At 42.0% G+C, this 57,671-nt stretch carries 50 protein-coding genes and 1 pseudogene (2 of these 51 cut by a window edge); 41 read left to right on the top strand and 10 right to left on the bottom strand.

Translation table 11 applies throughout. The features are described 5' to 3' along the window. Window positions 1-353, top strand: partial view of a helix-turn-helix domain-containing protein gene (locus tag B3S86_RS11990; protein WP_035410570.1) — the 3' portion only. It extends 73 nt beyond the left edge of the window; the window shows 353 of its 426 coding nt (coding positions 74-426); its start codon lies beyond the left edge, outside the window; it ends in the stop codon at window positions 351-353. Window positions 354-421: 68 nt separating this feature from the next. On the opposite strand, the gene B3S86_RS11985 is transcribed toward B3S86_RS11990, so the two are convergent. Beyond that, entirely contained in the window at window positions 422-673 is a 252-nt protein-coding gene (locus B3S86_RS11985; RefSeq protein WP_231496907.1) for a hypothetical protein, read from the bottom strand. 165 nt (window positions 674-838) lie between these two features. Between B3S86_RS11985 and B3S86_RS11980 the strand changes: the two genes are divergently transcribed. From B3S86_RS11980 to B3S86_RS11930, 11 genes are all read left to right on the top strand, one after another. Further along, window positions 839-1,249, top strand: coding sequence for a hypothetical protein (locus B3S86_RS11980; protein WP_056064263.1), 411 nt, complete (start codon window positions 839-841; stop codon window positions 1,247-1,249). A 497-nt stretch (window positions 1,250-1,746) separates the two neighbouring features. Further along, a complete protein-coding gene (locus tag B3S86_RS11975; RefSeq protein WP_290752907.1) occupies window positions 1,747-5,046 on the top strand; it encodes a hypothetical protein in 3,300 nt (1,099 codons plus the stop codon). 202 nt (window positions 5,047-5,248) lie between these two features. Then, window positions 5,249-7,927: a glycoside hydrolase family 70 protein gene (locus tag B3S86_RS11970; RefSeq protein WP_290752904.1), complete on the top strand. Its 2,679-nt coding sequence runs from the start codon at window positions 5,249-5,251 to the stop codon at window positions 7,925-7,927. A gap of 124 nt (window positions 7,928-8,051) precedes the next feature. After that, on the top strand, window positions 8,052-9,626 hold the full coding sequence (locus B3S86_RS11965; protein WP_290752901.1) for a S8 family peptidase: 1,575 nt from the start codon (window positions 8,052-8,054) through the stop codon (window positions 9,624-9,626). A gap of 141 nt (window positions 9,627-9,767) precedes the next feature. Beyond that, complete coding sequence (locus B3S86_RS11960; RefSeq protein ID WP_290752898.1) at window positions 9,768-11,327, top strand: S8 family peptidase; 1,560 nt, start codon at window positions 9,768-9,770, stop codon at window positions 11,325-11,327. Window positions 11,328-11,344: 17 nt separating this feature from the next. Further along, complete coding sequence (locus B3S86_RS11955; RefSeq protein ID WP_290752895.1) at window positions 11,345-12,046, top strand: hypothetical protein; 702 nt, start codon at window positions 11,345-11,347, stop codon at window positions 12,044-12,046. 57 nt (window positions 12,047-12,103) lie between these two features. Beyond that, window positions 12,104-12,793 carry a hypothetical protein gene (locus tag B3S86_RS11950; protein ID WP_290752892.1) on the top strand — a complete coding sequence of 230 codons (690 nt, stop codon included), beginning with the start codon at window positions 12,104-12,106 and terminating at the stop codon, window positions 12,791-12,793. A 44-nt stretch (window positions 12,794-12,837) separates the two neighbouring features. Beyond that, on the top strand, window positions 12,838-13,524 hold the full coding sequence (locus B3S86_RS11945; protein ID WP_290752890.1) for a hypothetical protein: 687 nt from the start codon (window positions 12,838-12,840) through the stop codon (window positions 13,522-13,524). A gap of 15 nt (window positions 13,525-13,539) precedes the next feature. Continuing rightward, entirely contained in the window at window positions 13,540-14,229 is a 690-nt protein-coding gene (locus tag B3S86_RS11940; protein WP_290752887.1) for a hypothetical protein, read from the top strand. Between the two features lie 15 nt (window positions 14,230-14,244). Then, window positions 14,245-14,958, top strand: coding sequence for a hypothetical protein (locus tag B3S86_RS11935; protein WP_290752884.1), 714 nt, complete (start codon window positions 14,245-14,247; stop codon window positions 14,956-14,958). 161 nt (window positions 14,959-15,119) lie between these two features. Then, window positions 15,120-16,046 (top strand): LCP family protein, encoded by a 927-nt coding sequence (locus B3S86_RS11930; protein WP_290752881.1) that lies wholly within the window; start codon window positions 15,120-15,122, stop codon window positions 16,044-16,046. A gap of 38 nt (window positions 16,047-16,084) precedes the next feature. On the opposite strand, the gene B3S86_RS11925 is transcribed toward B3S86_RS11930, so the two are convergent. Continuing rightward, window positions 16,085-17,236, bottom strand: a complete 1,152-nt coding sequence (locus B3S86_RS11925; RefSeq protein WP_290752878.1) for a hypothetical protein — start codon at window positions 17,234-17,236, stop codon at window positions 16,085-16,087. Window positions 17,237-17,435: 199 nt separating this feature from the next. On the opposite strand from B3S86_RS11925, the gene B3S86_RS11920 reads away from it, so the two are divergent. From B3S86_RS11920 to galE, 13 genes are all read left to right on the top strand, one after another. After that, window positions 17,436-18,167: a YveK family protein gene (locus B3S86_RS11920; RefSeq protein ID WP_290752875.1), complete on the top strand. Its 732-nt coding sequence runs from the start codon at window positions 17,436-17,438 to the stop codon at window positions 18,165-18,167. Continuing rightward, entirely contained in the window at window positions 18,160-18,855 is a 696-nt protein-coding gene (locus tag B3S86_RS11915; RefSeq protein WP_290752872.1) for a CpsD/CapB family tyrosine-protein kinase, read from the top strand. The genes B3S86_RS11920 and B3S86_RS11915 overlap by 8 nt, the downstream gene beginning before the upstream one ends. An 11-nt stretch (window positions 18,856-18,866) precedes the next feature. Continuing rightward, window positions 18,867-19,631, top strand: coding sequence for a tyrosine-protein phosphatase (locus tag B3S86_RS11910; RefSeq protein WP_290752869.1), 765 nt, complete (start codon window positions 18,867-18,869; stop codon window positions 19,629-19,631). Between the two features lie 191 nt (window positions 19,632-19,822). Next, window positions 19,823-20,695: a UTP--glucose-1-phosphate uridylyltransferase GalU gene (gene galU, locus B3S86_RS11905; protein ID WP_290753291.1), complete on the top strand. Its 873-nt coding sequence runs from the start codon at window positions 19,823-19,825 to the stop codon at window positions 20,693-20,695. Window positions 20,696-20,706: 11 nt separating this feature from the next. Beyond that, complete coding sequence (locus B3S86_RS11900; RefSeq protein WP_290752866.1) at window positions 20,707-21,417, top strand: sugar transferase; 711 nt, start codon at window positions 20,707-20,709, stop codon at window positions 21,415-21,417. A 2-nt stretch (window positions 21,418-21,419) separates the two neighbouring features. Then, complete coding sequence (locus B3S86_RS11895; RefSeq protein ID WP_050678201.1) at window positions 21,420-22,178, top strand: glycosyltransferase family 2 protein; 759 nt, start codon at window positions 21,420-21,422, stop codon at window positions 22,176-22,178. A 4-nt stretch (window positions 22,179-22,182) separates the two neighbouring features. Then, window positions 22,183-22,974, top strand: a complete 792-nt coding sequence (locus B3S86_RS11890) for a glycosyltransferase family A protein (RefSeq protein ID WP_290752861.1) — start codon at window positions 22,183-22,185, stop codon at window positions 22,972-22,974. Window position 22,975: 1 nt separating this feature from the next. Then, window positions 22,976-23,947 (top strand): glycosyltransferase, encoded by a 972-nt coding sequence (locus B3S86_RS11885; protein WP_290752858.1) that lies wholly within the window; start codon window positions 22,976-22,978, stop codon window positions 23,945-23,947. Beyond that, on the top strand, window positions 23,934-25,151 hold the full coding sequence (locus tag B3S86_RS11880; protein ID WP_290752855.1) for a lipopolysaccharide biosynthesis protein: 1,218 nt from the start codon (window positions 23,934-23,936) through the stop codon (window positions 25,149-25,151). Before B3S86_RS11885 ends, B3S86_RS11880 begins: the two co-directional genes overlap by 14 nt. Next, window positions 25,144-26,367: a hypothetical protein gene (locus B3S86_RS11875; RefSeq protein WP_050678197.1), complete on the top strand. Its 1,224-nt coding sequence runs from the start codon at window positions 25,144-25,146 to the stop codon at window positions 26,365-26,367. Before B3S86_RS11880 ends, B3S86_RS11875 begins: the two co-directional genes overlap by 8 nt. Window positions 26,368-26,370: 3 nt before the next feature. Further along, a complete protein-coding gene (locus tag B3S86_RS11870; protein ID WP_280526900.1) occupies window positions 26,371-26,994 on the top strand; it encodes a CatB-related O-acetyltransferase in 624 nt (207 codons plus the stop codon). 4 nt (window positions 26,995-26,998) lie between these two features. Next, the gene (locus B3S86_RS11865; RefSeq protein ID WP_290752845.1) at window positions 26,999-28,171 is read left to right on the top strand and encodes a nucleotide sugar dehydrogenase; all 1,173 of its coding nucleotides are present in this window, start codon (window positions 26,999-27,001) and stop codon (window positions 28,169-28,171) included. Between the two features lie 14 nt (window positions 28,172-28,185). Next, window positions 28,186-29,196, top strand: coding sequence for a UDP-glucose 4-epimerase GalE (gene galE / locus B3S86_RS11860; protein ID WP_290752841.1), 1,011 nt, complete (start codon window positions 28,186-28,188; stop codon window positions 29,194-29,196). A 192-nt stretch (window positions 29,197-29,388) separates the two neighbouring features. Here galE and B3S86_RS11855 read toward each other — a convergent pair whose 3' ends face one another. Further along, window positions 29,389-29,961, bottom strand: coding sequence for a hypothetical protein (locus tag B3S86_RS11855; protein WP_290752838.1), 573 nt, complete (start codon window positions 29,959-29,961; stop codon window positions 29,389-29,391). Window positions 29,962-30,214: 253 nt separating this feature from the next. Beyond that, window positions 30,215-31,009 carry a hypothetical protein gene (locus tag B3S86_RS11850; protein WP_290752835.1) on the bottom strand — a complete coding sequence of 265 codons (795 nt, stop codon included), beginning with the start codon at window positions 31,007-31,009 and terminating at the stop codon, window positions 30,215-30,217. 245 nt (window positions 31,010-31,254) lie between these two features. Between B3S86_RS11850 and B3S86_RS11845 the strand changes: the two genes are divergently transcribed. The 5 genes and pseudogenes from B3S86_RS11845 (at window position 31,255) to B3S86_RS11825 (ending at window position 37,967) form a co-directional block, all read left to right on the top strand. Further along, window positions 31,255-32,892: a hypothetical protein gene (locus B3S86_RS11845; RefSeq protein WP_290752832.1), complete on the top strand. Its 1,638-nt coding sequence runs from the start codon at window positions 31,255-31,257 to the stop codon at window positions 32,890-32,892. 38 nt (window positions 32,893-32,930) lie between these two features. Then, window positions 32,931-33,503 carry a hypothetical protein gene (locus tag B3S86_RS11840; protein WP_290752829.1) on the top strand — a complete coding sequence of 191 codons (573 nt, stop codon included), beginning with the start codon at window positions 32,931-32,933 and terminating at the stop codon, window positions 33,501-33,503. 402 nt (window positions 33,504-33,905) lie between these two features. Further along, the gene (locus B3S86_RS11835; protein WP_290752826.1) at window positions 33,906-34,928 is read left to right on the top strand and encodes an exodeoxyribonuclease VII large subunit; all 1,023 of its coding nucleotides are present in this window, start codon (window positions 33,906-33,908) and stop codon (window positions 34,926-34,928) included. A gap of 11 nt (window positions 34,929-34,939) precedes the next feature. Further along, window positions 34,940-36,160 (top strand): phospholipase D-like domain-containing protein, encoded by a 1,221-nt coding sequence (locus B3S86_RS11830; protein ID WP_290752823.1) that lies wholly within the window; start codon window positions 34,940-34,942, stop codon window positions 36,158-36,160. 169 nt (window positions 36,161-36,329) lie between these two features. Continuing rightward, window positions 36,330-37,967 (top strand): annotated as a pseudogene (locus B3S86_RS11825) (IS1182 family transposase). A 339-nt stretch (window positions 37,968-38,306) separates the two neighbouring features. Here the strand turns inward: B3S86_RS11825 and B3S86_RS11820 are convergent. Next, on the bottom strand, window positions 38,307-38,750 hold the full coding sequence (locus B3S86_RS11820) for a hypothetical protein (RefSeq protein ID WP_290752820.1): 444 nt from the start codon (window positions 38,748-38,750) through the stop codon (window positions 38,307-38,309). A 231-nt stretch (window positions 38,751-38,981) separates the two neighbouring features. Here B3S86_RS11820 and B3S86_RS11815 point away from each other — a divergent pair, with 231 nt between their 5' ends. Then, window positions 38,982-39,800: a tyrosine-type recombinase/integrase gene (locus B3S86_RS11815; RefSeq protein WP_290752817.1), complete on the top strand. Its 819-nt coding sequence runs from the start codon at window positions 38,982-38,984 to the stop codon at window positions 39,798-39,800. On the opposite strand, the gene B3S86_RS11810 is transcribed toward B3S86_RS11815, so the two are convergent. Next, window positions 39,781-40,611 (bottom strand): tyrosine-type recombinase/integrase, encoded by an 831-nt coding sequence (locus tag B3S86_RS11810; RefSeq protein ID WP_290752814.1) that lies wholly within the window; start codon window positions 40,609-40,611, stop codon window positions 39,781-39,783. The genes B3S86_RS11815 and B3S86_RS11810 overlap by 20 nt on opposite strands. Beyond that, on the bottom strand, window positions 40,611-41,045 hold the full coding sequence (locus B3S86_RS11805) for a sigma factor (RefSeq protein ID WP_290752811.1): 435 nt from the start codon (window positions 41,043-41,045) through the stop codon (window positions 40,611-40,613). Before B3S86_RS11805 ends, B3S86_RS11810 begins: the two co-directional genes overlap by 1 nt. A gap of 364 nt (window positions 41,046-41,409) precedes the next feature. Between B3S86_RS11805 and B3S86_RS11800 the strand changes: the two genes are divergently transcribed. From B3S86_RS11800 to uhpT, 6 genes are all read left to right on the top strand, one after another. Further along, a complete protein-coding gene (locus B3S86_RS11800) occupies window positions 41,410-44,520 on the top strand; it encodes an Ig-like domain-containing protein (protein ID WP_290752807.1) in 3,111 nt (1,036 codons plus the stop codon). 159 nt (window positions 44,521-44,679) lie between these two features. After that, the gene (locus tag B3S86_RS11795) at window positions 44,680-45,351 is read left to right on the top strand and encodes a response regulator transcription factor (protein ID WP_290752804.1); all 672 of its coding nucleotides are present in this window, start codon (window positions 44,680-44,682) and stop codon (window positions 45,349-45,351) included. Beyond that, the gene (locus B3S86_RS11790; RefSeq protein WP_290752801.1) at window positions 45,348-46,733 is read left to right on the top strand and encodes a sensor histidine kinase; all 1,386 of its coding nucleotides are present in this window, start codon (window positions 45,348-45,350) and stop codon (window positions 46,731-46,733) included. Before B3S86_RS11795 ends, B3S86_RS11790 begins: the two co-directional genes overlap by 4 nt. Before the next feature lie 95 nt (window positions 46,734-46,828). After that, window positions 46,829-47,605 (top strand): DUF3919 family protein, encoded by a 777-nt coding sequence (locus B3S86_RS11785; protein ID WP_290752797.1) that lies wholly within the window; start codon window positions 46,829-46,831, stop codon window positions 47,603-47,605. Further along, window positions 47,602-48,591 carry an ABC transporter substrate-binding protein gene (locus tag B3S86_RS11780; protein WP_290752794.1) on the top strand — a complete coding sequence of 330 codons (990 nt, stop codon included), beginning with the start codon at window positions 47,602-47,604 and terminating at the stop codon, window positions 48,589-48,591. The genes B3S86_RS11785 and B3S86_RS11780 overlap by 4 nt, the downstream gene beginning before the upstream one ends. A gap of 35 nt (window positions 48,592-48,626) precedes the next feature. Beyond that, window positions 48,627-50,036: a hexose-6-phosphate:phosphate antiporter gene (gene uhpT / locus B3S86_RS11775; RefSeq protein ID WP_223040859.1), complete on the top strand. Its 1,410-nt coding sequence runs from the start codon at window positions 48,627-48,629 to the stop codon at window positions 50,034-50,036. 44 nt (window positions 50,037-50,080) lie between these two features. Here the strand turns inward: uhpT and B3S86_RS11770 are convergent, their stop codons facing one another. After that, entirely contained in the window at window positions 50,081-50,527 is a 447-nt protein-coding gene (locus tag B3S86_RS11770; protein ID WP_290752790.1) for a hypothetical protein, read from the bottom strand. A gap of 201 nt (window positions 50,528-50,728) precedes the next feature. On the opposite strand from B3S86_RS11770, the gene B3S86_RS11765 reads away from it, so the two are divergent. From B3S86_RS11765 to B3S86_RS11755, 3 genes are all read left to right on the top strand, one after another. Then, complete coding sequence (locus B3S86_RS11765; RefSeq protein WP_290752787.1) at window positions 50,729-52,255, top strand: FAD-dependent oxidoreductase; 1,527 nt, start codon at window positions 50,729-50,731, stop codon at window positions 52,253-52,255. A gap of 234 nt (window positions 52,256-52,489) precedes the next feature. Continuing rightward, window positions 52,490-53,509, top strand: coding sequence for a fatty acid desaturase (locus B3S86_RS11760; RefSeq protein WP_035410452.1), 1,020 nt, complete (start codon window positions 52,490-52,492; stop codon window positions 53,507-53,509). Between the two features lie 155 nt (window positions 53,510-53,664). Further along, window positions 53,665-54,177, top strand: a complete 513-nt coding sequence (locus tag B3S86_RS11755; protein ID WP_035410449.1) for a VanZ family protein — start codon at window positions 53,665-53,667, stop codon at window positions 54,175-54,177. A 52-nt stretch (window positions 54,178-54,229) separates the two neighbouring features. Here the strand turns inward: B3S86_RS11755 and B3S86_RS11750 are convergent, their stop codons facing one another. After that, window positions 54,230-54,424 carry a hypothetical protein gene (locus B3S86_RS11750; RefSeq protein ID WP_156359005.1) on the bottom strand — a complete coding sequence of 65 codons (195 nt, stop codon included), beginning with the start codon at window positions 54,422-54,424 and terminating at the stop codon, window positions 54,230-54,232. 387 nt (window positions 54,425-54,811) lie between these two features. Here B3S86_RS11750 and B3S86_RS11745 point away from each other — a divergent pair, with 387 nt between their 5' ends. Further along, window positions 54,812-56,245: an ankyrin repeat domain-containing protein gene (locus tag B3S86_RS11745; protein ID WP_290752780.1), complete on the top strand. Its 1,434-nt coding sequence runs from the start codon at window positions 54,812-54,814 to the stop codon at window positions 56,243-56,245. A gap of 62 nt (window positions 56,246-56,307) precedes the next feature. Here B3S86_RS11745 and B3S86_RS11740 read toward each other — a convergent pair whose 3' ends face one another. Then, window positions 56,308-57,671: the 3' portion of a 5'-nucleotidase C-terminal domain-containing protein gene (locus B3S86_RS11740; protein ID WP_290752776.1), read on the bottom strand. 733 nt of this gene lie beyond the right edge of the window; 1,364 of the gene's 2,097 nt are visible here — the last part of the coding sequence; its start codon lies off the right edge, out of view; the stop codon is at window positions 56,308-56,310.

Here is a 57,671-nt window from a genome sequence, read left to right as displayed (position 1 = left end):
GTGAATTACATGCTGAACAGGACGGAAAAGGGTACCTTGTCGATGAGTTGGCACTGAAACGTCTCGTTGATCAGAAGTCGCAAATTCCAGGTACAGCGATGAATAAGATTCTCCCGCTCATCCAAGACATGTTCGGACCGGAAGCAGCGCAGTTCGCAAAATCGAACCTGTTCGATCCACTCCGTCAATCGATGGAACAGGCACCACCGAAACCGGAAGCGTCGACAGAGTCACTCGCAGAAGAACTCGATCGCCTGAAACGGAAAAAACGTCGTCTTGAACTCGAGCATGAACTGAAGTTACTAGAGATTGAAGAAAAAATTGCGGCGGTTGAACGGAAAGTTCAATCGTAAAGACAAAAAGCGATGTTCCCGATATAGGAGACATCGCTTTTTTCGTTTCGCTACAAGAAAAACCCACTTCACGAGGCGGAAGGGGTTTTGTCGTTTGTTTGTTTCTTTTTTCGTTGCCAGTACCAGTAAGCAAGTCCCAGTCCAATCGGGATTGCAGCCAGATACGGATTGGCTTCGATGAAGCCGATCATCTCAAAGAGCGCGAACCATCCACTGAGTAAACCGAGGATGAGTAAAATCGTCCGTAGTGCTTCGGGAAGCTTGCGGATCCGATACGCAATGAGACAGACGAGGCAAAAGATAATGATAGCCACGAGCATTCCTCCCATTCCCGTAATCCAGTATAGCGTATTCGGAAAGCTTTTTCGATGTTGAATGATGTGAAATGATTCGGATCAGTTTCGAACAATCGTACCATTTGACCTGTCATGATAGGTGAGACCCACGCGGACTCACCTATTTTTTTGATGAAAAGGAGCAGACGAATGGTCATTGATTATTTCGCAGTCTTACCGAGTGGTAAAAAAGGAGCGCTAGAGCCGCACTGTCTGACGCAAGGTACCTGGTATCAGCGTATCAATGAGGAGTTGTTCCGGGCAATTCATTACGGGGCGGGCATCATCCGGATACGAGACAAGGGAGCGGAGCTGCGGATTCCGATTGAGTTTGGGTTCGGTTATGTCCTCCAGTACTTGCGCCAGTTTACGGAAGCGGAGCGACAGGACGGACGAAAGCGTCATGTCTTGCAACGTCAACTTGATTGGATTGGTCGTGGATTACCGATTGAACTCAAACGACGTGGATCAAAAATCGAGATGTGGGCCGATGATGTGCATCGGCTACATCGTGAATCATTTCTTCGGGCGATCGAAAAAGCAGATCATTTCATCTCATGAAATCAAACTTTATTTTAGTAAAATGAAAACAAGACAAAAACTTAATACTATGTAAGCGTTTTCTTTAAAAGGGTAAATCCAAAAATTAATTTCCATGCACAGCCTATGTAAATATATTTTATCTTACTACTATTCCCCTATTTTTTACAAAAAATCTATTGTGGCGTCTTTCCTAGTTTTGTATATTTGACGTGTAGCATTCTTACCGATTCTCAAAAACGAAATGGTGGAGTGCACGAATCTACAATAAAAATGGCTTTTTGAAGCGATTTTGGCAGTGTCTTTAGTTCATCCCAATCGGATACATATGAATCACGGATAGATCGTCTTGATGATAGACGAATGATCGCACGTGAAACAGAACGTACTCCTCCTAAGACGACTAAAGAATTTTTTGACTGCTCTAAAGTAAAATATTTCTATATTTTACTTATATTGTAGATTTAAAATTGGGATTTTCGCTTTTGATTTGTTAGAAAAGAGGAGGAATAGTAAACATGGGTTATTCGAAGAAAACGAACAAATTGTACGCTGCTGCAGCTGCGCTTGCAGTCACGGCGTCTGTCGTAGCTCCGGTTGCTGCTGATGCAGCATCGAAGGTCTCGGTTAAATACATCTCTCCAATCTTGATGAAACATGCAGGTGGTTCGAAATACGCAGTCAAGAAATTGACGCTTCCGACGAAAGTCAAAGTCAAACTTTCGAACGGCAAGTATGAGATGCGCTCAGTCAAGTGGAGCGGTTCTGTCAAATTCGAAAAGAAATACATCAACAAATACCAAGTTCTCTACGGTAAGGTAGCCGGTACGACGAAGAAAGCAGTTCTTAAAGTCGAACTTCAAAACTATGTCGTAGATATCATCGAACCAGTCCTCGAACCGGTTGCTGTTGGCGGAAAAGTTCAATTGCCAAGCACAATCAACGTTCAATACAAATCAGGTATCATCGTCAAGCGCCCAATTAGCAAGTTCAACCTCAAAACTCCATCGACTTCAAAAGCAGGCAAATATAAATTAGCTTACACGTACAAAGGTGCTAACTCTGTCGTAACAGGTTACATCAACTACGAAGTTAAGGCAGCAAACATCTCGAACGTCATGGGAAGCGTTGATGATCAGAAGCTTTCAGTCAAAGCAGACGTCATGTACCCAGCAGTGGGCGCGAAGGCAGAACTCTTGATCTACCCAGGCAAAGACATGTCAGCTACACCAATCGTAGCGAAAGGAACGCTCTCGAAAGGGAAGTTCATGGCATCGCAAGGTGGTATTCCAGAAGGAACACACAGCTATGTCGTCAAAGTCGGCGCTGTCAAATCAGCTGCGATGGACTTCACGATTGCAAGCACAGTCCTCGCTTCAGCAAAAGCAATCGGCAAAGAGAGAGTCGAAGTTTCATTCTCGCGTGCCGTTGACTCTGTCACAGCAGACAACTTCAAAATCGCAGGTGCGACAGTTAAATCCGCGACACTTAGCCCAGACAAGAAATCAGCAGTTCTTGAAGTGGAAGGACTCGAGTATGGCAAAGACTACTCAGTTGACGCGAAAGGGATCATGGTCGGTGGCGTCGCGAAGGATCTCGGTTCGCTCAGCTTCATGACACAAAGTGTTGAAGATATTTGGATGCTAGAAGTATCACCAAAAGCTTCGACAATCGTTGCAAACGGAGCAGATAATACGGAAGTGACATTCGCTCTTAAAAACAAATCGACTGGTGAAGTCGATAAAAATGCAGATGATATCGTCTTGAAATTGTCGACATCATTCGGTGCTCTCGCGAAAGATCGTGTCACGATCCAGGACGGTAAAGCGACGGTTCTGTTGACGTCTGAATTCAGTAACACAGATATCGAAGCAATCATCAAAGCAGAAATCATTGAAACGGCAGCTGGTGACTACAAAAACCTAATCGGTAAGATTGCTGGAGAAACGAAAGTCAAATTCAGCACGATCGCTGTAACGCCTGCTCCAATTGAGATGATCAATGTTCTTGCAGCTGAGTCGAACCAAGCAGATCGCGTGACGATTTTCCTCGATAAAGCCGTCTCACGTGAACTTCTTCTTAAATCATTTGGACTCGATAAAGTCATGCAAGGTCTTCATGAAGAAGATTACCTCGCAAACGATAACATCCAAATCGAACAATTCGAGGGAACAAAACGTGTCATCGGTGTCAAAGCAGTTCCTTCGAATCCAAAAGCATTCGAGTTGATCTTGGACAAAGAAACACCACTCCAAGATAACGCAGTCGTTAAGCTGACAGCGAAAATCACGAGCAACACGGATACAGAAGTCAAATCAAAAGCAAGCTTCAAGTTAACAGATGCTCGTCAGCCTGAAGTCACTTCTGTTAAGGCTGTAGGGTTGAATCAACTCGAAGTGAAATTCTCTGAATCTGTTGCTACAGCTGATTTCAAAATCGACGGTCAGTATGGCGAGAAGTACTTCGATGTCCTCCATTATGGATTTGATAATAAAATGGGTGTCGATCGACGCGATACAGTCAAAATCACTTTAAAAGATAACTATCCAGGTCTTAAACAAGGTTACTTCGCAGCGGGTAAACACTCACTTCAAGTATCAAGCATTTACGACTATGCAGCGCTTTCTGATGAAACGAATATCGGTACGACCCAAAACCTTGACTTCACAGTTGCAGCAGACACGGTTAAACCGACAGCTGGTGTTGTAGTTGAGTCGCCTGAACAATTCCGCCTCATGTTCAGTAAAGGTCTTAAAAAAGCGAACATCTTAGCGTTGCTTGATAATGAATTGAAGTTTGAGCGTTACAACTCGAATACGAAGAAGTATGAAGACTTCAGCAAATATGTCGATGTCACGTCGTATAACAAAGAGACGGGCGAAGCAGTCATCGAGTTGATGAAGGACTGGACGGAAATCTATGATACCGTCAACACGAAAGAAAACTACTACAACGATAAATTCCGCATCACACTCGCGAAAGATGCGATTCAGGCTGAAGCGAATGGAGAGAAGAATGACGCATTCGTGCTTGATTTGAACTATGATGGTTCTCCTCTTAATTCACCAGATCTGAAGAGTGCTGAGATTAACACGATTGATCGCTTAGCACCAAGTAATGATTTTGTTGTTATGATGAGTGAGCCTGTTAAAATCCGTGATCTCGATGAGTACAACACTCCACTCATTAATAGTGATGGTGTAGTCTTACCTCCGAAGACAACTGTTGAATTCATTGGTAAAAACAAAAACGGAAAAATCGTTACAATCGATGGTTCGGTCCTTAATTACACGGATACAACAGACAAAAACTTCCGCGTCGCAGCAAACGAGAATCTACAAAAGCTTGTTGACATGGAAGGTTACGGTGAAGAGTGGAAAGTCGTCGTCAAATCACTTTCGGATGATGTCGGCAACACAGTTGCGACAGCGACACATGATTTCAAACTCATGAAAACACCACCAACACCAGTCTTATCACCATTTGAAATCCTTAAGGTCACTGCTAATGAGAAAAACGAGAAAGATGTCATTCGCATCAAATTCACAGAGGGCGTTCAGTACTCTGGTATGTACGATGCGACAAGTACAGCGAATTATGTCTTAAACGGAAAAGCACTTCCGGTCGGAACAACGATTTCGCTTGCTGACTCAGATGACATCGTATCGAACGGACTGGACATCGTGAAGATCAAAGTCCCAGCTGGTACGCTGAAAACGTTGTCGAACGTCATCGTCGTCAACAAAGATCTTCAGTCGTATGACAACTCTGTCTTGACTGGTGGTTACGAGAAAGCTGTTCTTCTCGGATTGAACTAAGGAATATGAACCTCTTTCTACTTCGGTAGAAGGAGGTTTTTTCGAGGAATTAGCGCAATCGATTGCATTTCGAAAAATCTATTTACTTACTTTGAAAAATCAGGCTCACATTCATCGCAATAAAATGTTAAATTATGTGATGTTATTTGGAAATTCAGGTAGAAATATTAAAAAACATATAGAAATAAAGGAGATTTAATCCATGGGAAAAACGAAAAAAGTATCTGTTGGATTGTTAGCAGCAGTCGTCGCAACAAGTGGACTCACCTATGCACCAGAACGCGCACAAGCATTCACAGCAGGTGAGAAACTCGATAATCGTGTCATCTTCCAAAGCTTTAGCCTCTTCCAGCCGTATGAAAGCAACATGTACCGGACGCTTGCGAAAAAAGGAGATTTACTGAACGCGTGGGGCGTGACGGATGTCTGGCTTCCACCAGCGTATCGTTCATTTGACATGGCTCGTTATTTAGAAGGATATGCGATTGCCGATCGATATGACCTCGGTGAATTCCCGCAAGGACCGGGTGGTACGATTCCGACGAAGTACGGAAAAGCCTCACAACTCGAGATGATGGTCGATATGTTGCATGACGATCACATCAAAGTCCAAATGGATCTCGTACCGAACCAAATGCTTGGTCTAAGTCAACGGGAAGCAGTTTACGTTCGTCGTGCGACGGGTTCAGGTAAACCATTCGCAAATCCATTCACAGGTGGCGAAACGACGAAGACCCTTGCGACTCCTTACCTCGCTTACACAAAAGGTGGTGGTATGGGACAAGCGAAATACGGCTACATCAAAGAATGGAACAAGTCGTATCTCAACGGAACCTCTCTTCAAGGGCAAGGACTTGGACGGATCATGACGGATCAAGACGGGAAAGCGTATCGTTTCTTTGGTGTCGATCACGCGGACAACTACTTGCCAGAATGGTTGCTTGAAGCGGCAAAAACGGGACACATCAATACGGTCGATTCGTATCTCGCGACAGATGGCTGGTATGAAGTATCAGAGGGTAACTGGAAGCCGATGTTGACGCAATATACAAAAGACACAGATTATCTTCCGTTCATGCTGAAGAATGGCTTTGCATCAAAAGAAGATTTGTTAGCATCTGAGGATAATGGAAAAATTGCAGACTTAACCAATCAATACATGAGTACAAAAGCGGAGTATGGGTATGGTTCAGAAGAACGTTCGTTCCAAAACGATAACTCTGGTATCGATACAGAAGATCAGTTCCTCTTCGTCGATGAAAAGGGCACGCCGACGCAGAAAATCAATAACACGATGGCAAGAAATGATGAATTCCTAGTCGGTGTTGACCTCGCGAACTCGAACCCGGAAGTCATCAAGGAACAGAAGAACTGGATGAAGTGGATGCTTGAAACGTATAAGTTCGACGGATTCCGAATCGATGCGGCGTCGCACTATGATAAAGCGATTCTAAAAGCAGAAGCAGAGATCTCGAAAGCGCATTTCGGAAAACAAGATTACTTGAGCTATATCGAAAGCTATAAAGCGTCTCAACGTTCGTACATGAAGGCAAACAACAACGAACAACTCATCATGGATTCTGATTTGTACTTCACATTACGTTCAGCGCTAAAAGCTTCGCAAAAACGTCCACTTCGTGATCTTGCGAAACTCTCAGCCGTAGACCGCGAAGGGTATGGCGCGACGGATGTTCAACCAAACTGGTCGTTCGTTAATAACCACGACCAAGAGAAAAACCGCGTCAACCAAATCATGCTCGATATGTTCGGCATCAAGGCTGGTGCCCAGTACAGTAAAACGGATCAGCCGAAGTCGTTTGAGAAGCTGTACACGAAAGAAAAAGAAGCAGAAGCACTCGCAATCTACAACAAAGAGCTTGCTAGTCCGACGAAGAAATACTCGACGGAAAATATCGTCGCTCAGTATGCGTTCCTTCTTTCGAACAAAAATACAGTTCCGACGGTCTACTACGGTGATCTCTACCAGACCGATGCATCGTACATGTCAAAAACGACACCGTACTATGACGAAATCACGAATCTCTTAAAAGTACGTAAAAAATACGCGTACGGTAAACAGTTCGTTGCTTACCATACATCGAACACATCAAAAGAAGCTGGGAAAGATTTGATCTCAAGCGTTCGCTTCGGGAAGGACCGGAACACGGGTGTCGCGACCGTCATAGGGAAAAATGCAGGTCTAAATACGACGATTCCAGTCAACATGGGTAAAACACACGCGAACCAAGTCTTCGTCGATGCTAGTGGTGTCACGAACACGAAACTCGTCACAGATAAGAACGGTATCTTGACAGTACCGGTCAAAGGAATTAAGACGGCGGAAGTCAACGGATATGTCGGCGTCTTCGTTCCGCAAGCAACAAAAGCACCAGTCGCGACGGTTAAAGCCGGTGCAGTCTATCAAGGAAAAGTATTGAACTTGAAAACGACAATCGCAAACTCAAAAGCAGCAATCGCTTCGACTCACTATCGTGTCCTCGATACAAAAAAAGCGACAGTCGATTCAAAAGGTCGCTTGACAGGTAAAGCAACAGGCAAGACGACAGTGGAAGCAACTGTCACGTTAAAAGACGGTTTTGTTTTGAAGACGGTTTTGCCGATCGAAACAAAAGCGAACAGCGTCACGCTGAAAGCTTCAAAAGCAGCACTGAAGAAGAACCAGACGACACGTATCTCTTATACGTCAGCAACGGATAAAATTAAATCCGTTCAGTATACGTCAGCGAACAAAAAAGTCGCACAAGTCTCGTCACACGGTAACGTCAGAGGTATTAAAGCAGGCAAAACGACGATTCGTGTCACGTACACGACAGCTGGAAACTATAAAGTCATCAAAACATTCACAGTTACAGTCAAGTAACATCAAACACCACTCTCAACACGAGAGTGGTATTTTTTATGATTTGCGTCAATGTTTCACTATATTCCACATAATTCCATCTAATCCGGGTATTAGTAAGAAAGACCTAGAGGGAGGAACGATGATGCGCACATGGATAGCAGGAAGTCTAGCACTTGGTTTGATCTGTAGTACGGTACCAGTCAATGCGATCGAGAAAAAAGAGACGATTCGTCCTGCGACATTGGCGAAAGCAAAAGAAGTACCAGCCTTCTCGAAACAAGCGGGGAGTGCCTTAACAGGACGATTTGATTCAAAAGGATTAGCAGTCTGGTATTTTGACGCGAAGGATTTTGTCGCGAAAGGTACACACTTCGAGTTCGAGCTTGATTACAACACGTACGGGACGATGTTCGCAAGTAAAGCGGACGCCGAAGCGGGACGGGTCTACAATCGTTATTACCAAGTCACGGACGATACGCTCTACTTCCCGCTCAGTTGGAGTGGGCGACAGTACTTAGTGCTCGAAGGGTACCCGGGCGACCGTTATTCTGTTCCCACCTACATCTCACGTTACGAACCCATCGAGGAATCGATGACGGCAGCCGTTCAATCGGTCAAACCGGCACTGCTCGTGCAGACGCGCTCAGGTGCAATGCGAGCGCAAGCCTTCGGCGCCTTAAAAGTAGAGTCGGTCGCGTCAGAGCTTCGAATCGAGCGACTCGTCTATGCTTCCTATGCGGAAGCGAAAGCAGCGCAACAGAAATTCGAACGCTCATCAGCTGTCGCGTTCGCAGAGTTCGATGCACCAATTCAAGCATTCGGCGTCGATGCCTATCAGAAATATCAATGGTCCTTGCAGAATACGGGGCAAAAGAAAGGTCTCAAAGGGGCGGATATCGGTTTCGTCGCCATGCAAAAACGGATCAAAGGTAAAAAGTTATCTGCGACCAAAGTCGCAGTCCTTGATTCTGGTATCAATCCGAGTTACGCCGACTTCGCAGGGAAAGTCCGCATGGATCTTGGCTATGATTTCATCAATGGCGATAAGAGCGCCTGGGATGATAACGGACATGGCTCGCATGTCGCTGGGGTCATTGCAGCTGGAGGAAATAACACATACGGGATGACAGGCATCAATCCGATGGCGACGTTGATTCCGATCAAGGTCCTCGATGAGTCAGGGGCTGGTTCAGTGTCAGGACTCGTCAAAGGCATTCAGCATGCGACGAAACAAGGTGCTCGGGTCATCAACATGAGTCTCGGTGGGAGTTCCTCTTCGAAATCGATTGAGTCGGCATTAGCCGCAGCGGTCAAGAAGAATATCCTGATCGTTGCAGCTTCCGGGAACGAAGGGCGTGGAACGATTGCTTATCCGGCTCGTTCGAAATATGTCTTGTCGGTCGGGGCGACAGGACGAAAAGATACGAAAGCCTCGTTCTCGAACTACGGGACGGGACTCGACCTTGTCGCACCAGGTGTCTCGATTCCAAGCTACCTCGCAGATGGGGAGTTGCTGTACGGTAGCGGAACCTCGATGGCGACGCCACACGTCGCTGGTGTCGCGAGTCTCTTGATCAGTTTGAAGCCGTCTTTGAAGGCAAGCAGTGTCGAAAGCATCCTCAAGAAATCGGCAAAAGATCTTGGGAAAAAAGGCTATGATACGAGCTATGGTGCTGGTCGGTTGAACGCCGATAGCGCCGTCAAACTGATTCCTTAAATCATTAAAGAAGTCCTGTGCTGACAGGGCTTCTTTTTTTCGGTCCATTCATTGATTGATTGATGGAGGTAAAAAGAACTAGAAAAATCAATTTTTTCCATTATAATGAAAAAGGATACATGAATGAAGGAGTGAAATCATATGAAAAAGATCATCGTCAGCGCTCTCCTCGTGAGTGCATTTAGTACATATACGTTGGATACAACGGAAGCGGCGACAACGGCTAAAAAAGTGCCAGCCATCGAAGCGAAAACGAAAAAAGGCTATATCAAAGGGAAGTTCGATGCAAGTGGGAAAGCGTTGTTCTATTTCGATACGAAAACCTATCTTGCCGGCGGAACACACTTGAAGTTCGCCTTCGATGCTTCCAAAAAAGCGACGGTTTACACGTCGCAGACGGAATACAAACAAAAAGATCCATATGCGCGGTATGCGAATAGTAAAAAGACACTCTTTTTCCCACTGACGTGGAGTGGGCGACAATACATTGAAGTGACGGGGGCGAAGAACAAAGCTTTTACGATTCCCTATAAACTCGAACGCCTCGAACCCATTCGTGAATACGCGACCAAATCGACGACGACCGGACAAGCGACGAGTCTCGTCATCCGTCTGAACGGGGCGACGAAAGCGAGTACGTTATCACGGACGTCGCGCGCCGCTCATCACGAAACGATCGACAACACCTTACGACTTGAGAAATTCTCTTACAACAGCTTCATTCAAGCCGTAGCTGCGAAACGACAACTCGAACAAACGAAGGGCGTCCGGTACGTCGAACTCGATCAACCGATGAAGTTACTCAGTACGGATCCGTTCCAGTCCGTCCAGTGGGCGTTAAAAAATACCGGACAACGCGGTGGTGTCAAGGGAGCGGACATCGGTTATCAAGCGATGGTCAAGCGGATTGCGAATAAGTCACGTTCGACTGTCCGTGTAGCGGTCGTCGATACGGGCATCAATCCAACCTATGCGGATTTCGCTGGACGCGTCCGGATGGATCTCGGATACGATTTCGTTCATAAGCGCCAGCTTGCTTATGACGATCATGGACACGGGACCCATGTCGCCGGTGTCATTGCCGCAGCATCGAACAATGGCTACGGAATGACAGGGATCAATGATCGGGCGAGCATCATTCCGATTAAAGTCATCTCACGCAATAACTATGCTTCGAACTCGAATATCGCGAAAGGCATTCTGTTTGCCGTAAAACAAAAGGCGAAAGTCATCAACTTAAGTCTTGGCGGTGGCGGTGTTTCCCTCGCGATTGAAGATGCCTTGGCGGAAGCGCGTAAAAAAGGAATCTTCGTCGCAGCAGCAACTGGCAATGAAGGTGCACCAAAACTGTCCTATCCGGCACGCTCGAAATATGTTTTCTCAGTCGGGGCGACGAATCGATTCGATAAACGAGCATCGTTCTCGAACTACGGCGAAGGACTGGATCTCGTCGCACCAGGGCAAGACATCGCGAGCTACTTACAAGACGGCGAATCCATCTTCTGGAGCGGGACATCGATGGCGACACCGCATGTCGCGGGTGTCGCAAGTGTCCTCTATAGCTTGAAGTCAAGTATCAAAGTGACGGACGTCGAATCGATTCTTCGTAAGTCAGCGAAGGACCTCGGCAAAAAAGGTCGCGATACGACGTACGGGTATGGGCGCTTGAATGCCGATCGCGCCGTCCAGCTCGTGAAATAAGGAAAGTAGGTTAAACGATGAAACGTATCCTATGTGTCCTTCTGATTGGTGTCCTCTGTATAAGCGGAACACTCGAAGGACAGGCAGCATCAAAAGAAGAACAGCAAACATTAAACGATTATCGGAAGTTGAAGTTCGGACTGACACTGACACAAATCGCAAAAGTCGTCTACGGTTCATCATACAAGGAACATCTAATACAAAAGAATGGTGCAACGGTCTTGAAGCAAAAAGCGAATTGGGCGAAGCAGGATAAAGGATACCGGTCCCGGTCGTATTCATTCGTGGATCAGTCGAAGACCCTTCCGAGTCGGACGACACTTGAGTTCTATACGAAGAAAAATGGAAAAACGTATTATCTCGCACAAAAAACGATTCAATTTTTAGCGGATACGAATACAGGACTTCGGGAGAGCACGCGGACACTGAAGCATGTGACGTATGTTCAGGGAGATGAGACAGAAGAAGAGCTCGACGCACTGTTGTCAGGAAAAGGGTTAGGTCAGGTTGGAATGCGCTGGTCATGGGACTTTACATCCGTTCAGACGAAACAGGAACGAAAAGAGTATAAGTATAAGGGACGGATCAAGATTTATATCTTCCAAAGCTCTAATCCAAAGAAGCAAATCGATATGACGATGAAGTTCGATGATCAGCAGAAACAATATAAGGTCAACAACTATAGACTCATTCCGATTGAAGTCCCTAAAACAAAATAAGCAGACAATCATGTCTAATAGTCATCATGAAGGAACAAGGAGAAAGGAAACATCAAAATGAAAGTACTCGTAAAACTGATCGTTCTCGTAATCATGCCGATGTCGGTCTTGATTCCGAATATGACATCGGCAGCATCCAAAGAAGCACTGCAAATCAAGCAAGAGTACAAAACACTCAAATTCGGCATGACGCTGACGGAAGTCGCGAAGACGATGTACGGAAAAGAGTACCGAAAGTACATCAAGAAAAAAGATGGGAGAGTCGTCTTTACGAAAAAACCGGGCACGGCCGGTAACGAACAAGGTTATCGGTCCCTCGGATATGTACTGGATCGTCCCTCTAAAAACCTTCCAACAACAACACTTCTTGAATTTAGTACGAAACAGCATCAGAAGACATATTACCTGACACAAAAAGCTCTGTACTATCAAGGCGATACGGAGAATGGCTTGTACGAAAATAGCCGGACCGTTGTGAAACCGTCGGCACTCCGCCATGGAATGACAGAGAAACAGCTTAATCAACTGGTGACAGGTAAAAAGCTCGGACAGGTGTCGATGTATCTGAGCTGGAACGTTTCATCCGTCATAAAAAAAAGTCCGATGAAGAATGGACGCTATAAAATCTATCAATTCCATCGACCACATTCGAAAAAAATGCAGGTCGTCACCTTGTCATATAACACGAAGAAAAAGCGATATGAGGTTGACACAGAAATCGGGATTTCATTGAAGTACGAAAAATGAATAATGATGATTCATAGAGTCATCAAAGAGAGAAGGAAGCAGGTATGAAGCGCATCATCACGTGGTCATTCTGTTTAGTATTACTGCTTGGTTTGTTTGTTCCAAGAACAGTATCCGCAGCGACGAAAGCCGAGGCGATTGCGACAAAACAATATCGTGCTTTAAAACCGGGGATGACGGTAGAACAAGTCGCTAAAGTCCTCTATGGCAAGACGTATAAAAAGCAACTGAAGATGAAAAACGGTTCACAAGTTTTACGATTGAACACAGAAATTGAAATGGAGGAATGGGATCGGAACGTTCTTCTCTATGATCTCGTGAATCGAAAAGTTGAATTCCCGTCAGCAATCGGTGTCCTGATGTTCATGACGGAGACGGGTGGAACAAAGTACCGGCTGACGATGAAACAGATGGAGTTCAAACGTGACACGGCAGCAGGCTTCCGGACGAGTGATCGTAAACTGGTCAAAGGTGCGAAAATCAAGAACGGATTGACAGAACAACAAGTGGATCGATTATTGACTGGGAAAGGACTCGGAGCATTCGGAACACTTGGTCAAGCTGATACGACATCTGTTCTTGGGAAAACAGAAGTTAAAGCAGGGAAAGCGACAATCATTCATACGAAATCATACGTTTTTCCAACAGCAACGAATCAGTGGCAGTATGTCTTTTTCATCTATGACGCCAAAAAGAAAACGTATCGTGTCGAAAGTCACGATCGGTATTAAAAAGGAGCTTGGAATATGAACACGACATTCATGAAAATCACGGTAGCGACAATCATCGCGGGATCAACACTCTTTAGTGGAACAGCATCTGCTGCGTCGAAAGTCGAGACAGCGGCAACGAATCAATACAAAGCACTCAAAGCGGGTATGACGATGGAGCAAGTCGCAAAAGTCTTATACGGTAAAGATTACAAAAAGCAATTAACGACTAAAAATGGTTCACAAGTATTGAAGACAAAAGAAGAGTTAAAAGACGTTGAAGATAAACGTAAGGAAATTTATTACGAAATCTATGATCGGAAGGCAAAAATTCCTCCGACGTTAATATCACTCGGTTTCATGACGAAAAAGAATGATTCCGTATATCGTCTTATTTCAAAACAAGTCGAAATGGGACGGAATACATATTCCGAGTATCGCGAGAGTACACGGAAGTTAAACGCAGGCGCTAAAATCAAAACGGGAATGACGGAGAAACAACTCGATGGTGTGCTCTCGGGTTCTGGTCTTGGTGAATGGGCTGGATTGCTTGAGGAAGACGCACGAAGCGCCTTCAGTGCAAAAGAAATCAAAGCCTATGAGATTGAAGCGTTTAAAGGAAAACTGTATGTCTTCCAAAAATCGACGAAATCACGCGTTTACGTTGAGATGAGCTATGACACGAAAAAGAAAACCTACGTTATTGAAAATCACGAGACATTCTAAAAAGGGGATAGGAAGATGAAAAAGACATTTACGAAATTGGCTGTAGCAGCAGTCATCGCAGGATCGACACTTTTTAGTGGAACGGCATCAGCTGCAACGAAAGTCGAGACAACAGCAACGAATCAATATACAGCACTTAAAGCGGGTATGACGATGGAACAAGCAGCAAAGGTCTTGTATGGAAAAAGTTATAAAACACAACTCATTAAAAAAAATGGTTCAACGATGTTGAAGAAAAAAGCGGCTTTGACTTCAAATGAAGAGGGGAAGAAAATCGCCAACTACCAATTCTTCGATACGAAAGCAAAAGTACCACCAGTGACGACGGATTTGACGTTTGTAACAAAAAAGAAGGATCCCGTTTATCGCTTGGTGATGAAGATTATCAATATCACAGCAGATACGAAGCTCAAGGCGCGTGAAAGTAAGATGCAACTCGTAAAAGGCGCGAAACTAAAAGAAGGCATGACAGAAAAACAGTTGGATGCAGTTCTGACAGGAAAGGGTCTCGGAGATTGGATGACTCTGATGACATTCGATTTCACAAGTATTGCTACGAAGAAAGAAATCAAAGACGGCATAGCGGGTCCGGAATCGATAAAAGCCTACGTCTTCCAAACAACGGATCCTAAAAAACGAATGATTGTGAATCTCGACTATAACAGTAAGAAAAAAGTTTTTGTAGTATTCGATTTTGAAAAGGTTTCGGCTAATTCACCACTCTATTAAGTCTTTTCAGAGGTAAAGAGTCTACTTTGTAGTAGTCTCTTTTTTTCATCTTTTCCCGTTTTTGACAAATTACGCTCAAATTTCGTTATACTCAGGCTGTAAGTCTTGTCATACACAACCGATATTAACGAGAAGCAAAACACAGAAGGGAATGGACGCAGTTGGAACGAGTAAAGAAAAAACGTAAGGTGAAAAAACGCTGGACGCCACTGAAAATCATGCTATTAATTGCACTTGTCCTCATCGTCGGTGTCGGCGGATTCATCGGCTATACATATTATCAAGTCGACCAAACGGTCAAAAAAATTCAGTCACCGGTTAAGAACACGGGAGACAAGGTCGTTGAAGATCAAAAGCCGGTCTCGGTACTATTACTCGGTGTCGACCAACGACCAGGCGAGCGGGGTCGTAGTGACTCAATCATGGTCATGACACTGAACCCGACACGAAACGAAAGTCGTTTGATCAGTATTCCTCGAGATACAAAGGTCGATATTGTCGGTCATGGAACGAACGATAAAATCAACCATGCTTATTCATTTGGTGGACCGGAAATGGCGATCAAGACTGTCGAAAAGTTCCTCGATATTCCGATCAACTATTATGCAGAAATTAACATGGAAGGATTCACGTCTTTAGTTGATGCAGTCGGTGGTGTGACGGTCAATAACGACATTGACTTCAAAGTAGGAGCAACTCATTTCCCAGTTGGTAAAGTCAATTTGGATGGTGAATCCGCATTGAAGTTTACACGGATGCGTTATGAAGATCCACGTGGTGACTTTGGTCGTCAGATGCGACAACGGGAAGTCATCGCCCAAGTCGCAAACAAATTGTCGTCCGATGTATCGGTCAGTAAATTCAATGCGATCATGGACGTCGTCGGGAAGAACGCTCAAACAAATGTTTCGTTCAAGCCGATGCGGACACTTGCTTTTGACTACATGGATGCCTTCCGTAACCAAAAGAACTTGAAACTCGAAGGAACGGGTGGAAAAGAAGGCGACGGAATCTATTACTGGCACCCAACAGAGGATTCACTGAAAGAAACACAAACGGCATTACGCTATTCACTTGATATGGAATGAACAAAAGCACCGAATCCGTTAGGTTCGGTGCTTTTCGTTTAGAACGATTGTTCAGCTAGACGAATTCGGCTGATTGTTCCGTCTTTCGCAAAACGCTGAAGACGATATGAATTACTCGTGACGAGTCCTGTCGTGTCAGTCTCTAGTTGAAGTGGAGCGAGTGAGGCTAATTGCTCATTCGTAATGTTCGTCTCCGTCCAGTCAATCGCGATGACTTTGTTGTCCTTCAAGACAAAGAAATGCTTTCCGTAAAACAGGTAGTCATGCAATTCATCATTGAAGGTCCGATCGGCTGGTCCGTAAAGACTATTTAGTTCTTCACTACTTTTGCCGATAAGGTCAATGAGGGTTCCGGTAATGAAGCTCGTATCAAGGTTATCGTTTGCCCACGTCAAAAGTGCTTCGTCAGCAAGCGGTTCACCCTCGAGTCTCTTTGTTGTATCGGACGTTTTGATAAATCCAGTTAAATCATCTGATAATTCAATTTCAGTCACACCGTCTTTTTTCTTGACGATACGATATCCATCACCGAAGTCAGCTTCGTAGAGTAATGTCGTCATTGCTTCTTCTCGGTAGATGTTACTTGAACGTGTTTTAACATACAAAACGTCACCAACAGCTGCAGTGTCTTTTGTTGCTTTTGGTTTCTGTTCTTTCGTTTTTTCAACCGTGACTGGTTTTTCAACAGTGGCTTTTGGTGTCGTATCTGCAGAATCTGCGAAGTATTTTGAGTAGAGATATGTTCCACCAGCGCCAAGTAAGAAACAAAGAATCAACAGTGCGATCCATCCCCAAGGCAATGGTCGCTTTGCTCCAGCATGCATGAATTCTTTCTCTTTTTTGCGGCGTTTTGGTTCCGGTTCGCGATGACTCCGTGAGAGCGTTGGAAGTGGTTCTTCTTCCTTGTTCGAAAGTGGACCATCTTCGTCCAAAATTGGACGAGCAACTAATGTACCGTAAAAGTCAGCTAATGTCGCATGATGTTTTCCGGCGAGGAATGCATTCCATTCATCGACCGTGACGATATCTTCGTCATAAGGAATTAGTGGCGGTTGACCGGTGATTCGGATCATTGTATCCGTCAAGGATTCGGTCGAAGCCAGACTCGAACGAATTCGTTCATGAAGTCGTGCGATATCCTCCTTCGAGTGGGATGTATAGAATTGTAGCGCTTGTAACGAGCGATGCATAAAGAAATTCCTCCTATGTCGAGATACGGAAATGAATGTAAAAAGTAACAATTCATCTTTTATTATACGCAATGTTTTTCAATAAACGTATGACATTTCCTAAAAAAACATCAACCATTTCCCAAATATTTGTTATACTGAGTCCTAGTTGATGTAGGAAAGTCACTGAATTAGACAAATAAAGGAGAATAATTAGACCATGAATGAAACGATTAGCTTGCAGGAATTATTTTCGATTTTACGTAAATCGTTCTGGCGCATCTTGGCGTTGACGATCGTCGCCGCTCTCATCTCATTTGCCGTCAGTAGCTTTTTAATTAAACCGACGTATCAAGCAGGAACACAGATTCTTGTCACTCCAAAAAAACAAGAAAACGAAGTCATTGATGCACAGTCCGTCCAGTCGTCTGTCACATTGGTTAATACATATCGGGTCATCATCAAAAGCCCAGCGATTTTAGAACAGGTTCAGAAGGAAGTTCCGAACGCACCGACAAATGTAGCTGCATTAAATAATATGGTTACGGTCGAAAGTGAACAAAACTCACAGGTCATTAATGTCTCAGTCCAAAGTACGGATGCAGCACTCGCATCAAACATGGCTAACTCGATTGCAGAGGTCTTTAGTTCAGATGTTCAAAAATTAATGAGCGTTGATAACGTTACTGTCTTGTCGAAATCAGGCATCCCGACGTCACCCGTTAGTCCGAATATCATTTTAAATACAGCGATCGCTGCAGTCGTCGGATTCTTACTCGGTGTCGGACTTGCCTTCTTACGCGAAGTACTCGACCGTCGCATCCGGACAGAAGAGCAGGTCCAACAAATTCTTGATCTCCCGGTACTCGGTAGTATCCCTGATATCGATAGCAAAGTATTCAAGTCATCGTCAAAAGCAGCAAAACGAGAGGCGGTCCAACAACATGGCTAAGAAGAGCAAAATGAATAAAGACGCACGGAAACTGATTACGGTCACGCAACCGAAGTCGCCTGTTGCTGAGCAATACCGGACGATTCGGACGAATATTGAATTCATGGCTGTCGATCGTGAGATTCAAGCGATTCTTGTCACCTCTGCAACACAAGGTGAAGGAAAATCAACGACGTCATCAAACTTAGCTGTCGCCTATGCGCAACAAGGGAAAAAAGTTTTGATCATCGATACGGATATGCGTCGTCCGACGGTCCATTATACGTTCCGTGTAGCAAATGGTCTCGGACTTTCGAGTCTTTTGACACGCCAAGCGGAAAAAGAAAAAGCGATCTTGCCGACAAAAGTCGATAACCTATCGATTTTGACAGCCGGTCCGATTCCACCGAACCCAGCGGAGCTTTTGTCGTCACGGGCAATGGAGCATCTTGTTGCACAACTACGCGAAGAATTCGACATCATCATCTTTGACGCACCACCATTACTACAAGTCGCCGATAGTCGAATTACTTCAAAATTAACCGATGGTGTTGTCCTTGTCGTCGGTTGTACGACATCTGATCGTCAACGCGTCTTAAAAGCGAAAGAACAGCTTGAACTGGCCGAAGCGAAAATTCTCGGTGTCGTCTTGAACCGTCGTGAACTGACGGATGATTCAGCATACCAATACTACTATTCCTATGAGTGAGGGACATCTATATGGTTGATATCCACTGTCATATTTTGCCGCTCGTCGATGACGGTCCGGCTAGTGTCGAACACGCGTTACAGTTAGCCGAACAAGCCGTTGCAGAAGGGGTGTCGCGGATCATCGCGACACCACACCTCTATCACCCACAATTCGAAACAGAAGATGTCGATGTGAAGCTCACCGTCGATGAATTCAATGTCTTGTTGAAACAACGTGATATTCCACTAACCGTCTATCCAGGTCATGAGATCCGGTTGATCGGTGAGTTGATGGAAGCGTTAGAAGCAGGGCAAGCGCTGACACTGAACGATTCACGCTATATTTTGATCGAGTTTCCGTCAAGCGGGATTCCATCGTATGCACGCCAAGTCTTTGCAGAATTGATTTCTGATGGTTATATTCCCGTTGTTGCCCATCCGGAAAAGAACAAGACGATTATTCAGAATCCGTCATTACTGTTTGAATTGATATCAAACGGTGCCATCAGTCAGGTGACGTGTGCTAGTTTGATCGGCAAATACGGAAAGGATGTCCAGCGGTTTGCGATTGCCTTGCTTGAGAATGGATTAGCCCATCTTGTTGCAAGTGATGCGCATCATCTCGAGAAACGTCCATTCTATTGGAAACAATGCGAACGGATGCTTGAGAAAACATTCGAAGATTGGTTGATCGATGAAATTTATGAAAACAATGAAGCCGTTCTCTTGAACCAACTCGTGACAATCAATCCCCCGAGTCCTGTCGAGAAGAATTGGAAAGGGCAGTGGGTATAACATTTTTTGTCAAGGTGAGGAAAAGAGAGTGAATTGACACTCTCTTTTTTCTATGTTAACGCTTACATTATGAAATTATGGAAAACTTTATGGAAAACAGCATGTTTCCTGTGTTATTGTATTTTACGTAAAGAATGGAATGTTAGATATAATTTGGGAAACTGAAATTATATATAGGAGATGATTATGTGATTAAAGTAAAAAAGGCAGTTATTCCAGCAGCTGGGCTCGGAACACGTTTTTTACCGGCGACAAAAGCGATGCCGAAGGAAATGTTACCAATCGTTGATAAACCAACGATTCAATACATCATTGAAGAGGCAATCGAGTCAGGAATCGAAGATATCTTGATTATCACCGGTAAAGGGAAACGCGCAATCGAAGATCATTTTGATTCCGTACCGGAGCTAGAAGCAAACCTGATTTCGAAGAATAAATCAGAATTACTTTACTTAGTCGAAGAGACAACGAAGATTAACATTCATTTCATTCGTCAATCGAAACCAAAAGGTCTTGGGGATGCGATTCTTCAAGCGAAAGCATTCGTTGGCAATGAGCCATTCGTTGTCATGCTTGGTGATGATATCGTGCAGGCTGAAGTTCCGTGTACGCGACAGTTAATCGAACAGCATGAAATCACGAATAGTTCAATCATCGGTGTGCAGCCAGTTCCTGAAAAAGATACGCACCGATACGGCATCGTCGATCCAAGCTCGAGCATCTCAGAGCAATTACATAAGGTAAAGTCTTTCGTCGAAAAGCCAGCTCCAGGAACAGCTCCATCAAATTTAGCGATTTTAGGGCGTTATCTACTCACGCCAGAAATTTTTAAGTATCTTGAAACACAACAAGTCGGATCAGGTGGCGAAATTCAATTGACCGATGCGATTACACGACTCAATGAAATGCAACGGGTCTTTGCTTACGAATTTGATGGTAAACGGTATGATGTTGGTGAAAAATTAGGATTCATTCGGACGACACTCGAATTTGCACTAAATCGCGAAGACTTAGGATCGGAAGTGGCAGAGATGATGGAAGAACTACTAATTGAATATAAATAAGGAGAGATTTTATGGAAACCTTAGAAAAGAAAGAAAATGAGTTGATTTCTGAGAAACAAATTGTGAATAGTTCATTTGATTTAAAAATTAGTACTATAAACAATATAGTTGAAGTTGAAAATCATGAGATTTATGCACAAAAATTAGTGTTCACGATTACCAAAAGATCAATTGATATAATCTTATCTGTTATTTTACTTTTAATAACACTGCCTTTAATTATTTTGTTTGGTTTATTAATTAAATTAGAAAGCAAAGGTCCAGTATTTTATTCTCAAGAAAGACTAGGGACTAATGATAGAATATTTTCAATTTATAAGTTGAGATCTATGTATAGTGACGCTGAAAAAAATGGAGCTATGTGGGCAAAAGTAAATGATGAAAGAGTAACAAAAATTGGACTTTTTATTAGGAAAACTCGAATAGACGAATTACCTCAACTTTATAACGTTATAAAAGGTGAAATGTCTTTGATTGGTCCAAGACCTGAAAGAAAGGTATTTGCGGATGAATTTATTCAATTAAACAATGAATTTTCAAAAAGAACAGCAGTTAAACCGGGTCTCACGGGACTTGCACAAGTTCATGGAGGTTATGATTTAACACCTTTTGAGAAACTTGATTTAGATTTAAAGTATATAAAAAAAAGAAATAGCAAAATGGAATTTCATATTTTTTGTTACACCATTAAAGTAATTATTACTGGAGAAGGTGCAAGATAGTTATGATAGAAAATTTAGTGTCAGTAATTATGCCATCATATAATAGTTATTCGTACATAGAAAAAAGTATAGACTCTGTAATTAATCAAACCTATGAAAATTTTGAATTGATTATTGTGGATGATAAATCAGATATAGAAACTATTAATTATCTCAAAAAAATTGAAGATAGTGATCATCGAATTAAAGTAGTATATTTGAGTGAGAATTCTGGGGCTGCAGTTGCTCGGAACAAGGGAATGGAGTTTGCAAAAGGTAGATTCATTGCATTTTTAGATTCAGATGATTTATGGGTAGATAAAAAATTAGAACAGCAACTCTCTTTTATGAAGAGTAATCATTACGCTTTTTCTTTTACAAGATATTATAGAGTAAAAGAGAATGGTGAAAAAATAAATGAAATAGAGGTACCTAAATCCATAAATTACAATGAGTTACTCAAAAATACAATTATTGGTTGCTCTACTGTGATGATTGATAGGAAGTATGTTGAAGATACTACTATGCCTTTAATTAGAAAAGGACAAGATACTGCAACATGGTTAAAAATATTAAAAAAAGTACCTTTTGCATACGGATATAATAAGGAATCACTAACAATCTATACTGAAAGAAGTGGATCGATTTCTTCTAACAAATTAAAAGCTCTTAAAAGAACGTGGTATATATACAGAAATATTGAGAAAATCAACTTCTTTAAATCACTTTTTTATTTTTCTCACTATATTATCAATGCTTTTAAAAAAAGGTTGAAAGTATAAAAAGATGGGTGAATCAAAATCAATGTCTATTAAAGTTTTAGTATCAACAATGAACTTAAAAAATTATATTCATGACCAGATGAATATAAACTCAGCAATAATAATAAATCAATCTCAAAATATTATTGATCAGCATTCAGAAAGAATTAAGTATATTAATGTAAATGAAAGTGGCTTAAGTAAAAGTAGAAATTTAGCAATTGCAAATTGCAACTCAGACATTAGCATAATTACAGATGACGATGTGATTTTTAATGATAATTATGAATCAATAATTAAAAAAGCTTATAAAGAAAACCCAATTGCTGACGTTATAGTTTTTAGAGTCAAAAGGGTAGGAGGAAGAAATAAAAAATATAAAAATAAAAGTAAGAAAATAAATAAATGGACTATAATGAAAGTTTCTTCTGTAGAGATTACATTTAAAACGAAAAAAATCAAAGAAAATCATATAAAATTTAATGAAAATTTTGGGGCTGGCTCTAAGTTTTTGATGGGAGAAGAGAATTTATTTTTAAAGGACTGTCTTGATAGAAAACTTAATATAATATATTTACCAATAGAAATTGCAACAGTTGATATGAGCGAATCTTCATGGTTTGAAGGGTATAACGACAGCTATTTAAGTGCTAAAGGTGCTGTATTTAAGGCTCTGTACCCTAAAGTATGGTTTATTATTTCATTACAATTTTTAATTAGAAAAAATAATCAATTTAATGTAACCGTTAAAAATTTTTGGGGAAAAGCTAACTTGATGAGAAATGGCGCTGATTTATATAAAAAAGGAAATTATTAAAATGAATAATGTATTGTATATAGGAGATTTTAGAGGTAGAAGCGGTCCTTCAATTGTAGATTTATCATTAAAAAATGAACTTAACAGTGTACGCAATATTGAGTTTATACAAATAGATAAAAATCTAAAAAGATTGTTTAGAGATATAAAAAAGTTTGATCACTTACACTTTTCTGGCTTATCTACAAAAGGAATAATATATGCTTTGATTTTTAAAGTTTTTAATAAAAAAGTTAGTCATACATCTCATGGTGCAGTTCGTTTTTTAGACATTAATAATATTAAGCAATCAAAGATTAAGTTAATAAAGGAATTTGTTTCTTTTTTTATTTCGAATTCTATTATTGCTGTTTCAGATTCATACAAAGAAGTAATAAAAGAAACTTATCCACAATTTGCTCCAAAAATAAAATTTATAAATAATGGAGGTAGTAACTTTTCTGGAGAAAAAATAATAAATTTTAATTCGAATAAACTTTCCATAGTAACTTTTGGAGGTGATAGAGTTGAAAAAGGAACCTATGAATTGTATAAAACAATAAAGAAATTCATTATAGATAATGAATTTTTTAATGGAGAAGTAGAATTACATATAATTGGTGATATTTCAGATATATCTAAGTTCGATTCTTCTATAGTAACTTTACATGGAGAAATTCCTCAAGTAGAAGTAATAAAAGTTTTGGGATTTTGTAATTTGTACGTACAGAATAGTTTTTATGAGACATTTTGTATGTCAGCTTTAGAAGCAGTAGAATTAAACCTACCGGTTTTACTTAAAGCTTCTATTGGTTTACCAGTTATATTAAATGAAAGGTTTAAGTTCAATAATGTGAATGAACTATTAAATATATTAGATGAGATTATGCAAGCTAAAGTAAAAGAACAAGTTTTAATTTTACCTGATTTATCTTGGGATAACTCATCCAGAAATTATATGAAAATGTGGCGAATAGATAATGAAAAGACTTAAATCAATTTATTTTTTAATTGGCGAGTTATCAGTAGCAGCATCACAATGGATAATCATTAGTTTAATTGCTAAAAATTATTCATTAACTGAATTAGGTATTTACACATATTACTTAGCAATAATTGCGCCAGTAACAGTCATCATTCAAATGCAACATAGAACAATTTATGTAACTGAAGGAATTAAAAATGTAAGTATCGAAAAATATTTTAACTTAAGGATTAAATTAATTATTTTAGTCTTTTTGCTTATTGCTCCAACCTTTTTGATCACAGAAACGAATAATTTTTTATGTATGCTTTCTATATTATTATGGAAATCTTTCGAATTATTAAGCGACTTGATTTATGGGTATTGGCAAAAAAAAGAAGAAATTAAAAATATTACAATAAGTAAAATTTTTAAATCTATTTTTTATATAGTGATTTTCGTCTTTTGTGTATATTCTAATAAAAGTATGCTATTGTCGTTAATTTCACTATCTATTGTTTCAGGAATAGCATTATTTTTAGACATAGTAAAATCGAAAATACATATTAAAACATTGTTCGTTTATAAAGAATTTACTATTTTTGATATGAAAAAGATAGTGAAAATCTCTATTCCATTAGCTATAGCCTCTATGTTAAACATTCTTTATATCAATATGCCTAAATATGTTTTTGGTTACTTTAAAATGACAAACGAAGTTGCAATATTTTCTTCTATTTCTTATATACTAGTAATTGGTAATATGATTATTAATTCAATAATTCAAGTAAAAGTCAATCATATTGCTCAACTCTATAAATTAAAGGAGATTAAAAAAATAAAAAAAGAATCACTTAAATTTTTTAAATATATTTTACTGATAAGCACCTTCATTTTGATTTTTGTAACTTTTTTTGGAGATAATTTATTAGCCGTTTTATACAATGAAAAAATTTCAGAGTATTATTTTCTATTAGCAATGTTGATCTTTGGTTCAGTATTCAATTACTTTTCAATAATAATCGGTGTAGTTTTAACAGCAGCTCAGAAATATAAGTTGCAACCAGTTTTAGCGTTTTGTTGGTGTTGTGTATATGCTGTTTCATCAATATTACTTATTAAATATTTTGGTTTATATGGATCAGGTATTTCTTTTATAATTTCTTCGCTAATTCAATTTTTTTCGATTCACTATTTTTATAATAATTTAATTAAGGAGAAAATCTATGATTGAAATATTGAATTTATTAGCAAGTCTTATACTTATTTTGGTGATATGTATATTTTTATTATTTTTTAATAAAAGTTTTATTTTTAAAAGAATTAGTTTTTACTTTTTTGGATTAAGCTCCTTAATTGCGATCCTTAATCACTATTATTCTATATTTTCTCCATTGCCAGACGCTGATTCTTTCCATTATTTATCTACTAAATTTATAGAAAATACATTTTATGGTGGATCGACCTACATTAATCAATCTGTAGGAGCAATGTTTTTTGTTAAATTTTTTGTCGTTCCAATATATTTGGTCTTTGGCAATAACCCTTTGAATGTAATTTTAATAAATAATTTTTTAATTACTTTAGTCTTTATTATGATTGTTAAAGTTAGTGAATATATTGCACTCTATTTCAATGATAGTGATTTATCATTGAGAAGAAAGTCAAGAATAGAATTATTATCTTTTGGTTTAGTGTTTTTCTATCCTAGTTTATTTATGTACAGAATGTTTTTGTTAAGAGATCCTTTAATTATATTCGCTATAATTTTATTCATTTATTCGTTGTTGTTAATTTTTACTATGAAAATTAATAAAAAAAGTATTACTTTTTTTATTGTATCTATATTGTTGATTGGTTTTATCAGGCCTCAAAACGTCCCTATATTAATTATTTGTATAATAATATACACAGTATTTTTTTGGAAAATAAAAATTGTTCCTAAGTTAGGAATTATACTTTTTATTTTTGCGATAGTATTTTTATTTTCAGAAACACAAGTCTTTAGATTTATTAATCTTATAAATCCAAGCTATCTCATGTCATATAGATATAGTCAAGTAATTCAATTTAATTCATATTTATCCGATATAAATTATTATAGTTGGTTTGAAGTGATTAAATACATTCCACAAACTTCTTTTTACTATTTATTAACACCGTTTTTTTGGGAACCTGCTAGTTATAGATATCTGATCCCTTCAATCGATTCGCTTTTTAATTTTTCAATATTTATCTTATTAATTTTTTCTTTGAAAGCGCAAAATAGAAATAGTAACAAAATAAAAAAGTATATTTCATTTTTAGTCATATTTTCCTTAGTTTCTTTTGTATCATATAGTGTCGTTGAGGTGTATATGGGAGGAGCTGTCCGCCATAGAATGCAACAAATAATATTGTTACTACCTATAGTCATTGGATGGCTATCTTCTAGAAAAGGAAAGGATTAAATTATGAAAAATATAATTAAATTTATTTATTACAAAGTAAAATTTAATAAATCTAAAATACTGTCTAGAAGATTAGGAGGTAAGATTAAACTAGGTTATAAAACTGCTATATATAAAAATGTTATTTATAATAATTCTGAAATGGATAATTATTCTTACATAAATGAAAATTCATTAGTAATTAATACTAGGATAGGTAAATTTACATCCATCGGTTATAATTGTGGAATCGGATTACCAGAACATCCCATTAATTATATTTCCACATCACCCTTTATATATTCAGAAAATAATATTTTTAACTTACCTAAGACATTTGATTCTTTTACTAAAGATACTCAAATAGGAAACGATTGTTGGATTGGAAACAACGTAATAATATTGCAAGGTAAAACTATAGGTGATGGTGCCATAATAGCTGCTGGATCTGTAGTTACTAAAGATGTAGAGCCATACTCTATTGTCGCAGGAGTCCCAGCAAAAAAAATTAAGTATCGTTTCTCAGAAAGTGAAATTAAATTTTTGAATCAATTGAAATGGTGGGATTGGCCGATTCATTTATTGAAGGAACATCAGAAAATGTTTTTGAGTAAAGATAAATGGTTCGAAGAAATTAAGGGAGTTTGAAGAAATGAATAAAAAAATTACAGTAGCAGGAACTGGATACGTCGGTCTTTCAATGGCCGTATTACTCGCACAACACAATGAAGTCACATCGATTGATATCATTAAAGAGCGAGTCGAAATGGTCAACAACCGTAAATCCCCAATTGTTGACGCAGAAATCGAAAACTTTCTTCAACATAAGGAATTGAACTTACACGCGACGACAGATAACTTCGAAGCCTACAAAGAAGCAGAATTCGTCGTCATCGCAACACCGACAGATTATGATCCAACACTTAACTACTTCAATACGCGTACAGTTGAGAGTGTTGTTGCAACCGTCCTTGCAATCAATCCGGATGCAACGATGATCATCAAATCGACGGTACCTGTAGGTTATACACAAGAGTTAAAAGAAAAATTAGATACGCCAAATATCGTCTTCTCACCAGAGTTCTTGCGTGAAGGTCAAGCGTTACATGATAACCTTTATCCATCGCGTATCGTCGTTGGTGAACGTTCAGAACGCGCGCAACAGTTTGCTGACTTATTACTCCAGGGGGCAGTAAAAAAAGACGTTCCTGTCCTACTGACTGACTCAACGGAAGCTGAAGCTATCAAGCTCTTCTCTAACACTTATCTTGCAATGCGTGTAGCTTTCTTCAACGAACTCGATACATATGCAGAAGTCAGGAGTCTTGATTCTAAACAAATCATTGAAGGTGTCGGTCTTGATAGTCGGATTGGTAGCCATTACAATAATCCTTCGTTCGGGTACGGTGGATACTGCTTACCGAAAGATACGAAGCAACTACTTGCAAACTACGAAGATGTTCCGAACAACATCATCGGAGCAATCGTCGAAGCGAACCGGACACGTAAAGATTACATTGCGGATACGATCATCAAGCAAAATCCAAAAGTTGTGGGCGTTTATCGATTGACGATGAAGACGGATTCTGACAACTTCCGTGCCTCATCGATCCAAGGAATTATGAAACGAATTAAGGCAAAAGGAATCGAAGTGATAGTATTTGAGCCTGTCTTAACGGAAGATACATTTTATAACTCGCGTGTCGTTCGTGATGTTGAAGCGTTCAAACAAGAGGCAGACATTATTCTTTCGAACCGAATGCATCCAGAATTGACTGATGTCGAAGATAAAATATATACAAGAGATTTATATAGTCGAGACTAAAGGGGGATTAGAGTATGATACTACTTACTGGCATGTCTGGATATATAGGCAGTCATACTGCTATCAAATTAATAGAATCAAATTTTGATATTATTGGAATTGATAATTTTTCCAATAGTAGTAAAGAATCAATTAATCGAGTTAATAAAATTACTAACAAAAAAATTCATGTTGAACAGATAGATTTATTGAATGCTACTCATTTAAATGAAATATTTTCGAAGTACAATATTGAAGCTGTAATTCATTTTGCAGGTTTAAAAGCAGTAGGGGAATCCGTAGAGAAACCTCTAGAGTATTACATCAATAATGTTACCGGGACACTGAATTTATTAGACGTTATGAAAAAATATAATGTTAAAACTATTGTGTTCAGTTCATCAGCTACAGTTTATGGAGATCCAAAAGAAGTACCAATAGATGAAGGTTCACCATTAACTACAACAAATCCATATGGAACAACAAAATTGATGATTGAACAAATTTTAAAAGATCTTGCAAATTCGGATTCTGAATGGAATATTACAGTATTACGTTATTTCAATCCGATTGGTGCGCATTCTTCAGGATTAATTGGTGAAGATCCATCAGATAAACCTAATAATTTAATGCCGTATATTTCTCAAGTTGCAGTTGGGAAATTACCTAAATTACAAGTTTTCGGTGATGATTATCCAACAAAAGACGGTACAGGGGTAAGAGATTATATACATGTCGAAGATCTTGCAGTAGGTCACGTTAAAGCAGTTCAACAAGTATTAAATCAGTCAGGGCATAATATATACAATTTAGGAACTGGTAATGGTTATAGTGTTTTAGAAATGATTAAGGCTTTTGAAAAAGCGGCGTCTACCTCTATTCCTTTCGAAATAGTAGATAGGCGTTCTGGAGACATTGCGACATGTTTCGCAGATCCAACAAAAGCTAAAAATGAATTAAATTGGTCGGCTGAAAAGACACTACACGACATGTGTAGAGATTCTTGGAACTGGCAAAGAAATAATCCGAACGGATATAGTAAATAAAAAAATCAAGTGTCTAAAAAGTAATCAATTATAGTCTTAGTAAACTGATTGACATGAAGAAAAGTTTGATACGCGAGCTTTGTATAGTAGAGACTAAGGAACAATCAAAAGAGTGCAATTTGGTGGAATGAACCGTTCACCAAATTGCACTCTTTTTGTATAAAGCTTCAATTAAATCTAAAAGCGTATAGTTTATCGAGTCTGAATACGTAATACGATGCCCATACGTTTAGATTTTGTCCAGTCATCAAACTCATTCAGAGATTGCCATTTTCTACTTTCCTGCAAGTCAATCATTTGGTCGGATTCAATAGCAAACAGTTCATGAGCATGAAGGGAATCTGCTACTGTCCAGTTTCGATCGAACACATCGTTCGCCATGGCGAGTGCCAATTCGACAATCGACATCGTGTCGACAGTCAGACCTTCATGTTCGATTCGAAACGGCAAAATATTGTCTGCTTGTCGTAAGAATTTCTTAGCGTTGTTCAATTCATCCGTTTTTGCCCCGATTGGTCCCTTTCCTCCTGTTAAAACATAGTAAAAGAGGCGATCATCATTCGCTAATTCGACTAATTTAATCGTATGATGCGGAAGGTGGATTCCAGTCGTATCTAAGAATTCGGCAGTCATGTTCGTGATTTGTGAAGTAGCACCATAAAAACGTTGGACGACTTCTTGGGCACTGAATCCGGATGCCGTATAGATCGTATGGTCTTTTCGATAACTTTCTTCAAAAGGAACATAGCCAAAATTCTCGCGCAACGTATCATATATTAAATGGGTCTATGAAGTAGGAACCATTTGAACTAACGTCTGGTGCAACTCTTGGTTGTTGGCAGGTGAAAATGTTCCCAGTGGATAGTATCCTGCGTAGTTAAACAGTTGTTGGTATTCGAGTCGTTCCGATTCGAAGATCCTGCTTTCTCATAACATATGATCACTCGCTCTCAAATGATTTTTGAATTAAGATAGGTCGGTTTTGTCAGACGAGACGTATTAAATGGATGGAAGTATATCATTCTTTTTTTATGATGACTGTCCGCACACGAGACATTTGTTCTACGATCTTCATTTCACGAAGAATGTTTTGCTGTTGTTCTCTTAAGTATTTAGCTGCCTCGTTTCTAAGTTGACTGCGCTGCTTAAGGGCTGCTCCATTTCTCGCCATCCGTTTTTTGGTTAAGAATTGATTCAAGAAGTCTTTTCCTTTTAGCGTCACGAAAAGGGGCGCAATAATCGTGATCCACTGGATGAGAGAGGAATCAAACATCGTAAATAGATAAGAAAAGGGAGGTGTAGATAGCAGTATCGAGCAGACGACATAGAACAGAATACCGATAACGACATTAAAAATTTTTGACTTAAATACCTTGTGATTGGCTTGTTGCAAAATATAGTTATTCGATCCTTTAAACGTCTTCATGACTGATTTAATATGTTTCATTTCATCTAAGACACTCGTTCCTGTGAAGGTTGGTAGTGAAGTATGATGATTAATGGGAGAATGAGGAGCGATTTTGGGTTGTCTTGTAGACGTCAGTTGAAGGAATTTGGCTGTCAACATATACAGACCTTTGATGATCAGTAGGCTAATGCCGATCGAAGGGATAATTAACAAAATGATTCCTTGAGCGTTCATCGAGTAGGTATATGTATATAGACCGTGCATCGGACCCTTTTGTAAAAAGTTCACAAGTTGCGTAGTGACTTGAATCAGAATGATGATGACGACGAGAGAAGTACCTATCAATTCTCCACGTTTCTCCATTAAAATCTCTTTGAACGTTGGAACTCTATTCGAGTGTTTCATGTGATTAATCCTTGTTTACGTACGATTTCAAACAGCGTACCATGATGCATTGTGATCTGTTTGTCTTACTTATAGATTATACAATTAAAGGTTTTATTTCAATTTATTAGTAAATTATTTTTGGTATAGCAGCTAAAATGCGTTTTTCAAAATTTTTATTTCCTTATATTTCAAATGTATTCTTCATTTCTTTTGGTTTTTCTATAATATGTAGAATAGCCGTTGAAGAATAAGGAGATGAAAAAATGAGAAAAATGATAGCAGGAGCTGTAGTGATTTCGCTGTTGTACCCTGGAATGTCAGCATCAGCAAGTGTCAGTCTGCCAACTGTCGCTCAAATTAAAGAAAACGATGTGACTGGAAATAACATGATCATTCGAGGCAATACGATGTATCACTCTGATTACGAAGGAACGAAGCTCTTTGATTTAAAAACAGGTATATTGTTACGGAAAAATCCTACGGGGGATACATTGCTAGATGTTAGTAAGGACGAGTCGAAATTCATCGCCAAAGAATTTTGGCACACGTACTTTACGATTTATGATGCGTTCGGAGATGAAATTCGTACGATTGACAGTCTTGAATACAATGGAGAGACGTATCGATTCAATAGCGGGATCAAAGTGAACTTTTTGCCGAACTCCTCGAAACTCGTCATCGCATCTGACGACCATATTTTCTTATATGACCTGAATAGTGAAAAGGTATTAGCTGCTCGCGGGATTGACACATATGGTGCGCTAAAAGTATCGAATGATTACATCATGATTGGTGATAACACCTCGATTCGTGTCATGAACCATAACTTAGATTTGATAACGGAAGTGTTACCATCAGAAAATATCATCTCATACGATCTGACACGATCGAATACGCTTGTTTTTAATACGTATAGCTCCCGTATCTATCAGTCTAAGAGTCCATACAATAAGTCGGTCCTCTCGACACTGAAAACCTACGATGATATTGATTTAGACGAGAGTGGCATGTTCCTTGGTACTTCTAAAGGAATCTTATATGATATGCAAACAGCGAAGCGGATTTATACAAATCTAGACGAGTCACGGATTGCCTTTAACGAAAACTCGTCTAGAATCATTACGACAGGTGACCCGGTTCGTGTCTACGATACGAAAAACTTAAAAAAGCGAACTGTGAACGCACAGATTAGTACAGACTTTAATTCATTGATTGTTCGAAATGATATGACGCCGACGTTTGTCGCAATAGCGAAAGACGGTACGAAAACGAAATTGACGAATCAAGTCGCGTGGCGCTCGGATAATTCACAAATCGCTTACTTCTCAAATGGGAAGTTAATCGGAAAATCGCCTGGTAAAGTAACAATCAAAGGAACATATGAAGGGTACACGGCCACACTTTCATTAACCGTCAGAAAAGCATCAAACACAACGAACGTGAAATGGTTAACGTCTCAGAAGAATATGTTGAATCAAACCGGAACGTTCGTGAAGGCTTCGCATAAGTTGTATGATTCTTACTCTAAAGTAAAAGGAACGAATGGAAAGTTCTATTACCAAGGAAAAGTCTATACGAGTGGTATTTTTAAAGGGAATGCCTTGTACGGAACATATCGCAATAAGAAAACTGTGGACGAAATACTTTTACCGATGAGTACGGAAAAACGGAACGATATTAGTGAAAAACAAATAATGGATGTTTTCGGAAAACCGAAGAAGTCTTACCGATTCGACCCGGCGTTGTCTTCGAAATTGATGCGAGGGAACAGCGCGCTTGATCAACATCAAATCAAAAAAATCAGTCTCTATACTGTCAAAAAGAAGAATGCTTTAGAAATAGTCTACGATGAAAAAGGATATGTCCGATATTTGCATCTGTTTGAGTCAGCTCCTGAATAATGAATCGTATCTTTAATAAGGATGAGGAGGACAGGAAGATGACGACATGTTCGAGTTGCCAAACGAGTATTCAAAAACAGTATGAGTATTGTCCGAAGTGCGGAAACAAGGTTCAATATGAAGAACTCAAAAAATTGAACGAAGAAAAGCCGGTTAATTTTTATGAGCAGCAAAACATCGTGACCAGAACATCAGATGGTCCGTTGATTAGACTTATGATGTGGGGAAGTCTGATTGTTTACTTGATCAGCTTGTGGATCTATTCTGCATACTTTAAAGAGCAACATAATCGAGGATTTTTCTTCCAAAGCGAAGAGAACGTGATGTCGGTATTCGTGCCGATTCTTCTTATTGTGGTGATACAGTTTGTTTTCCTCTCGACATCGATTAAAACGAATCAGAAAAAAGTATGGATCATCCCGTTTAGTATTACATTGCTATCTGCACTCGTCTTTTTCAACATGTATCGAGAATTAGATCAATTGCAGCTAGCGTATGGTATTTCAGGAAGTATTGTCGTTGAGGCGATGCAGGCTTTGACTATTATATACGTAGCGTTAGGCGCTCTTTTTCTAACCATTCCACTGATGATTTCATTGAAGAAGAGATAAAAGTATTCCCATGGATGCTGTAGACATCATAACGAGCCGATTTAGGCTTATTATGATGTCTTTTTACTGTTCATCCAAAGGTGAAGTGCTGTGTGTCGGGTAAGGTTCATTCGTATGCAGCGATCACTCGTCTTCTTTTACTGAAATCATTGCCAAGGAAATAATACTAGTGATACCGAGGATAACTTCCGCTAGATAGAACTTACTTAATAATAAAAGATGTGGACAGGTATTAGACTAAAAAACATCTGCAGAATGAACTTTTGAAAGTTACTGTACTGAAAAAATAGACATTGACCACTTGTACAGAAAATAAATATGAGGATTTGGATGGTTGTGTAAAATTAGAAATATAATACAAAAATAAATATTAGCTAGAGATTTCTTAAGGAGTGAATTTAGGTGAAACAATCAAAAGGAACGTTCATCGTAGTGACTGCATGCATACTGATATTACTCGTCGGGGGAGCGATCTATAAGTTAAATCTGTTTGATTCGAGTTCACACAACGCAACAAAGCCCGTCCCGTCTGTAAAAGCGGACGAAACGACGGAAGCGGGTCAAACGACGACGATTGCAACGCTCGATTCCTCGATGAAAGGGCAACAACAAACCATTACGGGAACGATTCTAGAGCGGTCCATGAATAAAGGGCATGTCTTTCTAAAAGTCAAAGATACGAGTGGAACGATCAGTGTCCCTATTTTTAAAGACAAAGCGATTGACGCGACAGAAATGAGTGTCGGTCAGAAGATTACTGTTACAGGAGAAGTGGATGAATATCAAGGAAAGATTGAAATCATTCCCCAAACACAAAAAGATCTTATCGTGATGGAGACAAAAGAAAGCGAACGTCTCACAAATGACGACATCGGACAAACAAAGACGATCTCTGCCGAAATTGTTTCGAAATATGTTCATCCGAAGGGACATATTTTCTTGACGGTCGAGAGTGAAAATGGACAATCACTGAAAGTTCCGTTGTTTTCGACATTACAACCAGATGCTAAGACGTACCCCGTTCATGCTACAGCTATAATCACAGGAAAAGTAACCGAATACAAAGGTGAGTTAGAGCTCGTACCGGAGACGTTAGGAGACGTGGAGGTCACGAATAAAAAAGCAGAGACGGTGCAAACACGTCAGATTTCATCCATCAAATCGTCAGACCGTGGATCACAAGTCGTCGTCGAAGGAATGGTCGAGCAAGTAACGAAGAAGAAGGGACATCTCTTCTTGCAGTTGATACAAGACGATTCACAAATCAAAGCGGTCTTATTCAAAGCCGACAATGATGAGGTCAAGGGAAGAAAAGAGCGCATTGAAAATGCGATGACTTCCCGTTTTCCGATTCGTGTCGTAGCAACCGTCGATGTCTATCAAGATGAACTCGAACTCATCATTGATAAAGTTTTAGTAGATTGAAGGAGACGCTCATGACACAACGACAATTACTCATCGTCAATGTATTGGTATCTTTTTTACCATGGGTATTTCCCGCGGGAATCAGTTTAGTGATGTTACTGGTCCTCGGTCTAATCAGTGTCTACGCCTGGTACTTACAGCGCGACTATGATCAACGAACCGCCTATATGACACTTGTCGGGATGACACTCTTGACTACGTTCCATTTCTTTTTATTTGATCAATTGCTTTCGGCACTCTATGTCGTCCTTTTATGTATGAGCTTTATCGTAATCAATCTTTTGTCGAAGCAAGTACAGGTTGCTCCTGAGGCTACGGAAATAGTTGCTTATAGATCAACACCTACCATGGATGTGGCACGTCAAGAACATGAATTGACACGATCACTGATGATGCAGATGGATCATTACATGGAGCAGGTGTTACGAACGATGGAGAACGTCATGCAAAGAACGGAATCGTCATCCAATCAAAAAATGGCTGAATTGCATGCTATGATGGAAAATCATTCGTTGCACATGAGGAAAGACCTTGAAGGATTGCATGGGAAGATTGATCGAAATGCAGACGTGACAGCTGAACAGTCAGAAGCCATGATGGCTGATTTACAGACGGTTCTTCGTCTTCATCAAAACAAAGATGAGACGTTACAAGAAGTCATGGAACTGTTAAAAGAAAAGTCTTCTGATGGATTAGACTTCGAGACGATGCGGCAAATCATTCAAGATTTGCAACTGAAGAATATGAAAGAAACGAATCGGCGTTACGTTGAAAATCAAGAGATGAAAGATTTATTCTATCGTGCTTTTGATGAAGCACACTCTGACATCTGCATTGTCAGTCCATGGTTAGGGAATTGGTTACTGAAAGATAATGAATTACGGAATAAAATAGAGAAGGCACTCAAGCGGGGGGTAGACATCAAAATCGTCTATGGTATCGGCATGGACAAGGGAGCGAAAGATGCACGAGCAGTCACCTCTGAAAAAGTTGCAGAGGACTTGAAGAAGAGATGGCTGAAAAAGGGCTATCCGGGAAAAGTGAAGTTACATGTTTCAAATACCCATTTCAAGCTCTTGATGTGTGATGAAAAGTACTTAATCGTTGGCAGCTATAATTTCTTGTCAAATCAAGGGAAATTCGGAGAGACAGGATCTTGGCATGAGGCAGGTGAGTATGCCGAAGATACGGAACGAATTCGTCAACTGAAAGAGATTCATTTTTCGTTTTGAAATAAAGTGAGGCTGGAACATAACTCAGTTTCACAAACGAAAGGCCCTCGAAACGTGTAGTCGTTTCGAGGGCCTTGTTCTATGACGAAAAACCGATTCTGAATAAACAAATAAGGACAACCTCTGATAAAGTTAAAGTGACCAAACCATAACCATCGGAGGTGCCCTTATGTTTAAAGATTATAACATGAACCAGCTGGTTCTGCCCTTAGATTTAGAAGTTCGTCTTCAAGAAAATGATATCGCGTTCGCTGTCCATCATCTCGTCGAATCCATTCCGGATGATGTTTTCGATCCTTTCATGCGGACGACGGGATGCCCTGCTTATCATCTGCGGATGATGTGGCTAGCGCAAAGGAATGCGCCGAGCTATCGTACCATCAACCGTTTTCGAGTGCATCCCGCAGTCACTCCAATCTTGAAGCAAGCCTTCGTTACCTTCCATTGCCATCTCGTCGAGATGGGAGAAATCAATGAAGAAGCCATCTTTATCGATGGTACAAAGTTAGAGGCGAATGCGAACCGATACACCTTTGTTTGGCGGAAATCGATCGAACGTCATAGTTCGTCTCTCGTGGACAAATCGAATCGTATCTATGACAACCTCGTCGAACAAGACATCCTACCGGAAATTGAACGAGAAAGCCCGGACGAACTCACTCTCTCAGAACTCGAACACATGGGTGAAGCTTTAGACGCACATATCGCTTCCATCAACCAAAAAATCGAGGCGAGTTCGGATAACCAAGAAAGAAAACGTCTACGTTCTGAACGGAAGGAACCACGTCTCCTTCGAAAGGAGATTACAGATTTCATCGAGCGGAAACAGAGATACGCCCTCCAAAAGAGGACGCTCGCTGGACGGAACAGCTATTCGAAAACAGACACAGACGCGACGTTCATGCGAATGAAGGAAGATCATATGCAAAATGGACAACTCAAGTCAGGCTATAACGTTCAAATCGCGACCGAAGGACAGTACACACTCGCTTATGATGTTTATCCGAATCCGACGGATGCCCGGACGTTACTCCCCTTTTTAGATGAGATCAGCTCATATTTACCACTACCACCGCATATCGTTGCGGATGCCGGCTATGGGAGTCAGGAGAATTATCAGGATATTCTGATGCGCCGAGGGCGCATTCCACTCATCCCTTATACGATGTTCGAAAAAGAAAAGTCTCGAAAATGGCGCAATGATCCATTTAACACAGCAAACTGGTCTTATGATGAAAGGTCGGATCGTTTTGTGTGCCCTAATGGACAGGACGTAACATTCCGTTACATGTCCAAGAGAACAGATCGGTACGGATTCACGCGTGATTTCAAGGTGTATGAAAGCGAAGGGTGTGATGGCTGCCCGTTTCGCTCCCGTTGTACCAAGGCCAAAGAGGGTCGTCACCGACAGGTACACATAAACACTTCATGGGAAGAACAAAAAGAACAGATGAAAAAATGGCTTTCAGATCAAAAAACAGGATCCCTCTATGCGAAACGGAAGATAGACGTGGAACCAGTTTTTGATATCTGAAGGCTAATTTGAGTTTCACTCGCTTTTCTGTGAGAGGAAAAGCGAAGGTGAAGCGTGAGCTCGGCTTTATCCTCATGGCCGTAAATTTAAGAAAATGGCTCATCCAAAGCGTTGCCCGAAGGGCAATTTGACGCGAGACAATGAAAAAAGAAGGAATTGCACATCCTGAGTGATGTCAATTCCTTCTTCTCGTTAAATTCAGCTAGTTATGTCCCAGCCTCATTTCAGCACGTCACATGGCAAAGAGAGCGATGTTTACACGAATGTGATTGATGAAATCATATGAAATTGCGGATATTAAACGCACTAAGAACAGATGGTGATAAACCGGTAGCTTTACGAATTAGAACGCAAACAACTTCACCCGGTACTTATTTTTATCACATCAGATGACAATCGATATTTCATGAGGATATTCAACGACCCGCTCACACGGAAACGATTCATGTGTTAGTCAAGTAAATCAGTTTTAGATGAAAACGAAGAATGATGCTTGAAAGGCGACACACTAGTGAGTAATCGGTGTGTCGCCTTTATTTTAAGTTGATTTTTTTGAGGGGGCAAATACCTAATTGTATTTTAATTTCAAATAAAAGATGTGTTGAGAGTGAGCTAAAGGTGGAGACCGACGAGGATTTTATGATCGAGTAGTTTCGTATACTGGAGTGTATGGAAGAATTCATTGCCGAAGTCACACGGTAAAAGTTGAATATGAATCATGTGGTAGCTGTAAGACACATTCGGATGCGCCTTTAGTATGTTCAGGATTGTCTGCTCTTGTGATGCCGGACTAATATCGTAGATGTGGAAAGAGATGATGTTATGACGGATACGAAACGGGGCAATCGTGAGGGTGAACGGCTTATGATGGGCGAATCGATGTTCTGTTGAAACAGTCGAACCGGTGATGACGAGCTCGTTAGGGGTAATCCGTAATTTCGGGTGCCAAAAGTCTTTAAATTCAATCGCAATGACGTCACGTAAATCTTCTTCCAAGACATGAGTAGTGACGAGAATATCCGATGGGTTACCGAGATAATCGTTATCCGTGTTCATAAGTAAGCTCCTTTGGGTGGAATCATTGATGGGTGAATCGGGGTAAGTACATATACGTGGTTTCTCCTATCCGAAAAGGAAAGGGATTCAATAAGATTGTAACTTTTTTCCTTATTTTTTTTGTTCGATCATTAAGTGTTTAGGGAAAGCGATTCTTGATAATCCATCGGAAATTGATCGTGCGGTTTTATTGTTCATCGCGTCAGTCGCCATCTAAAGGAGGAGCCATTCATGACACACTATGACTATCTCGATCAGTATCTATTGACACATTCGAAATATGCAGCGCACACGATTAAGGCGTACCGGAGCGACCTTCGGCAAATGAGAAGTCATCACGTCGATTGGTCGGTTGCGTCCTTACAGCGTTATTTTCACTTGATGAAGGCACGCTATAAACCATCGACGATCTTGCGACGATATCATGTTTTGCGTCGGCTTGGTAATGTTCTCGTCGAGCAGAGACGCATCAAAAAGAATCCGATGATTGAGATCCGTCCGATTGTCCACCAACGTTTGCAGGATGAGACGTATCACGATAGTGAAGAGTTAATCCCAATAATCCGACAGATTCAAAATCCAACCTATCGCCTCTTCTTCGAGGTGCTCAGCCAAACGGGCCTCCGCTTCATGGAGGCCCGTTTGTTGACAGTGCAGGATTTCGATTTAGTAAAAGGTGAACTGTACGTTCGTTACGGCAAAGGCGGGCGGACACGAACCGTTCCGATCGGGGAAGCACTCCGCGATAAGATCAGTCTATTTTTAGCGGAGCGCACGACCGGCTACTTATTTCAGTCCGTTACTGAACGGATGGTTAACGAACATGCAGCGAGAAAGGCACTTCGCGAGGTGGGATTTACACATCTAAGGCGTCACGTCCGTCCGCATATGCTCCGGATCGCGTATGCGACCTATCTCTATCAACAAGCCGGTTTGAAGCTGCTTGATATAAAACGTCTGCTTGGTCACGCCAGCATCGCAACGACGGAAGGATACATCCGCAGTCAGACGAATCACGTCCGGGACATTCTTAATCGTCTGTCCGCTTAAGACGATTGACCGATGTATGGGCAATATCCTGCGACGGGAGGACGTAGTGTTGCGTCGTTCTTACATCGTTGTGACCAAGCAAGCGCATAATCGTCAGAATGTCCGTCTGATGGACGTGATAGAGCGTCGTTGCGAACGTCACCCGTATATCGTGCGGACGCAGGATCCGTCCGAGACATACTTGACTTGCTTCTCTTAAGACGCGGCGAAACTTTGCCGGATTGACCGGTCGTCCACTGTCTTCGCAAAATAATGGAAGTGCATTAGGACGAATCGTCTCGATATAGCGCGTCAGGACATCGCGCAACGCATGATGCAGTGGAACCTGACGTGATTGATCGCCTTTACCGCTCCGGACGAGCAACTGATCGCGCGCAAAGTCGATATCTGCGAGCTGTAAGTCACGGGCTTCTGAGAAACGTAGTCCTGTGTGCAGAAGAAGAAAGCTAAAGGCATAGACAGTTTCGTCGCAAATCATCTCAAGGACACGGTGGACGTCGTCGTACGTGAAAGCAAGTCGTCGGTAGGGTGCGGGAATCGGTTTTTTGACACGCGTCAACGGATTCGTCTGGAGCGAACGTTCAGCGACCAGTTGATCGAACAGGATTGAGAGAGCATGCAGTCGTCGAGCGGCAGTCGCTGGAGCGTAAGTGTCGCGCAAAAACTTGCCATAGCGCTGCAGCGACGGAACATCGATTCGTTCGACGTGGCGACAGAGATGCCGAACGTCCGATCGATAGGCTTTTTTCGTCAAGGGACGATAGTCCGCCTGTTCGATGATTGCGAGTAGTCGTTCTTGATAATAGGGCATCATCCGAGAAGGAGCTGAACTTTCTGCCGGAGTTCCGACTTCAATGAACGGAGTCGCGCCGGGGAATAACCGAGCGTCTCTTCCGTGCCGTGCATCAAGGCTTTGAGAAACGTGTACTCTTTATTCGACAGATCCCGTTTAAGTTCGCTGAGGAGATAATGAAAGGAGACGTTCGGCGTCCGAGGAAGCTCCGGCATCGTCTCGACCGCGACTTCGGTCGCAAGCGTCCGGTTGCGGGTCGCTAAGTAATCGAGCATCGCCCCTTTTGCTCGAATCCGGGCGAAGGTAACGGTCATGACCTTTCCTTCCTCAATCGATTTCCAAAGTCGGAGTAGGGCAGCTTGCCGACATTCATCATGTTCATTTGGGTGGATCGAGAGGCGGGACAGGAGGGAGTTGACGAGGGGAATCCAGTTACGTAGTAAGTCGTTCATGAGTATCCGTTTCTTCAGATATGCATATCTGTTATGTATTCCGCGGTAGTTTTAGTATAAGTAGAGTTATCCGCTCGACGCAACGCTCCATTTCTTCAATCATGCCAACGGTTTCTTCAACTTTTAAGTAGCGTAGGTGATGCAATTCCTCATCAATCTACCAGTTCTCTTCAGTTAAACCCGCATTCTAGCGCAGTTGCTTTCAGGATAACTCTACTTATCCGCTGGGGTGTTCGGAATTTATTGTTCCATATATACCTAAGTTTTAAATGGTATTTTTATTAAAGTATTGGAAAAATAAAGTTAATGGCATATAGTAAGAATGCTTTGAAATTAATTGTAACTTAAAGGAGATAATAACTAGATGAAGCGCATATTTTTTGTCATGATTTTTTGTATGATTAGTTTATTTTTTCAGGTAAACATTATTCATGCAGACACAAATCCTTCAATCCACCCATTTAAGATGGAGGATAAGACAATTGAGGGGAGTGCTCAACCTGATGAGCAATTATATGTACATGCTAACGAGAAGTTTTATTTTGTAAAAGCAGATAATACAGGAATTTTTAAAATTAATCTTACGGAAAAAATTGATCGTTCAGAAGTTACGTTGTATTTAAAAGATAGATGGGGGTATAACAGCAGTCAAATTACATATACTGCTAGTGATGTTCCTGTATCATCAGAAATTCCATCAAATGATACAGTTACTTTTTTAGGATTAACCAAGGATAATGAATATTATCTTTCAACATCTCCTGGCGCAGTTATTTATGCTACATATGAAGGTAAAGTCTTCTCTGGAAAAGAGCAATTACGTATTCCTAAAGGAGAATCGACACAAATAAAAGCGTATGCCAAGTCTTCGGATGGAGTTAAAAATGAAACCGTAACTATTCTTACAACTTTGACTGCTAAAATTGAATTGGAAGAGTTCGATTATAATAATAATTTATTAAAAGGTAAGGCATGGCCATATGCAACTCTTAAATTTCGAAGTGAAGAAAAAGAAATAGCAACTATTCAAGCAGATTATAAAGGTAAGTTTAAAGTAAAGTGGACACCGGCAATTGAAATCATGCAGAAGACTAATTTAATTACTGTTGAGAGTGTCAATATACCAGTGTCGATCAAAAATAGTATCATGATCAAAGGTTATGTTCCAACTGAATTAACGCCATTTTATATGTATCAAGATAATAAGTTTTCGTTGACTGGAATTACTTTTCCTGAGGCACAGGTAAAAATTGATAGTTCAACATGTACGATTAGTGATTCTAAAGGACGATTTAGTTGTGTTATTCCTATGAAAAATGAACCTGTGCGAAAAATCAGTTTTTATTCAAACGATAAGCAAATTGGTTTAACATACATTGAAGAAGAAGCTGATATTAATAAATTTCCGTTCGATTTGGAATACCCGATTACATCAGAAAATTCAATCTTTAAAGGTAAAACATTACCGAATCGCACATTTGAACTAAAGTATAATAAACAGTCTATAAAATTGATATCGGATGAAAGTGGAACATTTTCCGAAATCATTCCGAAAAATTATAGTGGTACATTGTCATTAAATCTTATATCTGAAAATCAAAAAAGTGTATTCCTTAAATCATGGACAGTTAAGGACGAACGCCAATTAATCAAGCCGGATATGAAAATCATTAATGATAACTTAATTTTAACTAATAACATGCCAGATATGAGACAGTTAAGCGGTGAAATTATTATAGAACATCAAAATGGTGAAATTGATATTGAAAAGTTAACATTCTCAAGCGATTATGGGTATCCTTATCCTTATCCTTTTACAAGTACTGTTAAAAATATTCAAGACGGTGACCATTATATTTTAAGAATTTTTACTGTTCAAAATGAAAGAGAGGCTCGATTTGAAGGAGTACTTCATCCAATACAAAAATTAGCTTTAAATTCTTTCAAGTCTACAGATGAAGTATTAACAGCAACAACAGAACCGTATGCGGAAGTTGAATTAAAAACTTGGGCTGCTAATCGTTATTTTGACGATCCGGCTTATTTTAGAGGAACCGCAAACTCAGAAGGTAAAGTATCATTAAAGTCAAGTGCATCGCGTGATTCGATTATTGATTTAGCTTCTACATTTGAAATTACTATTAGAAGAAGTCGGTCGTTAGACAACCTTACGTATTCACAAAAAATTATTGATGATTCCCCAGCAAAGATTAAAGTAGGTGTTGTGAAAGATACAGATGATACAATTCCTATAGAAGCAGATGATTTTATTAGAAAATTAGAAGTTCAATATTATAAAAACGATAAACTAATAAAATCATATGAAAGTAATTACTATCTCAAGCCATTTTTTAATATTTATTACGATAATGAAAAGCATAAAAAACGGTTTATAGACGACGAAGTTAATAGAATATTAATTCGGACTACAAATACTTCAGGACTAATGTCAGACTGGAAAGAAATAAAAGTCCTAAGTACGAAAATCCCGAATCTATTTGCAGATGAAATCTATTATGGAGATAAGACGTTAGAAGTAAAAACAGACGCTAATATTAGAGTGAAAATGATATCGAGTAAAGAAACGCTTTATGTCAAATCTAATGAGCTTGGTTATGCTCTATTCAAATTGAACTATCCAATCACAAATAAAGATTATATTCGATTTATAGTTAGTAGTGAATTTGGTGATTCTCATACTATTTCTAAGCAACCGATTGGATATCAAGTTGAAGATATTCGAATGAATAACTCAAAAAATAAATTATGGTTTGTAACTAAAGATGTGCATATTAAACTTAAAAATTATGAGTTGAAACTTAACGGGCAGATTGTAAAACTTCAAACGACAGGGTCTAATCCGCGTTCTGTCTTTAGTCTTCCTAAAGTAGCTAAATTACCATTAACTGTTGAGATTACGTTGAGAAATTCTGATGGGACTATAAAATCTTATTATAAAAAAATCATCAAAGATACCTATCGAAATAAAACGGTATCTAATATCAAAACTTCAACAAAAAATAAAATGATTGAAGGGATTGCACAACCGTATCACCAAGTAGATTTCATCAATCAAGAAAAGGTTAATCTTACTAGCGTAATGTTGTTTGAAAATCCAAAATTCAATGTTAAATCAAACCGTACTCTTAAGATTGGTCAAACGTTAACCATTGTCTCTAAAAATCCATTTGGTGAAAAAATAACGACACAAATAAAAGTAAAAGATGATGTAGCACCTAAAACACCAACCGTTTCCGCAATTACGACGAAATCTAAGAGTGTTTCAGGTAAAACTGAAGGAAACGCACAAGTCTTTATTAGTTACCGTAATAAAGTTTATAAAACAAAGGCAGATTCAAAAGGGATGTATCGTTTATCGATTCAATCATGGAAATATAAAGAAAAGGTATCTGTATATGCGAAAGACGCTTCCGGTAATAAATCAGGATTAGTTACTACGACTGTTCAAAGATAAAATACTATTATTTCATCGAATTCCAGATAACAAAAACAGATTAGTCAGCTCTCAAATAAAGTGAGAGCTGGCTTTTTCATTTATCCTGCTGGTGTGATTGCAAACGATTTCATGATACGCTAGGGGACAGAAAAACCTGTCCAGAAAGAAGGAATTCCTATGCATATTCTTGTCATCGATGATGAGGCGAGCATCCGGCATCTCGTCAAACTGCAACTCGAGCTCGATGGTCAGACGGTCGAGACGGCAGCCGACGGAGCAACAGCACTCGCCTTGCAGGCAACACAACCCTTTGATTTGATCGTCCTCGATTTGATGCTACCGGATACGACCGGTTTTGACTTGATTCCTAAGCTTCGACAGACGACACCTGACTTACCGATCTTGATGCTGACGGCGCGTGATCAGATGAACGATAAAATCATCGGGCTGCAGCTCGGAGCGGATGACTATATGACCAAGCCGTTTAATGGAACGGAACTCGTCTTGCGTGTCAAAAATCTGTTGAAACGCACGAAGGCGGTCGCACCACCCGTGCCTGTCGTGACTGATCCCTTCTTATCGGTTGATCCCGAAGAACGCGTCATTCGACTCGATGGACAACCGTTACCACTGACGTACCGGGAGTACGCCTTACTTGCGCTCTTCTTAGCGCATCCGAAACGGGTCTTCGAGCGAGATGAACTGCTCGAACAAGTCTGGGGTTTTGACTTCTCCGGTCAGACCCGTGCCGTCGATATCATGGTCCAACGCTTGCGGAAGAAACTCGGAGCGCAAGGCGAACGGATCAAGACGATTTACGGTGTCGGCTACAAGTGGGTCGACGCATGAAGCTACGCCAGGTCATCACGGAAAACTTCGTCTTACTCCTTGTTCCGGCACTGCTCGTTCTGTTCTTGATTCTTTATGCCTTCATTCAATCGAATCTGTATGAGAACGCTGTCGATTCTGTCCAAAAACTGAGTCGGGAAGCGGAACTCTACACGACGAATTACCTCGCAAGTGAAGAGACAGACTCGCTCGCTGATACAGCAGTCCCGATTGCTTCTTACTTAGCAGACCGGTTCGACGCGCGTGTCCAGCTGTTTGGACCAAACGCGGAACTACTCGCCGATTCCGAGCGCGATCAATTACCGCTTCTCGCAGGAGATATCGATCAAGCGTTAAAAGGAAAATCGAGTTATCTGTTCCTGAAGGAGACCGATGTTCCCGTACTGTTCTTCTCAAGCCCGCTGTACGGCAAGACGGACGTCATCGGCTCGGTCCGTTTTCTCGTCGACCTGCGGACGGAAGCCGAACTGCTGCGGCAATTCACCTATGTCTTCACCGGCGTGTTTCTGATGTTGATCGTGATCGCCGTCTGGACGGCGCGTCGGATGGCGAAGACATTGATCGGACCAATCGATGATTTACGGAGCGTCTCGCACGCCTTGACGAAAGGGCACTATGCGCATGCGCTACCGGCCTATCCGTATGAGGAACTGAACAGACTAGCGGCAGACTTCTCGACGCTTGCTGACGCAATTCAGCACAACATCGGGCAGCTCGAACAACAACGAAGCGACCAACAGACGTTCATCGATCACATCACTCATGAGCTCCGGACACCGATGACGGCGATCATGGGCTATGTCGAATTAATCCCCAAGCTGCCACCGGAGGAAGCGGCGCACTGTTATCACTACATCGAAGTCGAGAGTCAGCGCTTGTTACGACTCGTCTCGCATAATCTCGAACAGGCGAAACAACAACGCAACGAACGCCACGTGACGTCGACGATGTTCGCGCTCGATGCCTTGCTCGCCGACGCCTTATTCATCATGCAATTGCGTCTTGATGGACAAGGAATTGAAGTTGAACAGGATGTTCCGCCAATCTACGTGCTCGGGCAACCGGACCAGACGAAACAAGTCTTGTTGAATCTTCTCGAGAATGCCGTCAAATACAGTGACGCGATGACGGTGACATTTTCGACCGTCAGTACGGATACGACCCTCCGACTCCTCATGACGGATGACGGAATTGGTATGGATCCAGCCGTCCTAACCGAATGGGAGGACGAGCAACATAGTCTGACGACGGCGAGTGGGAATGGACTCGGTCTACCGCTCTGTCGGCGTCTGATGCAGGAACAAGGTGGCGATTTTGCACTGGAAAGCGATGTAAGCGGCACACGTATCACATTGACCTTCCGATTAGCGAATCAGACTTAATGTAATCGCTTACAAATGATACATTTACGAAACAATTCGACCGGATTTACGAAACAATTGCCCCGTAATCTAAGAATCAAGCAAGGAGAGGAATCATGAAAGCATCGACCATCGCTTATCTCTTCCTAATGGGCATCTTGTTTGCCCTCGGTCTTCTTTTGCTTCAGCAGACGGTCTTCGGACGTTTGCACGTCCTCGATGGACCGAAACGGCTGAATGCTTCCGATGACTCGCTTCCGACCGAGTTGACGTTACGTCACCGGGCATGGGGTGAGCAAACGGTAGAAGATGGAACGGAAGTCCAGCGCATCACGACGCTATTGAAGCAAATGAAGACGTTGGCAAACGGGACATGTCCGGCAGGTACAGCGACATTTAACGGGACGCTCCGTTTCTTGAACGGAACGACATGGACGTTCTCGCTCGGGGAAAGCATGACGCTGAATGGAAAATGTGTCGCGCAACGTCCTAGCACCCAGACGACGACATTAAAAGCACGCTTCTTGAACGCCTATCACGAACCAGAACAGCTCGCGCGTCAGTTCGCCGAGGCGGAAGTCGTGACCGTGTATGCAGCAGGACGATCTCGTTCTTTGACTGCACGTGAGCGAGAAGACGTTAAGCGTCGCCTGACGCAAGCGGAGCCGATGACGGACTATGAAGAAGTCGGTCAATCACTCGATGCCAGTCAGGGACAGCCGCGCATTCTCAAGCTTCAGCGGTTCAAGAATGAGCAGAACACGCGTGCCAACTTAATGAATATCACCGTGTATGAGACATTGTTCAGCGTCCAGTACATGGATGATGACAATGGAAACACCTTCTATTTAAAAGGACAACTCCTGCCGACCGGGAAGGAGGCAGATCGATGAGAAAAGGAATGCTCTTCTTGCTGAGTATCATTTGTCTCATGAGCATTTGGATCGTCCGCAACAATGAACAGACGAAGCAGGGAACAGCTGCGCGGGAAACAGTTCCGCATTTGACGGCGTATGTCTCTGCGAAAGAGGATATCGGGCGGGCCTTACTGTCATCGTACTGTGAACAAGCGGGTTGTACGTATGAGTTCGTTCGCCTCTCGACAGAAGAACTCGTCCGGCGTGTGACGAAGGAGGCGGTTCATCCGCGTGCCGACGTCATCATCGGCGGGACGTGGGATGCCCACCAGACGCTCAAGCAACGCGGGTTGTCGACACCGTTCCCGAGCGATCTGGATCAAGCGGAACTACAGGATCCGGACCGCTACTGGATCGGCTATGAAGTCGAACGCCTCGCGATCGTCATCAATACGGACGTCTGGAACAACCGATTCGGGGCGGCACCATATCCGAAGACACTCGCTGACTTGACGGCGAAGCAGTATCAAGATGCGTTGATTTTGCCGGATCCGAACCATTCCGGTACCGGTGCGACGATCCTGCAAGCGGTCTTTGACGGATACGGAACGAAGGCGGAAGATGTCTTACGCGAGCTCATCGAGCGAACGCGATTATTCACGGCGAACGGATTTGCACCGACATCGTATGTCGCCAGTGGGGAAGCGATGCTTGGGGTCAATTTCATCGGGGATCAACAATCGCTACGCGAAAAGTATTATCCGGTCAAAAGCATCCCGCTCGATACGTACTCGATCAACGCGATCTCAAAGTTGAAAGGACGGACGCAACAAAAGCAGGCGAATGCCTTCATGCGTTTCGTGCTCTCGGCGGACGGTCAGGCGATCCTGCGGAAAGTCTCGTTCGGCACGCCGACCTATGCGATCGCGAAGACACAACCGATCCAGCAGAACGTCGGGCAGGACATCGTCGCCGATTACCGGGACTACCTCCGTCGATTCAATCAGCTCCAGGACAAATGATGCGAAGACTCTGATTCAGATAGGGGAAATGGAAGATGGGCTTCTTCAGCATCAAAAAATTGCCGAATGCCGGCATACCAATCGAAGTACAACGGAAACAATGGTTACAGCAATTCTTAAAGGCATTTTTAGTCGTCTTCTTCTCATATATGGCGATGTATCTCATTCGAAACAACTTCAAGGCAGCGCAACCGCTCTTGAAAGAGGAACTAGGTTTTACGACGACGGAACTCGGTTATATCGGCTTCGCCTTCTCGATTACATACGGAATCGGGAAAACGTTGCTCGGCTACTTCGTTGACGGGAAAAATACGAAACGCGTCATCTCGTTCTTATTGATTCTCTCGTCCTTAATCGTCACCGCGATGGGACTCTTGATGAGTGCCGGTGGAAGTCCGGTCGGTTTATTGATGGTTTTATGGGGACTCAGTGGGTTCTTCCAATCGGTCGGGGGACCGTCGTCGTATTCGACGATCGCCCGCTGGACACCGTTTGAAAAACGTGGACGCTACCTCGGCTTCTGGAACGTCTCGCACAACATCGGTGGAGCAATTGCCGGTGGTCTCGCACTTTGGGGAGCGAACGTCTTCTTCAACGGAAGTGTCGTCGGGATGTTCATCTTCCCAGCTGCGATCGCGCTCGTTATCGGAATCGTCGGTCTGTTCATCGGGAAGGATGATCCGGAGGAACTCGGGTGGAATCGGAGTGAAGAAATCTTCGAGGAACCGATCGAACCGGAAAACATCGCTGCTGAAAGTATGACGAAATGGCAAATCTTCAAAACGTACGTCATCTCGAACCCATGGATCTGGACGCTCTGTATCGCGAACGTCTTCGTTTACATCGTCCGGATCGGGATTGATAACTGGGCGCCGCTCTACGTCACGGAACACTTACACTTCAGCACGGAGAGCGCCGTCAATACGATTTTCTTCTTTGAGATTGGTGCGTTGTGCGGCAGTATGATCTGGGGGTATGTATCCGACTTGCTCAAAGGACGCCGGGCGCTCGTCGCAGCGATCTGTCTCTTACTGACGGCCGTCGCGGTCCTCGGTTATCGTTACGGGACGAGTGAACTTATGATTTACGCGTCACTATTTGCACTCGGTGCGCTCATCTACGGACCGCAGCTCTTGATCGGTGTCTCGGTCATCAGCTTCGCACCGAAACAAGCAACAACGGTCACGAACGGGATGGTCGGGACATTCGGTTACTTGTTCGGTGATTCGATCGCAAAAGTCGGTCTAGCAAAAATCGCTGACCCGGAAACGAACGGTCTAACGATCGGTTCGGTCACCTTGCACGGCTGGAGCGACACATTCATAATCTTCAATGCGGCATTATTATTCGGTTTGATCGCCCTTGCGATCGTTGCCGTCGTCGAGGAGAAAAAGATTCGTCGCCTCGGACTGCTGGAGCGTCAAGCGGATAAGTTAAGTTCGTAACAGACACAAGCACCCTCGCCTTATTTAGGAGAGGGTGCCCTTTTTTAATGAGACAAATAAGCAAGCAGAAAACCTTCTTCCAGTTTAACGTGACGAATCGAACGGTAATGGGCATGACGGAAAGGAAAATAGAAGGAAAGATCGACGGTCAGAAGTCGATTTGCATAACGCAGATAAGGTGGACGAATGAGGTAAGTTTCATTAAAGGATTCGGTATCATGAGGACAGACGTCAAAGACTTCGAACGTAATGGTACGTTTATCGACTACCCGCAATTGGAGCGTCAATTCGACCGGTAAGTCACGCTTTAGACCATAACGTGTCAACGGTACAACGGCTTGAAGGTGAAGGTGTGTCGGTCGAATCGTGACACAGATATCTGTCAGCTCTGGAATTTCCTTTGTTAGAACGCTTGCTAAGTCATACTCATCCATACTTGCTGCAAGCGTAAAACGACGAAACGTCTCAATTAAATGGCGCCCCAATTTCATGAAGTAAACTCCTCTCTTATGCTTCTTCCCCTTAGTATAAATGAGAATAAACCTAATTATTCCATATTATTTTTCATTAAAGTAAATTAATTCCTTTAAATTAGAGGTTCTTTTAAAACTATACGATTCACGCATGTTTTTGTATCGTTCAGGGAACTTTTAACATGTCGACCTATCGTGTTTTCCGAAAGGAGTTTTATGATGTCATACTTATCCGGATTTCCGTCATCTTATTGGAAGCAAAGTACACCAGCCACTTCTTATCCCACTTTGGATCAAGATGCGAAGCATGATGTCGTCATCATCGGGGCTGGTATTGCGGGGCTCGTCACGGCCATACAACTGACTGAACGAGGATATGATGTCGCCGTGATTGAAGCCGGTGACGTCGCTGCTGGCACGACGGGTTATACGACGGCGAAAGTTTCCTCGCAGCACGGTTTAATCTATGACACGTTAATCAAAACGGTCGGTGAAGAATCGGCGCGACTGTATTATGAAGCAAATGAAGAAGCCATCACGTTTTTACGTCATCAGGTGGAACGACTCGACATTGCGTGTGAACTTGAAACGCAGGACGCGTATCTCTACGTTGCGACATCAAAAGAGCAAGCGATGGAACGAGAAGTAAAAGCCTATGAACGATTGGGATTGAACGGTGGCGAGGCGACGCAAGAAGTTCGGGATAAGTTGCCGTATGATGTCAAACGTGCTGTCGTCTTGCGCGAGCAAGCGCAGTTCCATCCCGTCAAATACCTTCAAGGACTCGCCCGACAAATCGTCCACCAAGGGGGTGCCTTATATGAACAGACACGTGCTGTATCGCTCGAATCGAACCGAACGCCTACTGTTGTCCTTGAAAATGGACATCGGATTGAAGCGAAGAAAGTCGTCATCGCGACCCATTTTCCGTTTCATGACTTCAAAGGCTTGTACTTCTCAAAACTTGAAGTCCATCGCTCGTATATCGTATCGGGTCAGGTCGATGAGACGTTTCCGGACGGGATGTTTATGAGTGCCGATCAACCGAGTCGTTCTCTGCGTCACACACGGACAGAAGACGGTCGTCTGCTTGGTCTCTTCGGCGGTGAGAATCATCTATCTGGTCACGAGACAGAGACGATGCAGCGGTATCAGCATCTTGCGGATTTTGCAAAGCATGAATTTCACGTCGAATCGTTCGGACAGTTCTGGTCAGCACAAGACTTGATCACGCTCGACAAAATCCCCTACATCGGACAGATGACGCCAAATGATCCGAACGTGTTCGTCGCGACCGGTTTTGCGAAGTGGGGGATGACGAATGGTATCGCGGCCGGACTGTTACTCAGCGACTTATTGACGGGAACACCAAACCGTTTTCGGCATCTGTTCGATCCGAATCGTTCGAAGCTAAAAACAAAGGATGCGACGCAGTTCGTCAAGAACAATGCGGACGTCGCGATCGAACTGGTCAAAGGAAAGCTGACGAAAGCGCGTCGCAGTGCCGACGAGTTACAACCGGACGAAGGTGGACTCGTGACGCATCACGGAAAAACAGTCGGTGGTTACCGGGATCCGGAAGGAAAGCTTCATCTCGTCTCGACGACCTGTACCCACATGGGGTGTGATACGAAATGGAATGAGGCGGAACGGTCGTGGGATTGTCCGTGTCATGGTTCACGATTCGGTCCAACAGGAGAGGTGCTAGAAGGACCAGCCGTCAACCCACTCAAATCGATCGAGTAAGCAGAGACGCTTGTCTCTGCTTTTTTAATTTTAAAAATAAACCGTGGACGATTTATGATATGTGATATAATTACCTGGTAACAAAAATATTTTAGCGCTAAACAATTAGAGTGCCGCTTTTGAATCGTGTTGTAGAGGCACCGTCACGACCACCGCTCACTGGTTTCATACTTTAGTTTCACTATTTTACTTAGCGTCGTGAACGCTGAAACAACCCGAGGAGGAAGCACCACTATGAGTAAAGAAAAGATTGCCCAGCTGCGCAAACATGTATCGCCGTTTGAGAAGGCGGACATCAAAGCCAGCGTCCGGCAGATGATCAACACGATCCTGCCATTTCTCGTCCTATGGTTTCTGGCATATGAGGCCCTGAAACTATCTGTGTTTCTCGCGATCCCGTTGGCGATCCTCGCTGCAGGATTCGTCGTCCGGATGTTCATCATCTTCCATGATTGTACCCATGGATCATTCTTCAAAAATAAGAAGGCGAACGCCATCGTCGGGACGATCACGGGGATTTTGACGTTATTCCCGTATGAGAAATGGAAACGGGAGCACTCGATCCACCACGCATCGAGTGGGAATCTCGACAAACGCGGTGTCGGTGACATCTGGGTCATGACGATTGAGGAGTATATCGAAGCATCACGTTTCACACGTCTCAAGTATCGTCTGTACCGGAATCCACTCGTCATGTTTGGTCTTGGACCACTCTTGTTGATTCTTGTCTCGAGTCGCTTCAACCGGAAGGATGCTCGCAAAAAAGAACGTATCAACACACACGTCATCAATGCGTCGCTCGTCGTCTTGTACGGTATCCTGATCTACTTCATCGGCTGGCAAGCCTTCCTGATCATCCAAGGCACGACGATGTTCACAGCAGGTGTCCTCGGAATCTGGTTATTCTACGTCCAACATACGTTCGAAGACTCGTACTTTGAGGATGAAAGCGAATGGGATTATGTCAAGGCAGCAATCGAAGGCAGTTCGTATTACGAGCTACCGAAGGTCTTACAATGGGTGACCGGAAACATTGGATTCCATCATGTTCACCATCTCAGTCCACGTGTCCCGAATTATCATCTTGAAAAAGCACATGTCTCGACGCCACCGCTTCAGAAGGCGACGAAAATCGGTCTCTTCTCAAGTCTGAAATCGCTTCGGTATAAGCTATACGATGCGAAAAACAAAACGTTCGTGACGTTCCAAGATATCAAACACCTCTTACGCGAGCCGAAACCGTCATCGTTGTAAGCTTTTCACCTCATCCATATGGATGGGGTGTTTTTGTTGTACGAGCTGTAAAAGAGGGAAAGCACAGTAAATGAGAGCAGTGTATGTCCGTCTTTTGGCGTATGTTCACGATAAGCATCCATGGTAGGATGTACAAAGAGAAAGGAGCGTGCATGATGCGCCGTATACCCATTGCTGCTTATGTAGGAGGAGCCATCTTACTTTCCTTATTCGTTTTCAGTTCGATGACCTATCAGCAACAATCCCTGATTCCATTTTTGACACAACATATGCCGCTCGACTGGGTCTATGCGTTTTCGTTCGTGTCGTTCCATTATGAAGTTCCGATCAGCGTCGCGTCACTCGGACCTGCAGCCTTCCTTGAATTCTTCATTCGGAAAGGCATGCATGCCAGTCTGTTCTTCGTCCTCGGGGTCAGTCTCGTTCATTTTTTGCGCGGTCGAGGGTACGCAGCGTTACCAGCTGCTTTCTTTGCCTTCACGACAGCGATGACGATCGGTGTGTTGGATGAGTTCCATCAATTGTTGACGGGGGGACGAACACCACTCGTTGGAGACGTACTGATCGATGGTAGTGGTGCACTCGTCGGCATCGTCTTATACACTGTCATCCGTCTCTATTTGAAAGCCGATCGGATCGTTCGCGAACAAGAACAACAGCACGCATGAAAATAACCCATCGTCCCAATCCTAGGATTGAGGCGATGGGTTATTTTAGCGATTAGAACCGTTGTACCCACTCGATTTTGTACTGAGTGCGTCCGTATTCTCTTCTTAACATGTTGTCGGCTTTTTTTCGTGCTGTCGTGTGATCGCCTGCTCGAACATTCAATCGATCTGTGTCGATGATCTCATCTCCGCGTAATACGTGATACTGGACGGTGTAGTCCTTTTTCATTAAATTAAATAATCCCAAATTCTTCACTCCCATATTCTTCTTCCTTTTAGTTATTATATGGGATTCCAAATTTTTCTGCAATATAAAAAAGTGACTATTGTCCCACCTATTAATAAAAAGTTAGTGGTTCAAATGGCAGGTTGCTTTATTGTTAGAATTGCGTATAAATGCTGAAAAATCAACAAAAATCGCTCTAAAATAGAATTTTTGAAAATTTTATTACATAAATAATGAATATTCAGGAAAAAAAGTTACGTTATCAAAACATGGTTGAAAATATAATTTATCTGAATATTCTTTTGGTATGTCAGGAAAGGATTCCCTTGGAACTTTGATGGAATAACCGTTAAGATAAGAAGGGATGAGAAAGACGATGAATCAAACGATAGATGAAGGAGATGACGTATGGAGCAGGAGACGAATGAACGAATCGATCCCGCACAACGGATCAGGAAAGCAGTGACACGAAAAGAGACCGCTTATTTCAGTTTGTTATTAGGCGTCGCTATTTTGACAGTGGGTGGCATCATCGGCTTAGTATTTGAAACAGGCGAGAGCGGTATTTATGCTATGTTCGCGCTAGTGATCCTGCTGTTATTACTCTGGTTACGTCAATGGCGACGAGTATCGCGGATTCGAAGTGAAGGGGTTCGCTTGAGTGCGAAGCAGTTCCCGGAGTTATTCGAGCAAATCGGCATGCATACAGAACAATTGCAGCTGTGGCGGATTCCAGAAATCTATTTCCAGAACGATGTGAAACGACCATATGTCATCGGATTATTTCAAAAATATTTGATCGTCCTTCCGACGTCATATTTGGAATTGACAGAGGTACGACGGTTCCAGTTACTGCTTGAACTTGCACGCATTAAACGAAATCATCAAGAAAAGCAGGTGTTGCTTTGGATCGGAAGCTGGGTTCCATTTTTACGTCCGGCTTACACGCGGGCATGCGAACGGACTCGTTATCAGATGGTTCTACCGCTTGTATCCAACCAGTGTGCCCGGCAAGCGATCTTTGAGGATATTCTCGGACCAACACTTCTTGCGACGACGGATATCGTTTCCTATACAGCGGAGAAGCGTCAGCAACGGACGTTTTCTGTCTTATTGTATGAGAAGCTACAGACCAATCTATCCATGCTGGAACGGCTTCGCTTGACGGGTGAACCGCTCGATCAACCCCGTCCTTTCCTACGTTATAGTCAAGGAATCATCATCACGCTTAGTGTTCTGACGGTCATGTTCTTCGTCAGTGCAGGGGCAGGGATCTTGCTGAACGAAGCGGGAACGCAAACGGCAGCCAGTAACGACGCGTCGACGACAAAAACAAACGATCAGGATTTAAATGAGACGGAATTGATGGCAGCGATTCAAAAAGGAAAGCTTGAAGATATCCATCGCTTGATCCCGAAAAGTGATATGAAAGCAGTCGATGCAGATGGGGATACAGCACTGCATTATCTCGGTTACCGGAAGTCGAGCAAGGGGCTTGAATCGATCTTCAAGGAACTGCTAGAAGCAGGGAGTGATGTCGATGCCGTCAATGACTTTGGCGAGCGACCATTCATTACAGCTGTCTTCAGCAATAACGATGAACTCGTCGATCTGTATTTGAAACGAGGCGAGAAAATCAACCAACAAGATGACGATCAGTTCACGCCGCTTCATCATGCTGTCGAGGGTGAGGGGAAACAGACAGTCAAGCTATTGCTCGAGCGCGGTGCCGACCCGTCGATCAAAAATGCGGATGGCTTCACGCCGCTGATGATGGCACAGGAGTATGAACTCGATGAAATCATTGATCTGTTGAAACAGCACTCCGCGCAAACGTTATAAAACAACAACCGCAGGCTCTCTCGAATGGATCGAGAAGACCTGCGGTTGTGTGTTGTATTGAATTAGTTTGGTAATTTTGATGTGTCGACGATACGACCTTCGATGTTGTAATTGACTTCACCGAGTGATTTCGTGAAATCACGTAGGTTTTCCCAGTCAGAGAGACCGAGGTCCGTGACACGGCCTTCTTTATAAGCCGTTGCGAATGGTGTGAGACCATCGCCGCCTTTAGCTGTGAAGGCATTCGTTGCGAGAACATAAGTCTTCGCTGGATCAATAAGATCGTACGTGTCACCATTTTTGACTTCGATCTTCGTGACGCGCTCTCCAGCTGTTTTCGTGCTATCGTATTCGAACTTCATACCCGAGACGTGGAGGAAACCACCGTTTTCTTTTGGCGCAACCCCAACACTGATTTCAAGAAGATTCTTGATTTCTTCACCGGTCATCTTCGCTGTCGCGAGCGTGTTACCGAATGGAAGCGTCGTTAAGACTTCACCTACAGTAAGTGGTCCGGCATCAATGGCAGCACGGATCCCTCCACCGTTTTGCATCGCGATGACTGTATCCTTATTGTATTCTTTCGCTTTTTTGAGCATACCATCCGTGATCAAGTTTCCAAGAGCCGTTTCACTGTTACGGACACTGATTTCGCCGCGTGGGTTTGGAAGGGCATTAACGATATTCGCACCGACTTCTTCGTTTTTCAACTCAGCGATTTGATCTGCATATGGCTTAAGGATTTCAGCCGCACGCACATCTTCTTTTGCTGTAGAAACATCAATCAATGAACCGTTATACTCAGTCAATTTTCCTTTGTAGTCGAACGTCAAATCAAGATTTCCGAGGAAATCACCGTATTGGTAGGCTTGAGCGATGATTGTCGGTTCTGTTTTGCCTGGAACGACTGTCTCATCAACGACGACCGGTTTTTCAAGTTTCGTGTGCGAGTGACCGCCGACGATGACATCAATCCCGTCGACATTCCGTGCAAGCAATTGATCGTTATCGATTGCTTCGTTGTCATCAAAACCGATGTGTGTCAATGCAACGATTTTATTAACGCCACGATCTTCAAGCTTTTTGACAGCAGCTTTAGCACTAGCAATATAGTTTGCAAACGCCACCGTACCTGGGCTTGCGATATCTTTCGTCTCTTCTGTCGTCAGACCGAAGAAACCGATTTTTTGACCTTTGTATTCCTTGATGATGCCTTGATAAATCTTGCCGCGCTCCGGTCCTGCAGTGATTGTTTTCTTTTGTAGACCATTGAACGACTTATTTTTGCTGAAATCGACGTTCGCCGTGATGAACGGGAATTTTGCAGCCGTGACGAAGTTTTTCAAGGCGATGTTATTGTCAGTATCCCCAAGATCGAACTCGTGGTTACCGAATGTCATCATGTCGTATTTCATGTAGTTCATCA

Source organism: Exiguobacterium sp. UBA3968, assembly GCF_002385115.1.
GTDB lineage: Bacteria > Bacillota > Bacilli > Exiguobacteriales > Exiguobacteriaceae > Exiguobacterium_A.
The sequence above is the reverse complement of the archived record's forward strand: the minus strand, read 5'-3'. Positions and strand labels throughout refer to the sequence as shown.

What these genes read in the sequence shown, in the direction of transcription:
- B3S86_RS11985 (WP_231496907.1), bottom strand. Translation starts at nt 673, where the DNA reads ATGCTCGTGGCTATCATTATCTTTTGCCTCGTCTGTCTCATTGCGTAT.
- B3S86_RS11980 (WP_056064263.1), top strand. Translation starts at nt 839, where the DNA reads ATGGTCATTGATTATTTCGCAGTCTTACCGAGTGGTAAAAAAGGAGCG.
- B3S86_RS11975 (WP_290752907.1), top strand. Translation starts at nt 1,747, where the DNA reads ATGGGTTATTCGAAGAAAACGAACAAATTGTACGCTGCTGCAGCTGCG.
- B3S86_RS11970 (WP_290752904.1), top strand. Translation starts at nt 5,249, where the DNA reads ATGGGAAAAACGAAAAAAGTATCTGTTGGATTGTTAGCAGCAGTCGTC.
- B3S86_RS11965 (WP_290752901.1), top strand. Translation starts at nt 8,052, where the DNA reads ATGCGCACATGGATAGCAGGAAGTCTAGCACTTGGTTTGATCTGTAGT.
- B3S86_RS11960 (WP_290752898.1), top strand. Translation starts at nt 9,768, where the DNA reads ATGAAAAAGATCATCGTCAGCGCTCTCCTCGTGAGTGCATTTAGTACA.
- B3S86_RS11955 (WP_290752895.1), top strand. Translation starts at nt 11,345, where the DNA reads ATGAAACGTATCCTATGTGTCCTTCTGATTGGTGTCCTCTGTATAAGC.
- B3S86_RS11950 (WP_290752892.1), top strand. Translation starts at nt 12,104, where the DNA reads ATGAAAGTACTCGTAAAACTGATCGTTCTCGTAATCATGCCGATGTCG.
- B3S86_RS11945 (WP_290752890.1), top strand. Translation starts at nt 12,838, where the DNA reads ATGAAGCGCATCATCACGTGGTCATTCTGTTTAGTATTACTGCTTGGT.
- B3S86_RS11940 (WP_290752887.1), top strand. Translation starts at nt 13,540, where the DNA reads ATGAACACGACATTCATGAAAATCACGGTAGCGACAATCATCGCGGGA.
- B3S86_RS11935 (WP_290752884.1), top strand. Translation starts at nt 14,245, where the DNA reads ATGAAAAAGACATTTACGAAATTGGCTGTAGCAGCAGTCATCGCAGGA.
- B3S86_RS11925 (WP_290752878.1), bottom strand. Translation starts at nt 17,236, where the DNA reads ATGCATCGCTCGTTACAAGCGCTACAATTCTATACATCCCACTCGAAG.
- B3S86_RS11920 (WP_290752875.1), top strand. Translation starts at nt 17,436, where the DNA reads ATGAATGAAACGATTAGCTTGCAGGAATTATTTTCGATTTTACGTAAA.
- B3S86_RS11915 (WP_290752872.1), top strand. Translation starts at nt 18,160, where the DNA reads ATGGCTAAGAAGAGCAAAATGAATAAAGACGCACGGAAACTGATTACG.
- B3S86_RS11910 (WP_290752869.1), top strand. Translation starts at nt 18,867, where the DNA reads ATGGTTGATATCCACTGTCATATTTTGCCGCTCGTCGATGACGGTCCG.
- B3S86_RS11900 (WP_290752866.1), top strand. Translation starts at nt 20,707, where the DNA reads ATGGAAACCTTAGAAAAGAAAGAAAATGAGTTGATTTCTGAGAAACAA.
- B3S86_RS11895 (WP_050678201.1), top strand. Translation starts at nt 21,420, where the DNA reads ATGATAGAAAATTTAGTGTCAGTAATTATGCCATCATATAATAGTTAT.
- B3S86_RS11890 (WP_290752861.1), top strand. Translation starts at nt 22,183, where the DNA reads ATGGGTGAATCAAAATCAATGTCTATTAAAGTTTTAGTATCAACAATG.
- B3S86_RS11885 (WP_290752858.1), top strand. Translation starts at nt 22,976, where the DNA reads ATGAATAATGTATTGTATATAGGAGATTTTAGAGGTAGAAGCGGTCCT.
- B3S86_RS11880 (WP_290752855.1), top strand. Translation starts at nt 23,934, where the DNA reads ATGAAAAGACTTAAATCAATTTATTTTTTAATTGGCGAGTTATCAGTA.
- B3S86_RS11875 (WP_050678197.1), top strand. Translation starts at nt 25,144, where the DNA reads ATGATTGAAATATTGAATTTATTAGCAAGTCTTATACTTATTTTGGTG.
- B3S86_RS11870 (WP_280526900.1), top strand. Translation starts at nt 26,371, where the DNA reads ATGAAAAATATAATTAAATTTATTTATTACAAAGTAAAATTTAATAAA.
- B3S86_RS11865 (WP_290752845.1), top strand. Translation starts at nt 26,999, where the DNA reads ATGAATAAAAAAATTACAGTAGCAGGAACTGGATACGTCGGTCTTTCA.
- galE (WP_290752841.1), top strand. Translation starts at nt 28,186, where the DNA reads ATGATACTACTTACTGGCATGTCTGGATATATAGGCAGTCATACTGCT.
- B3S86_RS11850 (WP_290752835.1), bottom strand. Translation starts at nt 31,009, where the DNA reads ATGAAACACTCGAATAGAGTTCCAACGTTCAAAGAGATTTTAATGGAG.
- B3S86_RS11845 (WP_290752832.1), top strand. Translation starts at nt 31,255, where the DNA reads ATGAGAAAAATGATAGCAGGAGCTGTAGTGATTTCGCTGTTGTACCCT.
- B3S86_RS11840 (WP_290752829.1), top strand. Translation starts at nt 32,931, where the DNA reads ATGACGACATGTTCGAGTTGCCAAACGAGTATTCAAAAACAGTATGAG.
- B3S86_RS11830 (WP_290752823.1), top strand. Translation starts at nt 34,940, where the DNA reads ATGACACAACGACAATTACTCATCGTCAATGTATTGGTATCTTTTTTA.
- B3S86_RS11820 (WP_290752820.1), bottom strand. Translation starts at nt 38,750, where the DNA reads ATGAACACGGATAACGATTATCTCGGTAACCCATCGGATATTCTCGTC.
- B3S86_RS11815 (WP_290752817.1), top strand. Translation starts at nt 38,982, where the DNA reads ATGACACACTATGACTATCTCGATCAGTATCTATTGACACATTCGAAA.
- B3S86_RS11810 (WP_290752814.1), bottom strand. Translation starts at nt 40,611, where the DNA reads ATGCCCTATTATCAAGAACGACTACTCGCAATCATCGAACAGGCGGAC.
- B3S86_RS11805 (WP_290752811.1), bottom strand. Translation starts at nt 41,045, where the DNA reads ATGAACGACTTACTACGTAACTGGATTCCCCTCGTCAACTCCCTCCTG.
- B3S86_RS11800 (WP_290752807.1), top strand. Translation starts at nt 41,410, where the DNA reads ATGAAGCGCATATTTTTTGTCATGATTTTTTGTATGATTAGTTTATTT.
- B3S86_RS11795 (WP_290752804.1), top strand. Translation starts at nt 44,680, where the DNA reads ATGCATATTCTTGTCATCGATGATGAGGCGAGCATCCGGCATCTCGTC.
- B3S86_RS11790 (WP_290752801.1), top strand. Translation starts at nt 45,348, where the DNA reads ATGAAGCTACGCCAGGTCATCACGGAAAACTTCGTCTTACTCCTTGTT.
- B3S86_RS11785 (WP_290752797.1), top strand. Translation starts at nt 46,829, where the DNA reads ATGAAAGCATCGACCATCGCTTATCTCTTCCTAATGGGCATCTTGTTT.
- B3S86_RS11780 (WP_290752794.1), top strand. Translation starts at nt 47,602, where the DNA reads ATGAGAAAAGGAATGCTCTTCTTGCTGAGTATCATTTGTCTCATGAGC.
- uhpT (WP_223040859.1), top strand. Translation starts at nt 48,627, where the DNA reads ATGGGCTTCTTCAGCATCAAAAAATTGCCGAATGCCGGCATACCAATC.
- B3S86_RS11770 (WP_290752790.1), bottom strand. Translation starts at nt 50,527, where the DNA reads ATGAAATTGGGGCGCCATTTAATTGAGACGTTTCGTCGTTTTACGCTT.
- B3S86_RS11765 (WP_290752787.1), top strand. Translation starts at nt 50,729, where the DNA reads ATGTCATACTTATCCGGATTTCCGTCATCTTATTGGAAGCAAAGTACA.
- B3S86_RS11760 (WP_035410452.1), top strand. Translation starts at nt 52,490, where the DNA reads ATGAGTAAAGAAAAGATTGCCCAGCTGCGCAAACATGTATCGCCGTTT.
- B3S86_RS11755 (WP_035410449.1), top strand. Translation starts at nt 53,665, where the DNA reads ATGCGCCGTATACCCATTGCTGCTTATGTAGGAGGAGCCATCTTACTT.
- B3S86_RS11745 (WP_290752780.1), top strand. Translation starts at nt 54,812, where the DNA reads ATGGAGCAGGAGACGAATGAACGAATCGATCCCGCACAACGGATCAGG.